The 55,853-nt window shown below is 69.2% G+C and carries 55 protein-coding genes (1 of these 55 running past the window's edge); 34 read left to right on the forward strand and 21 right to left on the reverse strand.

The genetic code is table 11. The features are described from left to right. Window positions 1–298 precede the first annotated feature (298 nt). Window positions 299–733, reverse strand: coding sequence for a MauE/DoxX family redox-associated membrane protein (locus QHF85_RS14110; protein WP_281327680.1), 435 nt, complete (start codon window positions 731–733; stop codon window positions 299–301). After that, a complete protein-coding gene (locus QHF85_RS14115; protein ID WP_281327681.1) occupies window positions 730–1,266 on the reverse strand; it encodes a rhodanese-like domain-containing protein in 537 nt (178 codons plus the stop codon). Before QHF85_RS14115 ends, QHF85_RS14110 begins: the two co-directional genes overlap by 4 nt. A gap of 143 nt (window positions 1,267–1,409) precedes the next feature. Here QHF85_RS14115 and QHF85_RS14120 point away from each other — a divergent pair, with 143 nt between their 5' ends. Continuing rightward, entirely contained in the window at window positions 1,410–2,675 is a 1,266-nt protein-coding gene (locus QHF85_RS14120) for a PAAR domain-containing protein (protein ID WP_281327682.1), read from the forward strand. Beyond that, window positions 2,675–3,394: a hypothetical protein gene (locus QHF85_RS14125; protein WP_281327683.1), complete on the forward strand. Its 720-nt coding sequence runs from the start codon at window positions 2,675–2,677 to the stop codon at window positions 3,392–3,394. The genes QHF85_RS14120 and QHF85_RS14125 overlap by 1 nt, the downstream gene beginning before the upstream one ends. Here QHF85_RS14125 and QHF85_RS14130 read toward each other — a convergent pair. The 4 genes from QHF85_RS14130 to QHF85_RS14145 all read right to left on the reverse strand — a co-directional run bounded on the left by QHF85_RS14130 (window position 3,370) and on the right by QHF85_RS14145 (window position 8,521). Continuing rightward, window positions 3,370–4,440 carry an RNA ligase family protein gene (locus QHF85_RS14130; protein WP_281327684.1) on the reverse strand — a complete coding sequence of 357 codons (1,071 nt, stop codon included), beginning with the start codon at window positions 4,438–4,440 and terminating at the stop codon, window positions 3,370–3,372. The genes QHF85_RS14125 and QHF85_RS14130 overlap by 25 nt on opposite strands. After that, entirely contained in the window at window positions 4,437–4,892 is a 456-nt protein-coding gene (locus QHF85_RS14135; protein ID WP_281327685.1) for a hypothetical protein, read from the reverse strand. Before QHF85_RS14135 ends, QHF85_RS14130 begins: the two co-directional genes overlap by 4 nt. Window positions 4,893–5,429: 537 nt before the next feature. Further along, window positions 5,430–7,361 (reverse strand): hypothetical protein, encoded by a 1,932-nt coding sequence (locus QHF85_RS14140; protein ID WP_281327686.1) that lies wholly within the window; start codon window positions 7,359–7,361, stop codon window positions 5,430–5,432. A 35-nt stretch (window positions 7,362–7,396) separates the two neighbouring features. Beyond that, on the reverse strand, window positions 7,397–8,521 hold the full coding sequence (locus tag QHF85_RS14145) for a hypothetical protein (RefSeq protein WP_281327687.1): 1,125 nt from the start codon (window positions 8,519–8,521) through the stop codon (window positions 7,397–7,399). A 657-nt stretch (window positions 8,522–9,178) separates the two neighbouring features. Between QHF85_RS14145 and QHF85_RS14150 the strand changes: the two genes are divergently transcribed. From QHF85_RS14150 to QHF85_RS14170, 5 genes are all read left to right on the forward strand, one after another. After that, window positions 9,179–10,186, forward strand: a complete 1,008-nt coding sequence (locus QHF85_RS14150; RefSeq protein WP_281327688.1) for an alpha/beta hydrolase-fold protein — start codon at window positions 9,179–9,181, stop codon at window positions 10,184–10,186. A gap of 68 nt (window positions 10,187–10,254) precedes the next feature. Continuing rightward, window positions 10,255–10,611 carry a GlsB/YeaQ/YmgE family stress response membrane protein gene (locus QHF85_RS14155; protein ID WP_281327689.1) on the forward strand — a complete coding sequence of 119 codons (357 nt, stop codon included), beginning with the start codon at window positions 10,255–10,257 and terminating at the stop codon, window positions 10,609–10,611. A gap of 64 nt (window positions 10,612–10,675) precedes the next feature. Beyond that, window positions 10,676–11,101, forward strand: coding sequence for an STAS/SEC14 domain-containing protein (locus QHF85_RS14160; protein ID WP_281327690.1), 426 nt, complete (start codon window positions 10,676–10,678; stop codon window positions 11,099–11,101). A gap of 609 nt (window positions 11,102–11,710) precedes the next feature. After that, window positions 11,711–12,121 (forward strand): hypothetical protein, encoded by a 411-nt coding sequence (locus QHF85_RS14165; RefSeq protein ID WP_281327691.1) that lies wholly within the window; start codon window positions 11,711–11,713, stop codon window positions 12,119–12,121. Between the two features lie 175 nt (window positions 12,122–12,296). Then, complete coding sequence (locus tag QHF85_RS14170; protein WP_281327692.1) at window positions 12,297–13,067, forward strand: LamG domain-containing protein; 771 nt, start codon at window positions 12,297–12,299, stop codon at window positions 13,065–13,067. A 502-nt stretch (window positions 13,068–13,569) separates the two neighbouring features. On the opposite strand, the gene QHF85_RS14175 is transcribed toward QHF85_RS14170, so the two are convergent. From QHF85_RS14175 to QHF85_RS14185, 3 genes are all read right to left on the reverse strand, one after another. Then, window positions 13,570–15,351 carry an ATP-binding protein gene (locus QHF85_RS14175; RefSeq protein ID WP_281327693.1) on the reverse strand — a complete coding sequence of 594 codons (1,782 nt, stop codon included), beginning with the start codon at window positions 15,349–15,351 and terminating at the stop codon, window positions 13,570–13,572. 120 nt (window positions 15,352–15,471) lie between these two features. Beyond that, the gene (locus QHF85_RS14180; protein ID WP_281327694.1) at window positions 15,472–16,074 is read right to left on the reverse strand and encodes a cadmium resistance transporter; all 603 of its coding nucleotides are present in this window, start codon (window positions 16,072–16,074) and stop codon (window positions 15,472–15,474) included. A gap of 27 nt (window positions 16,075–16,101) precedes the next feature. After that, entirely contained in the window at window positions 16,102–16,695 is a 594-nt protein-coding gene (locus tag QHF85_RS14185) for a TetR/AcrR family transcriptional regulator (protein WP_281327695.1), read from the reverse strand. A gap of 192 nt (window positions 16,696–16,887) precedes the next feature. On the opposite strand from QHF85_RS14185, the gene QHF85_RS14190 reads away from it, so the two are divergent. From QHF85_RS14190 to QHF85_RS14245, 12 genes are all read left to right on the forward strand, one after another. Beyond that, window positions 16,888–18,132, forward strand: a complete 1,245-nt coding sequence (locus QHF85_RS14190) for an HlyD family secretion protein (RefSeq protein WP_281327696.1) — start codon at window positions 16,888–16,890, stop codon at window positions 18,130–18,132. A 14-nt stretch (window positions 18,133–18,146) separates the two neighbouring features. Further along, window positions 18,147–19,736, forward strand: a complete 1,590-nt coding sequence (locus tag QHF85_RS14195) for a DHA2 family efflux MFS transporter permease subunit (protein WP_281327697.1) — start codon at window positions 18,147–18,149, stop codon at window positions 19,734–19,736. Next, window positions 19,733–20,524, forward strand: coding sequence for a sigma-70 family RNA polymerase sigma factor (locus QHF85_RS14200; RefSeq protein ID WP_281327698.1), 792 nt, complete (start codon window positions 19,733–19,735; stop codon window positions 20,522–20,524). Before QHF85_RS14195 ends, QHF85_RS14200 begins: the two co-directional genes overlap by 4 nt. A gap of 43 nt (window positions 20,525–20,567) precedes the next feature. Further along, a complete protein-coding gene (locus tag QHF85_RS14205) occupies window positions 20,568–21,812 on the forward strand; it encodes an FAD-dependent oxidoreductase (protein ID WP_281327699.1) in 1,245 nt (414 codons plus the stop codon). A gap of 37 nt (window positions 21,813–21,849) precedes the next feature. Beyond that, window positions 21,850–22,176 (forward strand): 2Fe-2S iron-sulfur cluster-binding protein, encoded by a 327-nt coding sequence (locus QHF85_RS14210; protein ID WP_281327700.1) that lies wholly within the window; start codon window positions 21,850–21,852, stop codon window positions 22,174–22,176. 49 nt (window positions 22,177–22,225) lie between these two features. Then, a complete protein-coding gene (locus QHF85_RS14215; protein WP_281327701.1) occupies window positions 22,226–23,449 on the forward strand; it encodes a cytochrome P450 in 1,224 nt (407 codons plus the stop codon). A gap of 136 nt (window positions 23,450–23,585) precedes the next feature. Further along, window positions 23,586–24,542: a carbonic anhydrase family protein gene (locus QHF85_RS14220; protein ID WP_281327702.1), complete on the forward strand. Its 957-nt coding sequence runs from the start codon at window positions 23,586–23,588 to the stop codon at window positions 24,540–24,542. Between the two features lie 93 nt (window positions 24,543–24,635). Next, the gene (locus QHF85_RS14225; protein WP_281327703.1) at window positions 24,636–26,540 is read left to right on the forward strand and encodes a potassium transporter Kup; all 1,905 of its coding nucleotides are present in this window, start codon (window positions 24,636–24,638) and stop codon (window positions 26,538–26,540) included. A gap of 65 nt (window positions 26,541–26,605) precedes the next feature. Then, the gene (locus QHF85_RS14230) at window positions 26,606–27,223 is read left to right on the forward strand and encodes an SIS domain-containing protein (protein ID WP_281327704.1); all 618 of its coding nucleotides are present in this window, start codon (window positions 26,606–26,608) and stop codon (window positions 27,221–27,223) included. Beyond that, window positions 27,220–27,858: an HAD-IIIA family hydrolase gene (locus QHF85_RS14235; protein WP_281327705.1), complete on the forward strand. Its 639-nt coding sequence runs from the start codon at window positions 27,220–27,222 to the stop codon at window positions 27,856–27,858. The genes QHF85_RS14230 and QHF85_RS14235 overlap by 4 nt, the downstream gene beginning before the upstream one ends. Window positions 27,859–27,907: 49 nt before the next feature. Continuing rightward, window positions 27,908–28,558: a transaldolase family protein gene (locus tag QHF85_RS14240; RefSeq protein ID WP_281327706.1), complete on the forward strand. Its 651-nt coding sequence runs from the start codon at window positions 27,908–27,910 to the stop codon at window positions 28,556–28,558. A gap of 7 nt (window positions 28,559–28,565) precedes the next feature. Then, window positions 28,566–30,044, forward strand: coding sequence for a methyltransferase domain-containing protein (locus tag QHF85_RS14245; RefSeq protein ID WP_281327707.1), 1,479 nt, complete (start codon window positions 28,566–28,568; stop codon window positions 30,042–30,044). 10 nt (window positions 30,045–30,054) lie between these two features. Here QHF85_RS14245 and QHF85_RS14250 read toward each other — a convergent pair whose 3' ends face one another. The 5 genes from QHF85_RS14250 to QHF85_RS14270 all read right to left on the reverse strand — a co-directional run bounded on the left by QHF85_RS14250 (window position 30,055) and on the right by QHF85_RS14270 (window position 36,133). Beyond that, the gene (locus QHF85_RS14250) at window positions 30,055–31,236 is read right to left on the reverse strand and encodes a serine/threonine-protein kinase (protein WP_281327708.1); all 1,182 of its coding nucleotides are present in this window, start codon (window positions 31,234–31,236) and stop codon (window positions 30,055–30,057) included. A gap of 158 nt (window positions 31,237–31,394) precedes the next feature. Continuing rightward, on the reverse strand, window positions 31,395–32,486 hold the full coding sequence (locus QHF85_RS14255; protein ID WP_281327709.1) for a hypothetical protein: 1,092 nt from the start codon (window positions 32,484–32,486) through the stop codon (window positions 31,395–31,397). Window positions 32,487–32,496: 10 nt separating this feature from the next. Further along, the gene (locus QHF85_RS14260) at window positions 32,497–33,873 is read right to left on the reverse strand and encodes a hypothetical protein (protein ID WP_281327710.1); all 1,377 of its coding nucleotides are present in this window, start codon (window positions 33,871–33,873) and stop codon (window positions 32,497–32,499) included. Then, window positions 33,873–35,174, reverse strand: a complete 1,302-nt coding sequence (locus tag QHF85_RS14265; protein ID WP_281327711.1) for an outer membrane protein transport protein — start codon at window positions 35,172–35,174, stop codon at window positions 33,873–33,875. The genes QHF85_RS14260 and QHF85_RS14265 overlap by 1 nt, the downstream gene beginning before the upstream one ends. A gap of 77 nt (window positions 35,175–35,251) precedes the next feature. Beyond that, window positions 35,252–36,133: a hypothetical protein gene (locus tag QHF85_RS14270; protein ID WP_281327712.1), complete on the reverse strand. Its 882-nt coding sequence runs from the start codon at window positions 36,131–36,133 to the stop codon at window positions 35,252–35,254. Between the two features lie 87 nt (window positions 36,134–36,220). Here QHF85_RS14270 and QHF85_RS14275 point away from each other — a divergent pair, with 87 nt between their 5' ends. From QHF85_RS14275 to tatC, 3 genes are all read left to right on the forward strand, one after another. Beyond that, window positions 36,221–37,357: a radical SAM protein gene (locus QHF85_RS14275; RefSeq protein WP_281327713.1), complete on the forward strand. Its 1,137-nt coding sequence runs from the start codon at window positions 36,221–36,223 to the stop codon at window positions 37,355–37,357. 159 nt (window positions 37,358–37,516) lie between these two features. Then, window positions 37,517–38,062: a Sec-independent protein translocase protein TatB gene (gene tatB, locus QHF85_RS14280; protein ID WP_281327714.1), complete on the forward strand. Its 546-nt coding sequence runs from the start codon at window positions 37,517–37,519 to the stop codon at window positions 38,060–38,062. Next, window positions 38,059–38,925: a twin-arginine translocase subunit TatC gene (tatC, locus tag QHF85_RS14285; protein WP_281327715.1), complete on the forward strand. Its 867-nt coding sequence runs from the start codon at window positions 38,059–38,061 to the stop codon at window positions 38,923–38,925. Before tatB ends, tatC begins: the two co-directional genes overlap by 4 nt. Before the next feature lie 12 nt (window positions 38,926–38,937). On the opposite strand, the gene QHF85_RS14290 is transcribed toward tatC, so the two are convergent. The 3 genes from QHF85_RS14290 to QHF85_RS14300 are packed head-to-tail and all read right to left on the reverse strand — an operon-like array spanning window position 38,938 to window position 41,571. Further along, on the reverse strand, window positions 38,938–39,375 hold the full coding sequence (locus QHF85_RS14290) for a 23S rRNA (pseudouridine(1915)-N(3))-methyltransferase RlmH (RefSeq protein WP_281327716.1): 438 nt from the start codon (window positions 39,373–39,375) through the stop codon (window positions 38,938–38,940). Window positions 39,376–39,386: 11 nt separating this feature from the next. Next, window positions 39,387–40,265: a ribosome silencing factor gene (gene rsfS, locus QHF85_RS14295; protein ID WP_281327717.1), complete on the reverse strand. Its 879-nt coding sequence runs from the start codon at window positions 40,263–40,265 to the stop codon at window positions 39,387–39,389. Between the two features lie 34 nt (window positions 40,266–40,299). Then, a complete protein-coding gene (locus QHF85_RS14300) occupies window positions 40,300–41,571 on the reverse strand; it encodes a glutamate-5-semialdehyde dehydrogenase (RefSeq protein ID WP_281327718.1) in 1,272 nt (423 codons plus the stop codon). A gap of 58 nt (window positions 41,572–41,629) precedes the next feature. Here QHF85_RS14300 and QHF85_RS14305 point away from each other — a divergent pair, with 58 nt between their 5' ends. Continuing rightward, window positions 41,630–41,968 (forward strand): hypothetical protein, encoded by a 339-nt coding sequence (locus QHF85_RS14305; RefSeq protein ID WP_281327719.1) that lies wholly within the window; start codon window positions 41,630–41,632, stop codon window positions 41,966–41,968. Then, window positions 41,965–42,171: a hypothetical protein gene (locus QHF85_RS14310; protein WP_281327720.1), complete on the forward strand. Its 207-nt coding sequence runs from the start codon at window positions 41,965–41,967 to the stop codon at window positions 42,169–42,171. Before QHF85_RS14305 ends, QHF85_RS14310 begins: the two co-directional genes overlap by 4 nt. Here the strand turns inward: QHF85_RS14310 and QHF85_RS14315 are convergent. Beyond that, window positions 42,168–42,968: a class II glutamine amidotransferase gene (locus tag QHF85_RS14315; protein ID WP_281327721.1), complete on the reverse strand. Its 801-nt coding sequence runs from the start codon at window positions 42,966–42,968 to the stop codon at window positions 42,168–42,170. The genes QHF85_RS14310 and QHF85_RS14315 overlap by 4 nt on opposite strands. Before the next feature lie 111 nt (window positions 42,969–43,079). On the opposite strand from QHF85_RS14315, the gene QHF85_RS14320 reads away from it, so the two are divergent. Continuing rightward, window positions 43,080–43,667: a Uma2 family endonuclease gene (locus tag QHF85_RS14320; protein WP_281327722.1), complete on the forward strand. Its 588-nt coding sequence runs from the start codon at window positions 43,080–43,082 to the stop codon at window positions 43,665–43,667. A gap of 34 nt (window positions 43,668–43,701) precedes the next feature. On the opposite strand, the gene QHF85_RS14325 is transcribed toward QHF85_RS14320, so the two are convergent. Beyond that, complete coding sequence (locus QHF85_RS14325) at window positions 43,702–44,475, reverse strand: glucose 1-dehydrogenase (protein WP_281327723.1); 774 nt, start codon at window positions 44,473–44,475, stop codon at window positions 43,702–43,704. Window positions 44,476–44,542: 67 nt separating this feature from the next. On the opposite strand from QHF85_RS14325, the gene QHF85_RS14330 reads away from it, so the two are divergent. Further along, complete coding sequence (locus QHF85_RS14330; protein WP_281327724.1) at window positions 44,543–45,187, forward strand: hypothetical protein; 645 nt, start codon at window positions 44,543–44,545, stop codon at window positions 45,185–45,187. Here QHF85_RS14330 and QHF85_RS14335 read toward each other — a convergent pair. Beyond that, entirely contained in the window at window positions 45,156–46,028 is an 873-nt protein-coding gene (locus QHF85_RS14335; RefSeq protein WP_281327725.1) for a hypothetical protein, read from the reverse strand. The two genes, QHF85_RS14330 and QHF85_RS14335, sit on opposite strands and share 32 nt — an antisense overlap. Before the next feature lie 22 nt (window positions 46,029–46,050). Here QHF85_RS14335 and QHF85_RS14340 point away from each other — a divergent pair, with 22 nt between their 5' ends. From QHF85_RS14340 to QHF85_RS14360, 5 genes are all read left to right on the forward strand, one after another. Then, the gene (locus QHF85_RS14340) at window positions 46,051–46,545 is read left to right on the forward strand and encodes a hypothetical protein (protein WP_281327726.1); all 495 of its coding nucleotides are present in this window, start codon (window positions 46,051–46,053) and stop codon (window positions 46,543–46,545) included. 57 nt (window positions 46,546–46,602) lie between these two features. Beyond that, on the forward strand, window positions 46,603–48,159 hold the full coding sequence (guaA, locus tag QHF85_RS14345) for a glutamine-hydrolyzing GMP synthase (protein WP_281327727.1): 1,557 nt from the start codon (window positions 46,603–46,605) through the stop codon (window positions 48,157–48,159). Further along, the gene (locus QHF85_RS14350; protein WP_281327728.1) at window positions 48,159–48,473 is read left to right on the forward strand and encodes a PEGA domain-containing protein; all 315 of its coding nucleotides are present in this window, start codon (window positions 48,159–48,161) and stop codon (window positions 48,471–48,473) included. The genes guaA and QHF85_RS14350 overlap by 1 nt, the downstream gene beginning before the upstream one ends. A 75-nt stretch (window positions 48,474–48,548) precedes the next feature. Next, window positions 48,549–48,719 (forward strand): hypothetical protein, encoded by a 171-nt coding sequence (locus QHF85_RS14355; RefSeq protein ID WP_272424098.1) that lies wholly within the window; start codon window positions 48,549–48,551, stop codon window positions 48,717–48,719. 227 nt (window positions 48,720–48,946) lie between these two features. Then, on the forward strand, window positions 48,947–51,310 hold the full coding sequence (locus QHF85_RS14360) for a PAS domain S-box protein (protein WP_281327729.1): 2,364 nt from the start codon (window positions 48,947–48,949) through the stop codon (window positions 51,308–51,310). 337 nt (window positions 51,311–51,647) lie between these two features. Here the strand turns inward: QHF85_RS14360 and QHF85_RS14365 are convergent, their stop codons facing one another. Further along, window positions 51,648–52,781: a hypothetical protein gene (locus QHF85_RS14365; protein ID WP_281327730.1), complete on the reverse strand. Its 1,134-nt coding sequence runs from the start codon at window positions 52,779–52,781 to the stop codon at window positions 51,648–51,650. 142 nt (window positions 52,782–52,923) lie between these two features. Here QHF85_RS14365 and QHF85_RS14370 point away from each other — a divergent pair, with 142 nt between their 5' ends. The 3 genes from QHF85_RS14370 to QHF85_RS14380 all read left to right on the forward strand — a co-directional run. Next, window positions 52,924–53,580: a hypothetical protein gene (locus QHF85_RS14370; protein WP_281327731.1), complete on the forward strand. Its 657-nt coding sequence runs from the start codon at window positions 52,924–52,926 to the stop codon at window positions 53,578–53,580. A gap of 175 nt (window positions 53,581–53,755) precedes the next feature. Continuing rightward, a complete protein-coding gene (locus tag QHF85_RS14375) occupies window positions 53,756–55,393 on the forward strand; it encodes a serine/threonine-protein kinase (protein ID WP_281327732.1) in 1,638 nt (545 codons plus the stop codon). Next, window positions 55,360–55,853, forward strand: partial view of a hypothetical protein gene (locus tag QHF85_RS14380; RefSeq protein ID WP_281327733.1) — the beginning only. It continues 538 nt past the right edge of the window; 494 of the gene's 1,032 nt are visible here — the first part of the coding sequence; the start codon lies at window positions 55,360–55,362; its stop codon lies off the right edge, out of view. The genes QHF85_RS14375 and QHF85_RS14380 overlap by 34 nt, the downstream gene beginning before the upstream one ends.

Consider the following 55,853-nt stretch of genomic DNA (forward strand, 5'->3'; position numbering starts at 1 on the left):
TGGACCTCGGGGCATCGACTGCGCGAAGCGCAGTCGATGCGGGGAAAGTTTTTGTAGGTGTCCGCCCCCTTTGCAGCGCCAGCCCTGGACCTCTGGGCATCGACTGCGCGAAGCGCAGTCGATGCGGGGAAAGTTTTTGTAGGTGTCCGCCCCCTTTGCAGCGCCAGCCCTGGACCTCTGGGCATCGACTGCGCGAAGCGCAGTCGATGCGGGGAAAGTTTTTGTAGGTGTCCGCCCCCTTTGCAGCGCCAGCCCTGGACCTCGGGTGCATCGACCGCGATGCGGTCGATGCAAGGGATCAGGCGGTCTTCGCGCGCGCGGGCGGTAGCTCTTTCGACAGGCGGAAGAGCAGCACGCCCGCCGCGACGAGGACCACGTCGCGCAGCACGGTCCACATCGTCACCGGCCCCGATCCCTCACCGAAGCAGCCGCACGTGATGTTCACCCCGCGCGCCACCACGGACGCGACGGCCACCGTGAACACCCCGAGCACCACCGTGGAAGCAAGCGCGCCCGCGCGAACCCAAGCCCGCGGCCCCACGAGCACCGCAAGCCCAAGGACGATCTCCACGACAGGCAACGTCGCCGCAAGCAGCGGAGCAAGATCCGGCAGGAGCTGGTAGTTGTGGATCTCCAGCGCAAACGAGGTCGGATCGCCGAACTTGAGCGCACCCGCCGCGACGAACATGCCGCCAAGGCCGACGCGCAAGAGCCAAAGAAGCGCAGTCTTCACGGGCTCGACTCCTGCTTGTGGGGGATCGCGCAGCCAGGACACGGCCCCGAAGCACACGCCAAGCCCTCCTGCTCCCAGGCCGAAAACCCGCCGCGCAAGACACGCACGTCCATCTTGAGCCCACGCCGCCGCAACGTCTCGGCGACCTCGTAAGCCGCCTCGGTCGACTCGCCGTACACCACGATCGTCTGCGCGTGCCCAAGCTCCTTCATCGCCACCTCGGCCCCGCTCGCCGTCGCATCACAAGGCAAGTGGATCGCATCCGCCACATGCCCCGCCGCAAAGCGCTCGGCCGTACGCGTATCGGCGAAGAGCGTGCCCGCCTGACCACACAAGCTCGCCGCCTCCCGCGGCGTCATCTCGATCACGGGCGCCTCCTCGGCCGCAGCCGAAGTGCACGCCGTGGGCGGCTCGAAGCCGACGAGCGCAACGCCCGCAGGCCGCGCAGCGTTGATGCCGAGGCCAAGCACCGCGCCCCCGAGGAGCAGCGCCGCCGACCGCAGAAAGAGGGGTCGATCGAGCCCAAACGACATCCTCCCGCGAAGCTAGCGCGGAAGCGGCAAGGAGGCGAGGTAGGCAGCGGCGAGAGTTCACGCCGCGTGGGTCCATTTCACGCTTCCCATCCCCTCGCCTCCCGGGTGATCATGGCCCCGCCCGAAAGACCCCGAGGCCCCGGATGAGCGACCCCATCGCAGCGCGCAAAGGCGATCATCACCTCTGTTTGCAGCACGTCGGCAAGGACATCCTGCCCGCCTGCGCGACGACCATCCTCGTCGGAGGCGAGCCCGCAGCCCGCGTGACCGACCAGCTCGAGTGCACAGGCTCGCCGCCCGACATCATCGGCATCGGCGAGCCCACCGTGCTCCTCGAAGGCAAGATGGCCGCGCGCTTCGGCGACGGCACACTGCACGGCGGCCTCATCGACGAAGGTTGTCCGACGGTGATCATCGGCAAGATGACCGCGGCGGACAAACGCATGCGCCTCATGGAGCGCCTGCGCCTCATCGACCAGGCCCGCCAGCGCGCAGCCTCGATGCCGAACGGCCCCGAGAAGGATCGCCTCTCGAACGCGGCCGAGCGCCTCGCCCGGAACAACAAGTCCGTCGAGGATGCGCGCCTCGTGAACGACGTCTACCGGACGAGCGGCGCGCCCGAAGGCTGGACACGCCTCGGCCCGAACGATCTCCCGCCGGAGCTACGCAACTCCGTCTTCCACGACGACAGCACCGGCTTCTACTCCGACCTCTACCGCTCCGACATCGACGGCAGCTACCGGCTGATCATGCGCGGCACGGAGTTCGAGACCTGGAAGCAGTGGAACGGCAACGACTGGCTCTGGGGCAACCTCTCGCAGGGCACAGGCCTCGAAGGGGCGCAGTACACGCAGGCCGTCGAGCTCTCGCGGCAGGTCGGCGCGGTCTACGGCAACAACGTGAGCATCGCCGGCCACTCGCTCGGCGGCGGCCTCGCCTCGGCCGGCTCCCTCGCCTCGGGCCTGCCGGCGAACACCTTCAACGCCGCGGGCATCCACGACAAGACGTACGAGCGCTACGGGCTCGATCCTTCACGGTCGAACGATCTCATCGACGCCTACCAGGTCGACGGCGAGATCCTCACATGGGCGCAGGAGCACTCGCCCATCGCCGGCCTGATGCCGGACGCGATCGGCAACAAGTACGGCCTGAACGCGGTGAACCAGAACGCGGACGGCAGCTTCACGGCCCGGCAGTGGCCGCCGGAGCCGACGTTCGATCACCCGGACAGCGGCTGGGGGTATCTGAACCCGTTCGGCATGGCCAAGCGCACGAAGGACTGGGCGGCGGCCGAGATCGACCAAGAGAAGAAGCGGTTCGGCGAGATGATCGAGCGGCACAGCACGCACGAGGCCGGCATCGAGCAGCAAAAGAGCCAGGACATCTCGACCATTCAGGGGATGATGTGATGGGCAAGGACGTCGAGCGATTCGCCGCAGGTCTCGAGGGGATTCTCGGCCCGAAGCCGCCCGTTCCGCCCGCGAACGAGGTGTTCCCGAGCGAACGGCTGCGCGAGGCCGCGGCAGCCGCCGAGCGCGGCGACGTGGCGACGCTGCGCGCGCTCGTCACCCGAGGCGCGGATCTCGACGAGATCGCGCCCTCGGACGTGAACCTGCTCATGTACGAGCTCGTCGCGAAGAACGAGCTCGCCGTGCGCGCCCTGCTCGCGGCCGGCGCGAACCCGAACGTGCTCACGAAGATCGGCTCTTCGCCGATGCTCGTGGCCGCGACGAGCCCCGACCCGCGCTTCCTCGGCATCCTGCTCGATCACGGCGGCGACCCGAACCTCGAAAACCAGAAGGGCGTCCCCCTCGCCCACCAGGCCCTCAGCTTCGGGCAATGGCAAAACCTGGGGACCCTGTTCGATCGCGGCGCCCCGGTGGACGTGAAGAACAAGATGGAGCAGACGCCGGCGCTGCGCCTCGCGTACCTCAATCGCTACGACGAGGTGCACAAGCTCCTCGATCGCGGTGCCGATCCCGACGCGAAAGATCAGGTCGGTTTGTCCGTGCGCAAGCTCGCGGAGAAGCCGATCCCGGCGGCGGATTCGCCGCTCGAAGCGTGGCGGCGCAAGGTCGCCGAGCGGCTCGGAATCCCGGTCGATCAGGGCGGAGCCGCGCCGAGGTAGAGCTCGACGAGGGCGCGCGCTTCGCTGTCGAGGTGAGCGGCGAGCGCGCGCGCGTCGGCCGGAGAGAGCGCGCGCAAGGCGTCGCCGTGGCGCGCGCCGAGCTCCGCGTCGAGGTCCTCGCGGACGAGCGCGAGCACCTCGCCGAGCCGCGCCGTGTCCCCGGCCCGCGTCGGTCCGACCTTGGAGACGGCGGCGTGCAGGCGATTCTCGTTCACCAGGGACGAGGCCTCGTGCACGAGCCAATCGAGCGCCGAGGCCGCGGGCGCGCGCGCGCCGCCCCATTTCTCCGCCTCGTGAAAGCGCTCGTCCTCGGCGAACTCGGGGATCTTTCGTTTCACGACGGGCCGCACCACGCCCGCACGCCGCGGCACCACGAGCGCCCGCGCGGGCTTCAGGACCACGCCTTCGGCCTTGTTCGAGGGCCCGAGCGAAGGCAGACCGAGCCGCGCGGGGATCGTGGTCTCGAAGCCGAGCGGGTAAGCAAGCGCGTCCTCGTAGCGTCCACGGAAGAGCGACCGGGCGAAGGGAATGCCGGCCGCCTCGCAGGCCTCGCGCGCCTCGTCCTGATCGAGGTACACGCGCTCGGATTCCCCGGCCCGAACAAACCCCACGTCGAACGCGCAAAACTCGATCCCCGGGGCATACCAGCAGCCGGTCTGCACGGGTTGTACGGAGGGGACGGGCGGGACGTCGGGGTGCGGATATCCACCGCCGAAGAGCTCCCCATACACGAAGACGAGCGTGGCCTTCGGATCGCGGTCTTTTACGCGGACGAACACATCCCGCACGCCGCCCGAGAATCGTCCCAGGACGACGCGATGACCAAAAAAGTCCTCGTCCTCCGCGAGAAACCCTTTCCGTTTGGCGCACCGCACCTCCTCGCCAGCCGTGACGAAGCAGAAGTTCGCGCCGTGGATCTTCTCGGTGACGATCCACTCGACGCGGCTCGCCGCACGGTGGGCCGCTTCGTCGTCGCCAAGGGCGGCCGCGAGGCTCTCGGCGATCTTCTCGTAGGGGGAGAACGGGGGAATCGGTGGAGAGCTCATGGAGCGGGGTTTCCCGAGCAGAGCCATTCACAGCCGCAGGTCTCGAGCTTGTACCCCTTCTCGTTGCAAGCGTCCTGGAAGGCGGCGCTCGCCGGGGGCGGCGTGCAATCGTCCTTCGCAGGGGCGCAGGCCTTGCCGTGGCCCTCGGCATCGTAGTGCTGCTTCGCGGCGCCCGTGCCAGGGTTGCCGGCGCAGAGCATCTCGCAGCCGCACTGGATCATGCGGAAGCCCCCGAGGGAGCAGCGATCGGCGAGGTCGCGATCGGGCGAGACGGACGGGCAATCGGCCTGCGGAGGCTCGCAAGCCTTGGACTGCCCGCGCGCGTCGTACCCCGTGGCAGGCGCGGCCGCGGCGAGAGGCGCTTCAGGCGGATTCGGCGGAGGCGTCTGGCCAGCGCAGGCGAAGAGGGACGCGGCGAGGACGAGGAGGAGCGAGCGCGAAGGAATGGGCATGGCGGGCGGGAGAGGAGACCACTCGCACGGCGAGGCGTCAATGGGACCGCCGCGCCGGGGCGCTGCCCCGGGCCCCGCGGGGGCTATCCGCCCCTCGACCCGGACCAGGGCCAGCCCTGGACCTCTGGGCATCGACTGCGCGGAGCGCAGTCGATGCGGGGAAAGTTTTTTAAGCTGTCCGCCCCCTCTCTGCAGGGCCAGCCCTGGACCCTTTGGGGAAGAACTGCGCGATGCGCAGTCGATGCGGGGAAAGTTTTTCAAGCTGTCCGCCCCCTCTCTGCAGGGCCAGCCCTGGACCCTTTGGGGAAGAACTGCGCGATGCGCAGTTCTTCCCACAGGCCGGTGGTAGCGCGTTGCCGGTTGAACCGTCGGCGCTGCCGCCTTGGTTGGCAGGGTCGTTCGTGGTCTTGCCTCGGCCCGTTCGATGAACTGCGCATCGCGCAGTTCATCGACCACGAGTCCAGCGCTTGCGCTGGTCCGGGTGCAGGGGTGGACAACCCCTGCTGGGGCCTGGGGCAAAGCCCCAGCGAAATGGCTTCAGCCCCCGGCGGATACGGTATCCACTCTCGGTGGCCGACCCGCGTCGAACGTCACCGTGACGTACGGGGGCAGCTTTCCCGCCCGGAAGAGGACGAACACGCCCTCATCGAGATACAGGCTGATCTCGGGCTGCTCCACGAGCGACGTTTCTCCTTCGCGCAACAAGGCCTCGACGTCCGTCGCTTGCACGCCGAGCCCCTCCGGGTTGCGCTGTAGCTCGTCGACGATGGCCGCGCGCGCCTCGGCGATTCGCTCGTCCCTCGTGGCCAGGAATGCCTTCACCCGCCCGAGCGACGCCTGGTCGGGCCAGACGTCGCGCGGAGCCTCGAAGAAGAATCGCAAGGGAGCAGTCTCGGGATGCAGCACGCCCACCCAGACGACCGTCTCGCTCCCGTCGTCCTGCACCACGAGCGTGCCGAGCCCCGGATCGACGTGGTGCTGCAGCTTGATCTCCTGGATCTCGATGGAAGGAGGAACCTCGACGAACGCGCTCTCCAGGAAGATGCCGCGGTGCTCGTGCAGCACCTTCACGTTCTGCGCGAGCGCGTCCCGGCCGAGCTGTTCGTACGCACCCACGAGCAGCTCGAGCGATTCGTCCTGCCACGGCGGAGCGTAGGACTCCGTCGAGGGCTCCCCACGAACCGAGGCGCGGCCTTGGCAAAAAAGCTCCCGGCCGAGCGCGAGCGCATAACGGGGATTGCCCTGCGCGAGCTCGCTTCGCGCCTGGTCCACGTGCTCGGCGATCTCGGACTGGATCGCGTCCTCGAGGATGTTCTCCGGCAGCCACAGGCCTTCGCTGTCGCCTTGCGGGGTCGCGATCCCGATGCCGCTCGGCTGCCTCGCCATCTGCGAGCGCTCCTCGTACGACCAGCGCATCCCCTTTTGGTCTTCCTCGCGAACGGCCTCCGCATAGTCGCGAAAATCCTCCAGCGCCTCGCGAAACAGGCGGAGCTGGCAGAAGAGCTCCCGGAACTCGCGCCGATTCTGCGTCTCGATGAAGTTCCAAGGCCGCTCCAAGACCTTGTCTGTCCAGAGGATGAAGAAGTCCCAAAAGGTCTCGCCGACCCAGACCGAAGGGGTGTCGTTCATGAACTTGACCACGCCGCTCGGTAGGTCGCGCGGATCGTCGAAGAAGTAGGCAAAGCTCGCGCACTCCGCCAGGAACATCACCGGCGCCTCGGGCGGGTGGATCGCGCTGACGTAATGGATCCGCTCGTCGAAGCCCTCCTTCAGCGGGAGCTCGAACGCCCTGTCCGAATAGAGGCGCAAGACCCCGCAGGATACGCTCGTGGGGGTGATCCCCATGAGCGCGCGGGTGGCGGCCCACTCGTTCGGGGACAGGCTGGTGAAAATCGCCCAGGTGAGCGCCGCGCTCTTCGGCAAGCGAAGCCCGTGGCTACGCAAGAAGCGCGCGGCCACTTTGTCGTGGTTCGCCATGGCGCGCTCGAATGCCGCGGCCCGGCGGGCGAGCGTCTTTTCGCGCGGCTCCGGTCGGGCGCTCCGCAGAAACTCCTCGTACGCCGCCTGGGTTTCCTCGAGGACCGACGGCTCCGGCGAGTGAAACCCCCGCACGAAGTCCTCCACGGTGTTGTTGCTCGGGTCGTCGATGAGGTCCGGACGATGGACGTCGATCCCGGACCCGACCTCTGGCAACACCCGCACGGCGGCCTCCCAGTAGGCCGCCCAGCGCGCCGCGGAGAGCTTCGCGAGGTCGAACCTCGCGCAGAACACCATGACGCTACCTATCGAGCCGTCTTCCTCGTACCCGACGGCCATCAGCTCGACGAGGAGCTCGTCGTCTTTGATCCGGATGGGGTGGGTCCAGTCCTCGCCCATCTCCGGCTTCTCCGGGAAATGAAGCAGACACTTGGGCGAGCGAGCCGGCAGATGGCGGTGAGCGATCTCTTGATATTGCTCGAGGGTCGACAAAACAAAAGCCTCCGTGGAGGGGGAAGAAGGCCCCCTCAGGGCCGCTCCCGGAGAATGGCCCCCGGACGATAGTTTCGCAGAATCCAGGGACAGCCGTTCGGCTTGCCATTCGAGCAGACGGCGCTGCATACCCCGCCCGCAATCGTCAGCGCGCAGTCGAAGTCCGCCCCGGAGAACGGGAAGTATTTCACCGTCCCGGTCCCGTTGTCACCGCGATCCAGCGCGAACGAAGCCTCGTCGTTCAGATCGGAGTAGTCGCCCTGGCACGTTACCTGGTGTGTGCCGTCGAGCGAAACGGAGAAGCTGCCGAGGACGCTGACGTCCCCCTCCGTCCCCAGCCCGAACGTGCCCGACAGCGCGCCGTCCGCATTGCCCGTGAGGTTCGTCGTGTACCCGGACCACCATTCGAGCCCGTCTTCGGGCGGCAGCGGCGCGGTGAATGTCTCGGTGAACGTGCCGTCGAGCGCCTGGAAGCCGGTCGCCTGGTGGGGCTTTACGTCGCCGACCCACAGGAAGGGCACACGGTCCTCTGCATACGTGTACCCCGCAGCCTCGTACGTGCCCACGTGGTCGTAGGCCCCCACGGGGCCGCTCATCTGCCGCGTCACCGTGCAATCGGCGCGCGTCTGGGTCACGCTCCACATCGTCGTCGCGCCCTGCGCGTCGAGGACGGTCATCGTGTACGAGACGGCCTCGTCCCCGCTCGCGTCGATGCCGCCGGTCCCGACGATCTGCGTCGAAGCCCGCCAGTGCCCAGGAGCATAGGTCTCCTCCCACGCAAACGTGCTCGCGCTCGCGTCATACCAGCCGACCGAGCGCGTCGAGAGCGCGCCTTGCGGGTCGTAATCCCAGGTGGAGCCGTCCGCCGAATGCAGCAAGTGGTACGAGAGCCCCGCGCCGGGGAGCAAATGGTCGCACGAGAGCACCTGCGGCGGCGGCGAGGCATCCGGCGTCGGCTCCGCGGCATCCGGCATCGGCTCCGCGGCATCCGGCAGCCCCGCGTCGTCCGGTAGCGGCTCCGAGGCGTCCGGCATCGGCTCCGAGGCATCCGGCGGCGCCGCGTCGAGCAGCGGACCCGCGTCCGCGTCCGTGGACACCTCGCCTGTGCACGCTGCCAGCGCGAGGACGCCCGCGACCATCACGAATCGAAGCTTTCTCATCGTATCCCGCCCCCCGATTGTCACGCTCGACTCCACCATTGCCCGCTAGCGCGTCCTCGTATCCGCGTCCACCGTCAAACCCACGGAACGTCCTCCGCCCTGCCGTATCCTCGCGAGCGCTCGAGATCCGGCTCGCACGCGCGTAGCGTGCCCGGCCGTGTACGTCGCCCAAGAGATCATCGCGTCCGCCGTCGACGATATTCGCGTCGAGTTCACCTGTGATCGCTGCGGCGCCCAAGCTGTGGCCGACGTCATCGCCGTGGGCCACGGATCGGCCACAGCACCGTTCTTCATCGGCCGGCAAGCCGCGCGTGACGCGGCCACCGACGCGGCCAGCCGGGCGCTCCACCCGGCCGCCGTCATGGCCGCCGGCCTCGTCGGATGCCCCAAATGCGGTGCGCCCGCCGCCGCGGCCGTCCGGAGCGCCTGGCAAGCTGCTCCGGGACGCGCGCGCCCGCGTCACCTGGCGCGACGCGGAACGCACGCCCTGAGCGTTCGTGGTCCCCACGGCCTGCGCCCCGACGTCGAGGCCCATTGCAGGTCCACCTCCGTCTGCCCTTCGTCCATCGAAATAGGTCCCGCCTCGGAAGCGATCGCGGGCGCGTCGAGCGCCAAAAAGATGTTTACACGCCCTCCCCGCTCGCCGATAATCGACCGATGGGCCAAGCCAAAATCCAGGTCTTTTACCCGGCCACCCGCGGGCGCGTCGTGCTCCGGACGGAATTCGACTGGAATCGGTCGGTCGAGCCGAAGTACGTCAGCGACGATCGCACGATAACGGAGTTCGTGATCGAGTCCGACCAGAAGTACTTCTACTTCAAGCCTTGCCTCGAAGGCGAGGGCGGGCTCACCTGGTCGCAGGGGGACAACTACCTCGCCACCACGAGCGACACCTCGACGCGCCGCTGTTATCCGCACTTCTTCTGCTCGGCGCAGGGCACGTTCTCCCCGGTCGTCCAGGTGCCCGAGGGCGACGCAGAGGCGAACCACCTCGTCCGCGTCTACTTCCCCCCGGGGTACGACGAGAACACGCTGAAGCGGTATCCCGTGCTCTACATGCACGACGGGACGAACCTCTTCTTCGGCGACGAGGCGTTCGGCGGCAACGAGTGGCGCGTCGACGAGAACGTCGAGCTGCTCCATTCGATGAACCTCATCGACAAGGTGATCGTGGTCGGCATCTACGCGAAAGACCGGATGTACGAATACACGAAGCCGGGCTACGAGCGGTACGGCGATTTCATGGTGAACCAGCTGAAGCCCTTCCTCGACGCGCGCCTGCGCACCCTGACCGACCCGCAGAACACAGCCGTGATGGGCTCCTCGCTCGGCGGCGTGGTCTCGTTTTTCCTCGGCTGGCATTACCCGCACGTCTTCGGCAAGGCGGCCTGCTTGTCGAGCACGTTCGGCTACCAGGACGACCTCATCGAGCGCGTGGCATCCGAGCCCAAGCGGAACGTGCGCTTCTACATCGACAGCGGCTGGCCGCGCGACAACTACGAGCGCACCACGGCGATGCGCGATCAGCTCCTCACGAAGGGCTACGAATTCGGCAAGGACCTGCTCTATTTCGCCTTCCCCGGCGCCCTCCACAACGAAGATTCGTGGGCCGCGCGCAGCCACGTCCCGTTCCAGTATTTCTTCGGCAAAGCCGCACGTAGCTGACACGCCCCGCAGCCCTGCCCGCTCGCCTTCGAAGGAAGACGGCCCGCGTCTTGCTCCGACGCGTGTCCATGTCGATCGGATTGCTGTTCATCATGTTGCTGATCGTCGCGGCCCTCATCCTGGGCATCTGGGCGACGTTCAGCGTGCTCGGCGTGCTCGTCACCCTGGCCATTGCCGCGCTCGTCGGCTGGATCGCCGATCGAGTCGTGCCCGGCCGCCTCCCCTACGGCTGGGCGGGCGCGATGGTGGCCGGCCTGCTCGGGAGCTGGATCGGCTCCCTGCTCATCGGCCCCGTGGGCCCGACGATCGCGCGGATCCCGATCATCCCTGCAATCCTCGGCGCGGTGATCGTGGCGTTCGTCGTGCAGTTCCTCGTCAAGCGCGGCGTCGGCCCGCACCCGCGGGGGCCAGAGACGCGCGCCTAGGCGTCGCGCCGGGCGCTCGTTCGGACGCGACTTTTCCCTCGTCCTTGCCTATGGTTACGCTCGCATGACCGCCGAGCGTGCCTACCCGCCAGTCGAGATGGGCCTCCACCAGGTGAAGCGTGAGGGGCCCATCGTCCACGCCGTGATGCGTGGCAACACCTCGCTCCTCGAGATGCAGACGCTCGTCTCCATCTACGAGGCGACCGTCGACGAGTTCGGTTACCTCCTGATCCTGCTCGACATGACGAGCGCGGGGGACCTCAACACGCCAGCCCGCAAGCACGTCACCGAATTCGTCCAGAAGCACACGAATGTGCTCGCCTCGGCCATCTACGGCGCCTCGTTTTACATCCGGATCACCCTCGAGCTCATCAGCCGCGGCGTCCGGGTCCTCTCCCAAGAAACCCCTGCGATCTCGTTCCACCCCACCGAGGCCGAGGCCCGCCGCTGGCTCGCCGAAGAGGTCCCCCGCCTCCGCGCGAGGGGCTGAACGACGGCAGGTGCTGGCCCATCGCCCGAGCATGGGTCTCATCGGGGGGCGCCGCGCCGGGGCGCTGCCCCGGGCCCCGCGGGGGCTGTTCGCCCCTCGACCCGAACCAGGGCCAGCCCTGGACCTCTGGGCATCGACTGCGCGAAGCGCAGTCGATGCGGGGAGAGTTTTTAAAGCTGTCCGCCCCCTCTCTGCAGGGCCAGCCCTGGACCCTTTGGGGACGAACTGCGCGATGCGCAGTTCGTCCCACAGGCCGTTGGTGGTACCGCGTCGCCAGTTAAGCCGTCAGCGCTGCTGTCTTGGTTTTCAGGGTCGCCCGTGGTCTTGACCCGGCTGTTCGATGAACTGCGCATTGCGCAGTTCATCGACCCTCAGTCCAGCGCGGGCGCTGGTCCAGGTCCAGGGGCGGATAGCCCCTGGTGGGGCCTGGGGCAAAGCCCCAGCGATGCGCCCCATGCTCGTGAGGCCGCTCGGCCCTCGGCTCGGCGCGCTCGCTCGTGCATGGGCGTGACGTTTGGTCAGGACGAACGAAAAGCGTGCAGCACGGTTTCTGTTTCCCTGGCACTGCCGTTGCTGACGTTTTCTGCGAGCGAGAAAGGAGATCGACTCATGATCCGACGCTACCTGGTTCACGCCGCGGCGTGCGCTGCCTCCGTCCTTCTTTTCGGCTGCGCGGGCGAGGAAACGGGCACGGCCGAGCGCGACACGGGTCATCTGTCCGTGAACTGGACGATCAGCAACCAGCGGGCCGCGAACTACTGCGTGGCGTACAGCGCGACTGGCGCGCTGATCGACATCCGCAACGACAAGGAGGAATTCGTCGCGCAGATCCGCGTCCCGTGCAATCAATTCGAATCGAGCATCGAGCTGCCCGTGGACAATTACCACGCGACGATCGTGCTCGTGAAGGAGAACGGGGACGAGGTCGGCAACAAGATCGATCTCGGCAAATTCAAGGTCGGCTCCGGCGACGATATCAAGCGCGAAGCGACGTTCGCGATGCCGCCTCCCGAGCGCTGACGCAAAACTACAGCAATGCCACCCGAGGGCTCCCGAGCGTCCACCGCTCCGGAGCCCTCTTCCGCGTCCGCCCGCACGAAATCGACCAGGATTCCCTCGAATCCAGGGGACACTTCTCTTATCCTGGTCGCCGCCGCGGCCCTCTGCCCGGCCATTTTTCCAGGAGAGATTCTTCATGCTTCGAAGCCTCACGCGTCTGCGTGTGTCCCTCGCGCTGTCGTTCGCTTTCCTCGCCTTCCCGTCCGCGGCGTCGGCCATCGTCGCGGCGCCCGACGCGCATCGCTGGTATTTCGACGAGGAGGACGGCGCGATCGCGTACGACGACGCCGGCCTCTTCGACGGGGCCCTCGGCAGCCACGCGACGCGATCGGCGGGCCCCTTCGGCTCGAACGTGCTCACGATCCAGCCCACGAGCTACAACGACGTGAACGGATACGTCGATTTCGGCAAATCCGCGGGCCGATTCGGGACTGCCGATTTCACGATCTCGCACTGGTACCAGACGTCATTCAGCGGCAGCGGCATCCACGGCGACATCCTCGGCAACCGGCTCGCCGGATCGACGGGAAACTACATCTCCGTGCGCCTGCTCGGCGACGGGAGGATCTCCGTCGAGCTCTGCGAGGACTACGCAGGCAAGAACTACGTCTCGGCAGTGTCGGACGCCGCCACGGCCGTGAACGACGGGCAATGGCACCACCTCGCCGTCGTCCGCGAAGGAGGCCTGGTCTCACTCTACATCGACGGCCTGCTCGCCGCCTGGGGCAACACGAGCATCTGGGAACCCACCAACCTCGAAGGCCTCTCGTCCTTCCGCATCGGCCGGCGGCTCCCAGCATTCTACAGCAACTTCCACACGATCGCCGCATCCTACGAGGACCTGCGCGTCTTCCCCCGCGCCCTCAGCGACACCGAGGTCCTCGACGTCGTCGACGGCGTCCTCTGACGGGAGCCGCCGCGCCGGGGCGCCGCCCCGGACCCCGCGGGGGCTGTTCGCCCCTCGACCCGAACCAGGGCCAGCCCTGGACCTCTGGGCATCGACTGCGCGAAGCGCAGTCGATGCGGGGAAAGTCTTTCAAGTTGTCCGCCCCCTCTCTGCAGGGCCCCAGCCCTGGACCTCTGGGCATCGACTGCGCGAAGCGCAGTCGATGCGGGGAAAGTCTTTCAAGTTGTCCGCCCCCTCTCTGCAGGGCCAGCCCTGGACCTTTCGTGGAAGAACTGCGCTGCGCGCAGTTCTTCCCACAGGCCGTTGGGACAACCTTGCCAGTTGAACTGCCGGCGCTGCCGTCTTGCTTGGCAAGATCGCCTGTGGTCTTGACCTGGCCGTTCGATGAACTGCGCATCGCGCAGTTCATCGACCCCGAGTCCAGCGCTTGCGCTGGTCCGGGTGCAGGGGTGGACAACCCCTGCTGGGGCCTGGGGCAAAGCCCCAGCGAAACGCCGTCCAGCTAGCCTCCGAGCACCTCGCGCACCTTTCGGAGGAGGGCTTCGGGGGTGATTGGCTTGGGAATGAAGTTGATGCCCGAGTCGAGCACGCCGTGGTGCACGATTGCATTCTCGGTGTAGCCCGACATGAAGATCACCTTCATGTCGGGCCGCACGTGCCGCAGCCGTTCGGCGAGTTGCCGACCGCTCATCTTGGGCATCACGACGTCTGTGAGGAGCAGGTGGATGGTCGCGCCGTGTTGCTCGCACGTGAGCAGCGCTTCGCCGCCGTTTGCTGCTTCGATGACGTGATAGCCTGCGCGGGAGAGGATCCCGCGTACCAGCATGCGGACCTGTGGGTCGTCCTCGACCACCAGAACTGTCTCCGATCCGCGCACGCGGAGCTCCTGCGCCTCGGCTGCGGGTGCGTCGAATGCGCCGTCGCGGGCGCGCGGCAGATACACCTTGATCGTCGTCCCCCTCCCCGGCTCGCTGTAGACCCAGACGCAGCCGCCGCTCTGCTTGACGATGCCGTACACCATCGACAAACCGAGCCCTGTGCCTACGCCCTTTGGTTTGGTCGTGAAGAATGGCTCGAACATGCGCGCTTGCGTGACTCGATCCATCCCCACGCCGGTGTCGCTCACCGACAGCACCACGTGTGGCCCGACGCTCGCCTCGGGGTGCTCGGCGACGTAGGGCTCGTCGAGATCCATGTTGGCGGTCTCGATCGTCAACTGCCCGCCTTCCTGCATCGCGTCGCGGGCATTGATCACGAGATTGAGGAGGATCTGCTCCATCTGCCCCGGATCGACGAAACATGGGTGGAGGTCTGGCGAGAGCACCGTGCGCATCTCGATGTCCTCGCGCAGGAGCCGGCGCAGCATCCGATCGATGCCCGCGACGACGGTGTTCAGGTTGAGCACGCGGGGCGAGAGGATCTGCTGGCGGCTGAATGCGAGCAGCTGACGCGTCAGGTCGGCGGCGCGCTTGCCTGCGAGACGAATTTGCTCGACCTCCTCGCGCATCGGCTCGCCGGCGCGTAGCTCCTCGAGGAGGAAATCGCTGTAGCTGAGGACCACCGACAGGATGTTGTTGAAGTCGTGCGCGACGCCGCCGGCGAGCCGGCCGATGGCTTCCATTTTCTGCGATTGACGCAGTTTTTCCTCGGTCCGCTCGAGCACCTCGCGCGTGCGCTTGTGCTCGGCGAGCTCGGCCTTTACGGTCGAGAGCAAACGAGCGTTCGAGATCGTCATCGCCACGAGATCGGCGAGCACGAGCAGGAGATCGAGGTCGCACTGCGCGAACGGGGCCGCCCCTGGGCCCAGGCGCAGCAGGGTGAGCGTCCCGAGGATCGCGCCTCGGACCCGGAGCGGGACGCACACGACGCTGCGAAACCCGATGCGCTCGAGCAGATGGCGGAGCTCCGGCCGCATCTTCGCGGTCCACGACGCGGGCAGCGGCGCGTGCATGACGAGGGGCCGCCCGGTCCGGAGCACGGTCGGCGCGAACCCCTCCTCTTCGCGCGAGAGGCGCCTCGAGTCCATGAGCGCCTCGATGGTCGTCAGCGTCTCGGGATCGGGCGCGAACTCCGTGGCTACGTCCCACCACGCGCCGTCCTCGGACACGAGCCCGAGCACGCAGTACGCGTCCATGAGCCGCCCTGTCTCCTCGACGACCGTGCGCAGGAGGCGATCGTAGTCGTTCGTCGTCTCGGCGAAGATGCGGGCGAGCTCGGCCAGCATCCGCAGCCGATCGGTGCGCGTGCTCTCTCGGGCGGGATGATCGCGATCGTCGGGTTGCATGGCACCTGTCCCGCCATCCTATGCGATGGGCGCGAGCGTACTGCTTCGAATAACGCTGCCGCCTTGCATTTCTCCATGGCGAGGACAGCGCCCGGCGCGGCTCGGGTGGAGCCTTTCGCTTCAGGGACGGATCAGCACGAGCGCGCGGGACAGGATCGTGAGGCCGAGCGCGACCAGGATGAACGGCAGTGCTCGGCGGCCCCAGCGCTGGATGCGACGTCCCCAGAGGGCATTGTGGACGAGGTGATAACCGACGGCGCACCAGACGGCGGTCATTGCCGCGAATACGGCGGCGTACAGGGGCACGAGCTTCGGGGCGCTCGAAAAAAGCGGAATGTAAACGCCCAGGTTGTCCCCGCCGTTCGCCACGGTGACACCGGCGACGGCGAGCACCTTGGAGCCCAGCATGCCGGGGCGCGGCGCCGCATCCGAGGCAGCCGCATCTTCGTTTTCCCGTCGCAACGCCACGAGGCCACGAAGCCCGAGCACGAGCGGAAAGATTCCGAGCAGCCCGATCCATCCTTCGGGCACGACGAGCGCGAAGAGTGCGCTGGCGGCGCTCGCCGCGACGAGGGCGGCGATGCCGAGGAACTGACCCGCGACGACATGACGGGGTTTGACCGTCGGGTCCGAGAAAAACGCCGAGAGCAGGACGAGATCGTCGACATTCGTGGATACGAACACGACGATGCCCACGCCGAGCGCCGAGAGTGCGTCACCCATGTCGGGTAGAACCACCTACCACACGCGCTACGTCTGCGATCGCTCCTCGCTCGGCATGCGCGCCGCGCGCGCGCAGGCGCCCGCGAGCACGATGTCGATCGCCGCGGCGGCGTAGTCCTCGCTCACGTCCTCGCCGCGATGGATGAGGCGCCCGTGGATCCCCCCGAAGATCAGGTCGAGGATGATCTGCATGTTCACGCCCGCGGGCAGCTCGCCGCGCGCGACGCCGCGCTCGAGCAACACCGTATTGTCCTGCCGGCGTCGATCGCGCAGGGCCCGCGAGAGGGCCTCGACCTCCGGATCCGCGCGCTCCATCTGGAGCATCCGCACGATGCCCCGGCCCGTGGGCGTCTGGCACAGATGCACGGACCTCATCACCACGGCCAGGAGATCCCCGCGCACCGTGCCCGTGTCGGGCTGCTCCTGCTCGTCGTTGGCCGCGCGCAGGGCCGCCGTGACGAGCTCCGCTTTGGTCGGCCAGCGCCGATAGATGGTCGTTTTGTTCACCCCCGAGCGCGCCGCCACGTCTTCGACGCGCAGCGCCCCGTAGCCGACGCGGCCGAGCTCCTCGTGTGTGGCGGACAGCACCGCCGAGACCACGCGCTCTGCGCGTCCACGCAAGCGGGTGCCCTCGGTGCGGCGGGTTCGATGAACGGACGGGGGGGGCGGCTCGGACGCGGAACGCATGGGCTGACCTCGAACCTAGCGGATCCTCCAGGACTTTCCCGCTCGGCAGACACAAAGGCAACTCGTTGTTGCAATCTACCCGCGCCCGGGTATTATGGCAACAACGAGTTGCCTTGAGGTCCAAACATGAGCACTGCGACCGCCCCGTCCGACGTCGTTCCCCAGGCCCCTGCCGCGCAAGGAAGCGCTGCGGCGGGCGCCTCCGAGAAGCCGAAAAGCAAGGGACGCACGCTCCTGTTCGTCCTGCTGCTCGCCGCAGCCGTGGGCGGCGGGGGGTACTCCTGGACGCACCGCTCCCTGGAGAGCACGGACAACGCGCAGGTGGACGGTGAGGTGATCGCGGTCCCGGCGCGCACGGGCGGGACGATCGCCCAGGTGCTCGTCACCGAGAACCAGCAGGTCAAGGCGGGCGACACGCTGGCCGTGCTCGACGACGAGAGCGCGAAGGCGAAGCTCGCGCAGGCCGAGGCCAACGTGGAGGCCGCGGAGGCGGCGGCCGAGGCGGCCGAAGCCGACGCGCGCGTGGCCGAGATCAACGCCAACGGCAACAAGTCCGTCGCCGAGGCGTCGCTGCAGACGGCGCAAGGCGGCGTGGTGTCGGCGGCCGATCAGCTCAAGGAAGCCGAGGCTTCCGTCAAGTCGTCGGAGACGGCCTTCAAGCAAGCCGAGGCCGATCTCAACCGCAACCGCAAGCTGCTCGAGCAGGGCGCGCTGCCGCAGGCCTCGTTCGAAAAGGAAGAGACGAGCTTCGCCGTGGCGCAGGCGAACCTGGAGGCGGCGCGCGCGCGGCTGTCGACGCTGCGGGCAAACATCGCCGTGGCGCGCAGCCGCACGACGGAGGCCTCGGCCAAACTGCAGCAATCGAGCAACGTGGACGTGCTCGTGGCGCAGGCGCGTGCGCGGGCCAAGACGGCGCGGGCGCAGGTGGCCATCGCCAAGGCGGCGCGGGATCTGGCGAAGCTCGAGCTCTCGTACACGCGCATCGTGGCGCCCGCAGACGGCGTGGCCTCGAAGAAGACGATCGCCGTCGGGCAGCAGGTCGTGGCGGGTCAGGCCGTCGTGCAGCTCGTGACGCCGCTCGTGTGGGTGACGGCGAACTTCAAGGAAACCCAGGTCGCGAAGATGCACCCGGGCCAGCCCGCGCACCTGGTGATCGACGCGCTGCCGGGCGTCACCCTGCACGGCGAGCTCGAGAGTTTGTCCGGCGCGACCGGTTCGCGCTTCACGCTCCTGCCGCCGGACAACGCGAGCGGCAACTACACGAAGGTCGTTCAGCGTGTCCCCGTGCGCGTAAAACTGCGCGACGTGCCGCAGGGCCTCGTGCTCCGGCCGGGCATGAGCGTCGAGCTGTCGATCGACACGCGCGGCTAGAAAGGGAGGTTGTCATGGCCCAGGCTGAGCTCGCCCTCCCGCCGCCCGCGCTCGCCGCGGCCGCGCCTGCGACCAACAAGTGGGCCGTGGCCATCGCGGTGGCCATCGGCGCGCTGCTCGAGCTCATCGACACGAGCATCGTCAACGTCGGGCTCAATGACATGCAGACCTCGCTCGGCGCGACGATGAGCCAGGCGAGCTGGATCGTGTCGAGCTACGGCGTCGCGAACGTCATCATCCTGCCGCTCGCCGCGTGGCTCGGGCATAGGTTTGGCAAGAAAAAGTATTTCATCTTCTCGCTGGTGGGCTTCACGGTGGCCTCGGTCCTGTGCGGACTCTCCACGAACCTGCCGATGCTGGTCGTCGCGCGCGTGCTCCAGGGGCTCACCGGCGGCGGCCTGATGGCCAAGGCGCAGTCGATCCTCTTCGAGACGTTCCCGAAGGAGGAGCAACCCACGGCGCAGGCGTTTTTCGGGGCCATCGTCATCGCGGGCCCCACCATCGGCCCCACGCTGGGTGGTTACATCGTGACCAACATCGGCTGGCGGTGGATCTTCTTCATCAACCTGCCGCTCGGCGCGCTCGCGGTGCTGCTTTGCCTCTCGGCGCTCCCGGCCGACGAGCCGCACGCCGCAGCCAAGAAGGGAATCGACTGGATCGCCATCGCCATGCTGGCCATGGGCCTCGGCTGCATGCAGACGTTCCTCGAGGAGGGAAACTCCCACGATTGGTTCGATGATCCGCTGATCGTCGTCCTGTGTATCGCGTCGCTCGTGTCGCTCGTGCTCTTCGTGCGCCGCGCGCTCGCGTCCGACGATCCGGTCGTGGACCTGCGCGTGCTCGGATACCGCTCTTTATGGGCGGGCAGCATCCTCTCGGTCGTCATGGGGATGGCCCTGTATGGCGGGCTCTTCGCGGTGCCGATCTTCGCGCAGACGAACCTGCGCTACACGTCCCAACAAACGGGCCTCATGATGCTGCCGGGCGCGCTGACCACGGCGGCGATGATGCCGTTCGCGGGGAAGCTGTCACGCAAGGTGGACCCGAGGCTCATGCTGATGATCGGCGCGGTCATCCTGGCGGGCTCGCTCGTGATGCTCTCCTCGATGAACCCGATGACGAGCGGCGCCGATCTTTTCTGGCCGCTCATCATTCGCTCCTTGGGCACCGTGTTCATGTTCTTGCCGCTCTCGATGGCCTCGCTCGGCCCCATTCCGCGCAAGGACGTCGCGTCGGCGACGGGGTTCTTCAATTTGACGCGGCAGCTCGGGGGCAGCATCGGCGTGGCGCTTCTCTCGACGATGCTCGTCCGGCGGCAGGCCTTCCACGCGGCCGTCGTCGCGGAGAAGCTCGTGTCGAACGATCCCGCGACGATCGAGCGGCTGAACATGCTGACGGGCGCGATGATGGCCAAGGGCGCCTCGGCGGTGGAGGCCAAGCAGCGCGCGCTTTCGCTGCTCTCCGGGACGGTGGCGCAACAGGGCTCGATCATGTCGTTCGCGGACACGTTCTGGCTGGCCGGCGTCATCATCGTCTTGTTCTTGCCCCTCGTGATGCTGCTCGGCAAACCGCAGCAGGGCGTCCAGGTGGAGGCGGGGCATTGAGCGCGCAATCACAACCCGACGCGCTGTCGATGTACCGCGCGGAGCTCGCGCGGCGGCGGATCCTGAGCGCGGAGGTCGAGCGGGAGCTCGCGATCCGCTGGAAAGCCGGCGATCGCGAGGCTGGGCGGCTGCTCATCGAGGCGTGCCTGTCGTACGTGATGACGATCGCCCGCGAATACGAGCGCTGGGGCGCGCCGCTCGAGGACCTCGTGCAGCAGGGCAACATCGGCCTGCTCCAGGCGGCCGACCGCTTCGATCCGTCGCGCGGGACCCGGCTCGCGACGTTCGCGAACTACTGGATTCGCGCCGAGATCCGCGATTACGTGACGCGGAATTACCGGATCGTGCGCCTCGGCACGTCGAAGGCGGAGCGGCGCGCGGTGCGCTTCTTTCGCCGCGCGTTCGTGAACGACGCGACGACGCTCGCCGCGCAGACGGGTTTGTCCGAGCAGCGCGCCCACGAGCTTCTCCCCTTGCTCGCGGGGCCCGACGCGCCGCTCGACACGTCGGCCCACAACGACGGTCCCGCGGACAGCGCGCTCTCGCCCGAGGCGGAGGTTTGTCGGGCCGACGAGCGCGCGCGGCTCACGCGCGCCGTGAAGACGGCGTTCTCCGAGCTCTCACCGCGGGAGCAGCATGTGCTCGAACGCCGCATCATGTCGGACGAACCCGCGACGCTGGCCGAGCTCGGGGCGGCATTTGGCGTGAGCAAGGAGCGCGTCCGGCAGGTCGAAGAGAAGGCCAAGCAGCGAATGCGTGGTCATCTGCGCGCGCTCGCGGAGATCTGAATCCCGGGCCCGCGGTGACATCGAGAGAGGAACGTTCCCAGACATGGAAGAGCGCGTCGTCATCGTCGGAGCCGGCCAGGCCGGTGGCGAGCTTTCGGCCGGATTGCGAAAGCAGGGCTATCAAGGGCGGATCGTGCTGCTCGGAGACGAGCCGCATCCGCCCTACCAAAGGCCTCCGCTTTCCAAAGGATTTTTGCGTGGAAAGGTGGCGCTGACCGATCTTTACCTCAAGCCACTGGCGACGTATGAGCGCTTCGGCATCGAGCTCAGGCTCGGCACGCGCGTCGAGGCGATCGACCGCTCCACGCGAGAGCTCGCCCTGCAGGATGGAAGCCGCCTCGGCTACGACAAGCTCGTCCTGGCCACGGGAGGCCGGGCGCGTCGCTTGCGCCTCCGCGGCGAGGAGACGACCCACCTCGAAAACCTGTTCTCGGTGCGATCGATCTCCGATATCGAGGCAATGCGCGCGAAGTTCGTCGCGGGGAGCCGATTGGTGCTCATTGGCGGCGGTTACGTGGGGCTGGAAGTCGCGGCCGTGGCCGTCGAGCTCGGGCTGCGGGTGACGGTTCTCGAGGCGGCGCCTCGCCTGCTCGCCCGCGTGACGGGTCCAGAGGTGTCCTCGTTCATCGAGCAGCTTCACCGCGAGCGGGGCGTGGATCTCCGGCTCGGCTGCGAGGTGCAAGGATTCGAGCTCGACGAGGCGCAGCGAAACGTGCGCGGCGTGCGCATCGCGTGCCATGGCGCGGCCGAGCGGCTCGACGCGGATCTCGTGCTCGTGGGAATCGGGCTCGTCCCGAACACGGAGCTCGCCGCCGCAGCGGGCCTCGCCGTCGATGACGGCATCGTCGTCGACGAATGCGCCTGCACGGCCGATCCGAACATCCTCGCGATCGGCGACTGCGCGAATCAGCCCAGCACGTTCACGGGCGGGCGCATCCGACTCGAATCCGTGCCCAATGCCATCGAGCATGCGCGCGTCGCGGCCGCCACCCTGATGGGCAAGCGGGAGCCCTATGCCGCCATTCCCTGGTTCTGGTCGGACCAGTACGGCTTGAAGCTGCAGATGGTGGGTCTCTCCGCGGGCTACGAGCGTTGCGTCACGCGAGGCTCCGCCGGGGGCAAGGAATTCTCGGCCTTCTATCTCGCGGGCAGGCGGGTCATCGCCGCGGACGTCATCGGCCGCCCCGCAGATTTCATGGCCGCGAAGCGACTGGTCGCGAGCCGTGCGGAGGTGGACGTCGCCCGCCTCGGCGACGCGGCCGTCCCGCTCCAGAGCCTCGCGGCTTGAAGATCATCGAACCGCGCAACGAATCGAGGAGGACACGATGCCGAAGATCAAATTCATCGAGGCGGATGGGAAGGAGCACGAGGTCGACGCAGCGGAGGGTCAATCCGTCATGCAGGCGGCGATGGACAACCTCGTGCCAGGGATCGTCGCCGAGTGCGGAGGTTTCGCGAGCTGCGCGACCTGCCACGGCTACGTCGACGAGGCCTGGCTCGCGAAGGTCCCCCCGCCGGATGCGGCGGAAGAGGGAATGATCGCGTGCGCCTATCACGTCAAGCCGAACAGCCGTTTGACCTGCCAGCTCACGGTGACGCCCGCGCTCGATGGACTCGTGGTCCGTCTCCCCGTCTCGCAGACGAGCGAGTGAGGACCGGACAAACCGCCACATTTTTTTCAATCCCGAGAGAGGTCCGAACATGCACCCGTTCAGCGGACAGAAATTGGACACGATTCCCGCGCACGTCCCGCCGGAGCTCGTCTACGACTACGACAGCAGCAGAGATCCGCGGATGCTCGAGGATCCGCACGCCCGGATGCGCTCGCTCGTCCTCGAAGCCCCGCCCATCTTCTTCTCCCCGCACAATGGGGGCCACTGGTTCGTGACCCGGAAGAAGGCCATCGTGGACATCACGATGAACCCCGAGATCTACAGCAACAGCCTTTTTGGTGGCTCGGGGGAGCACGAGGCCCCGCAGCCGGGCTTCATGATGCTGCCCATCGGGGTCGATCCGCCGCAGCACACGGCATACCGGGCGCCGCTCAACCAGCCGCTGGCGGCCAAGTCCGTCGCCGGGCTCGAATCGGCGATCCGGGACATGACGAACGAGCTCATCGACAAGGTGCTCGGCGCGGGGCGCTGCGATTTCCTCTCGGACATCGCCGAGCCGCTGCCCGTGACGCTGTTCATGAAGCTCGCCGGCATGCCGACGAACCGCCTCGCCGAGTTCCGCGAGCTCGCCACGCAGGCCACGTCCGCCACGGTGGATCACGCGACCCGCGAGCAGACCTTCAAGCGGATCGCGGGGATCCTCGCGGAATCCATCAAGTCCCGGCAGGAGAAGCGCGAGGACGACCTGATCAGCTGGCTGCTCGACGCGAACATCCACGGCCGAAATCCCACGTTCCAGGAGATGCTGGGCTACAGCATCACCCTGTTCCTCGGGGGGCTCGACACCGTGGTGAATGCCCTGAGCTTCGGTGTCCGGCATCTGGCGCGCGATCAGGAATTGCAGGCAAAGCTCCGGGCCGATCCGAGCCTCCTGCCCGCAGCCATCGAGGAGCTCTTGCGGCTCTATGGCGTCGCGTCCCCGCCCCGGATGGTGACGCGCGACGTGGTCTTCCATGGCGTCCAGCTCAAACAGGGCGACGCGCTCCTGCTCCTCCTGCCCGCGGCCAACTACGACGACGCGGCGTTCCTGGACCCCGAGCAATTCATCCTGGGCCGGACCGAGCAGCACATGACGTTCAACACGGGCCCCCACCGGTGCGTCGGCTTGAACCTGGGCCGCCTGGAGATGAAGGTGTTCTACCAGGAGTGGTTACGGCGCGTGCCGCCCTTCCGCCTGGACCCCAAGGCGCCGGCGCGCTTCACGGGCGGCTTCAACCTGGCGGTCACGACCCTCCCCTTGGTCTGGGAATAGCCCTCCCGCAATCGCCCATCCGCGAGGGCGCGGAATTCCCTAAAATGGGGAATCGAAACCCGTTCCCCGCATTCCGAGCGCAGCGACCGAGCGCCCATAACGGGAACCTCGTTCCGCCTCGCGCCGTCTCCCCGGCGTGCTCTTCATCGGAATCGTCCGCGTGCAGAATCAGCGCGCCCCCTTCCAGGAGAACGCCGACAAAATGCCGAAAAAGACAATTACCCGGGATCACGCCGGTCGCGCGAAACTCATCCTCGCGGCGCTCGCCCTCCTCGGCCTCGGTGCCTGCATGGAGAGCGCGCCGCCCGAAGGCGCCGCGGAGACGTCGATCGACCCCGCGATGTGCCCCGCGGCCCCGAAGCCGCACGGCCATCCCTGGGAATACGATGGCCCCGAGGGGCAGGATCACTGGGCCACGACCGACGGGTACCCGAATTGCCAGACCGGCAGGAGCCAGTCCCCCATCGACATCGAACGTCCCGTCCCCGGCGACGCCGCGCGATCCGGGCTCGAGGGCCGCGCGTACGCCGATGGGCCGGGGCGTTTCTACGATAACGGCCATACCCTGATGTTCCTGTTCCCGCACGACCATCCGGGGGGGACGCTCGTGCTCGACGGCGTCACGTACACGCTCGAGCAGTTCCACTTTCACGCGCCGAGCGAGCATCGCATCGCAGGAAAGGCGCACCCGATGGAAGCGCATTTCGTCCATTCCGCGCCCCCCGCGTCCCAGGGCGGCCCTCCGCGGCGCGCGGTCGTCGCCGTCATGATCGACGTCGGCCCGGAGGAAAACACATTCCTCGCCCCGCTCTTCGGGCACCTGCCCGAAAAAGACGGCGAAGGGAGCTGCTTGCAAACCGAGGGCCTCGCCGACGTGCTCCTCGGCGACCGCGGCGGCTTCTACCGGTACGACGGATCGCTCACGACGCCCGATTGCGGCGAGCACGTGCAATGGATCCTCCTGGAGAAGCCGATCCTCGCCTCCGCCGAGCAGATCGGCCAGTTCATCTCGGTCTTTCCGGACAACGCGCGCCACGTGCAGCCTCTCGACGGGCGCACGATCACGTTTTATCCGGGAACGCCGGCTCCCTGAGCACGAGCTCGCGCGCCGATTCCGTACGCCCACGGCGCTCCGGCCACCGCTCGCTCGCCTCTCCGCGCCGATGGCCTTAGGCCTCTCCATACGATGGCAGACGAACCCTCGAGGGCTGCAGAGGTCGCCGCGCCCGCGGCCCATGGGCCCCGCGCGGCTCTTCTCGTCGGAGCGCTCGGCGTCGTCTTCGGTGACATCGGCACGAGCCCGCTCTACGCGATCAAAGAGTGCTTCAGCCCGGCGGCCCCCCATCGGGTCGATCCCACGCCGGAGAACATCCTGGGAATCCTCTCGCTCGTCTTCTGGACGCTCCTCATGGTCGTGACGGTCAAATACCTCACGTTCATCATGAAAGCGGACAACCATGGATCCGGTGGGATCCTGGCGCTGCTCGCCCTGGTCCCGCCCCGCAAGGGCAATCCGACGGGTCCGCTCGTCCTCTTCGTGCTGTTCGGCGCGGCTCTGCTCTACGGCGACGGCGTCATTACCCCGGCGATCTCGGTCCTCTCGGCCATGGAGGGCCTCGAGGTCGCGACCCACAAGCTGCGGCCGGCCGTCGTGCCGCTGACCGTCGCCATCCTGGTCGGGTTGTTCCTGGCGCAGAAACACGGGACCGCGGGGATAGGCAAGGTCTTCGGTCCCGTCATGCTCCTCTGGTTCACGACCATCGCCGTACTCGGCGCGCGCCACGTCGTTCAAAACCCGGCCGTGCTCGCCGCCGTGGATCCCCGCCACGCGGTATGGTTTTTCGTCCACCACGGCCTCCACGGATTCATGGTGCTCGGCGCCGTCGTCCTCTGCATCACGGGCGCCGAGGCGCTTTATGCGGACATGGGCCATTTCGGCCGCAACCCGATCCGCGCCGCCTGGTACGTCGTCGTCTGGCCCGCCCTCTTGCTCAACTATTTCGGCCAGGGGGCCATGCTCCTTTCGAATCCCACGGCCGTGACGAACCCTTTTTATGCGCTCGTCCCCTCCTGGGCCCTCTACCCGATCGTCGCCATCGCCACGGCGGCCACCATCGTCGCCTCGCAGTCGCTCATTTCGGGGGCGTTCTCGCTCACGCAGCAGGCCGTGCAGCTCGGCTATTTCCCGCGCGTCAACATCATCCATACCTCCAAGCACACCGAGGGGCAGATCTACGTCCCGGAGATCAACCGCGCGCTGCTCATTCTCTGCGTGCTCCTGGTCCTCCTGTTCCGGACGTCGAGCGCGCTCGCCGCGGCCTACGGCATCGCGGTCACGGGGACGATGGCCATCACCACGATGGTGTACTTCTACGTGGTGCGGCAAAGCTGGGGCTGGCCGCTCTGGAAGGCGCTGCCGCCCGTGCTGACCTTCTTGGCCATCGATCTGTCGTTTTTCTCGGCAAACGCGGCCAAGTTCTTCCACGGCGGGTGGTTCCCCGTGGTGATGGCCGCGGGCATCTTCACGGTGATGACGACCTGGAAGACGGGGCGGCGCATCCTCGGCGAGGCCTTCAAGGCAGACCTTTTGCCTCTCGATCAGTTCCTCGACGACGTGGCCCGATTGAAGCCATTCCGCGTTCGCGGGACGGCGGTGTTCATGGCCTCGAACCCGCACGGGACGCCGCCGGTGCTGCTGCACCATTTCAAGCACAACCAGGTCCTGCACGAGCAGGTCGTGCTGCTCTCGATCACGAGCGAGCGGGTCCCGGAGATCCCGCCCGAGGAGCGCATCAGCATCATCGACAAGGGCAACGGCTTCTATCGCGTCCGGGCGCGCTACGGATTCATGCAGACGCCGCACGTGCCGAGCGTGCTGCTCGCCTGCAAGGCGCACGGGCTCGTGATCGATCTGAAGCGGACGAGTTATTACCTCGGCCGCGAGACGCTCCTGCCCACGGGGCGGTCGAAGATGATGCGGTGGAGAAAGGGCCTCTTCGCCTTCATTTCCCGGAACGCGCGCCCCGCCACGGCGTACTTCGGGCTGCCGCCGGGGCGCGTGGTGGAGTTCGGGATGCAGATCAACCTGTGAAGCCGGCCGCCCGCCGCGCCGCCCCCCTCCCCAGGGTCCGAGCTCTGCGCTAGAACGACTGCCCCATGCCGTCCACCCACGATTTCGTCGACACCTACCTCCGCGAGACGGCCGAGATCGCCCTCGGCACGAGCCGCGAGGACCTCACGGCCGTCATCGACGTCCTCTTCGACGCCTGGAAAAACGACCGGACCATCTACACCTGCGGCAACGGCGGCAGCGCGGCGAACGCGAGCCACCTCGCGTGCGACATCGCGAAGTTCACCTGGGTGGAAGGCAAAAAGCGCTTCAAGTGCCGCTCGCTCTGCGACAACGCGGCCCTGCTGAGCGCGCTGACGAACGACGTGGGCTTCAACCGGATCTTCCTCGAGCAGCTCGACGGATCGATGGGCCCGGGCGACGTGCTCGTGTGCCTCAGCGTCCACGGCGGCTCGGGCGCCGACAAGGCCGGGCCCTGGTCGCAAAACCTCGTCTCGGCGGCCGATTTCGTGAAGAAGCACGGCGGCAAGGTGGTCGCGCTCGTGGGCTACGACGGAGGCGCGCTGCGGCAGATGGCCGACGCGTCGATCCTCGTGCCGAGGACCTCCGGCGGGCACACGTCGACGCCGCACGTGGAGGGCTTCCACGAGGTCTACCATCACCTCATCTGCGAGCGGCTGCGGCAGCTGGTGGCCGAGGCATGAACGCGCCCGCGCGCCCCGGCGTGATCCTCGACCGCGACGGGACGCTCATCGACTTCGTGCGCGACGCCGAGCTCGGCGCCGTGGTCAGCGCCTTCCACCCCGATCACATCCGCCTCCTGCCCGGCGTCGCGCGCGGGCTCGCGCTCCTGCAAGACGCGGGGTTCGTCCTCGCGATCGCCACGAACCAGCCGGGCGCGGCGAAGGGCCAGATCCCGGAGAGCGCCATCACCCGGACGAACCAGGCGCTCGTCGAAGCGCTCGCGCGAGAAGGCGTCCACATCGAGGCGGTGCGCGCCTGCTTGCATCACCCGGACGGCGGGCCGGGCGGCGATCCCGTACTCGCGACGGACTGCGCGTGCCGCAAGCCGAAGCCGGGGATGCTGCTGTCGCTCGTGGAGGAGCTCGGGCTGGATCCGGCGCGCTCGTGGATGGTCGGCGACGCGGCGGTGGACGTGCTGGCGGCGCGCGGCGCGGGCCTCCGCGCGGGGCTTCTGTTCGAGTGGGGGCGCTGCGAGATGTGCCCGGTGCGTGGCGGGTTCGACGAGATCCCGCTCCTCCGGCCGGATGCGTCGGCGAGCCGGTTCGACGAGCTCGCCCGGCGCCTCCGAGATTCGCTCGCCACGGCGCCGGGCTGATCTATGCTCCGCCGCCCCGGCCATCCCGGGCGCGCAGCGCGGAGTGTACATGCTCTTTCTCGACAGCTCGGATCCCAAGGAGATCAAGGACATCTTCGCCTGGGGGGTGATCGCCGGGGTCACGACGAACCCGCTCATCCTGGCGCGCGAGGCGGGCGCGGCGGATCTCGAAGGGCGCATCCGCGAGGTCGTCGCCGCGTCGAAGGGCCCGGTGTCCGTGGAGCTCGTGAGCGAGACCGAGGGCGCGATGATGGAAGAGGCCCACCGCTACCACACGTGGGCGCCGTCCCGGATCGTGATCAAGGTGCCGTTCGGCGAGGCGGGCCTGCGCGTGACGCACGCGCTCGCGACGCAGGGGATCGAGACGAACGTGACGTGCATCATGAGCTTCAACCAGGCCTACCTGGCGGCGCTCGCGGGCGGGACGTACGTGTCCATCTTCAGCGGTCGGGTGCGGGACATGGGCTACGACGTGCGGCCCGTCATCGCGGAGACGCGGGCGCAGCTCGACCGGGAAAAGCTCGGGGCGAAGATCATCGTCGGGTCGATCCGGCACATCCTCGACGTGAACGAGTCGCTCGCGCACGGCGCGCACGTGGTGACGGTGCCGCCCGGGATCCTGCGGAAAATGCTGCACAACCCGAAGACCGACGAGACGATCCGCGAGTTCAACGCGGCCTGGGCGAGCCGTGCTAAGTAGCCCCGCCGTGACGGCAGGCAAGGACGCGGCCGAGGGCGCGACGAACACCAAGTACGTCGTCGAGGAGCAGAACATGGCGCTCGTGGGCGCCATCGGGCGGCCGCGACGGGTGCTCGACGTGGGCTGCGGGGTCGGCCTGAACGGCGAGGCCGCGAGGAAGCGCGGCGCGCACGTGACCGGGATCGAGATCGTCCCGGCCTCGATCGATCGGGCCAAGGAGCGGCTCGACGAGGTGCTCGCGATCGACGTGACGAGCGACGAGGCCGTGAAGAAGGGCCTCGCGGGCCGGAGCTTCGACCTCCTGCTCTTCGCCGACATGCTGGAGCACGTGCCGGATCCGATCGCGGTGATCCGGCGGCTTCTGCCGTACCTGGAGGACGGGGGGCACGTGATCGTGTCGCTGCCGAACGTGGCGGCGTGGACGGTGCGCCTCGGGCTGCTCGCCGGGAAATTCGAGTACACGCAGAGCGGGATCCTCGACGACTCGCACCTGCGTTTCTTCACGCGCGAGACGGGCCGGCAGATGCTGGAGCGCGCGGGGCTCGAGGTGCTGCGGACGGCGCAGAACCCGATGCTCGTGCGCGCCGCGAAGGACGTGGTGCTGTCGGCGCAGAGGGCTGTCGCGCCGGGTGGAACCCCCGATCCGGAGAGCCTGCGCAAGTCGCTGCCGTACAAGCTCTACCAGGGGCTCGTGCGCCCGGTGGAGGACGTGGTGGCGGCGCGCGCGCCGGAGCTTTTGTCCTTCCAGAACGTGTACGTCGCCCGCAAGCCGCCGAAGGCACGCAAGCTCAGCCTCACCGTCGGCATGTTGACGATGAACGAGGAGGACAGCATCGAGGCGATGATGGGCGAGATCCGGCGGGTCGCGCCCGACGCCAAGATCCTCTGCGTCGACAGCTCGACGGACCGGACGCCCGAGATCGCCGCGAGGCTCGGGGCGCGCGTGCTGCGGCAGATCCCGCCGCGCGGGCACGGGCCGGCGATGGAGCTGCTCATGTACAGCGCCGCGGCCGAGAGCGATCTCCTGATCTACCTCGACTGCGATTTCACCTACCCGGCCGATTACATCCCGGTGCTGCGCCGGATCGTCGAGGAAGAAGGCGTGGACGTGGTGAACTGCGCCCGCACGCGCACGCGCCCGGCGGCCATGCCGCTGCCGAACTACATGGCGAACCGCTCGTTCGCGGCCCTCGCGCACGTCATGCACGGCATCCCGACGTGCGACGTGCACAGCGGCATGCGGGCGTATCGGTCGAGCATGGTGCGCGCGTTCGATTTCGACGGCGAGGGCGACGCGCTCCCCATCGATACGCTGCTCTTCCCGGCGAAATGCGGCTATCGCGTGGTGGAGATGCCCATCGATTACCAGGAGCGCGTGGGGCAATCGAAGCTCAGGAAGATTGCCGGCACGGTCTGGACGATGATCCGGCTCGTGAACGCGCTGCCCGTGGGGCAGCGCGGTTCGTCGCGGTACGAGCTCCGGTAGGCCCGGCCGTTCAACGGCGAGGCGCCGTCGGCGTCGCGCGCGGGGGGCCCGGGGGCGGGCTGTCGCCCGAGAGGAGCGACAGCCCGGCCACGATGGTCCCGATGCCGAGCAGGGCGAGCATGAGGATCACGAGCGCGAAGCTCTTGCGAGGTTCTTCCTGCGCGACCGTGACGGGAAGGACCTCCGGCGGGTTCATGGCCGCGTCCCGGACCTCGGGCGGGATGCGATCCGAGATCTCCTTCATCGAGTTGAGCTTCGGCCGGCGCATCGAGCCCGTGGTCGTGCCCGCGCCGAGCGGCCGCGATCCGGGCGACGAGCTGCGCGTGACGAACGGGAACGAGGTGCGGCTCGTGCGCTCCTCGCCCTCGACGCCGAGGGCAAGCGCGCGCTCGAACTCGTCGGCGAGCTCCTTGGTGGCCGAGAAGCGCGCCGTGGGGTCGCGCTGGAGGGCCTTGGTGAAGAAGGAGTCGATCGTGGAGGGCAGGCCGGGCACGAGCGTGGTGACCGGCTCGAATCGGCCCTCTTCGATGGCGTTGCCGAAGCCCTCGAGGTTTTGCCCGCTGAAGGGGACGCGGCCGCTGAGCGCGTAATACGCGATGACGGCGAGGGTCCAGAGGTCGGCGCGGAAATCGACGTCCTTCTGGCCGAAGATCTGCTCCGGGCTCATGAACTCGGGCGAGATCATGTGCGTCGCGTCGCTCGTGGTCCGGCCCATCGAGGAGATGCCGGCGCGGACCGAGAGGCCGAGGTCCAGGACCTTGGCCTCGAACTCGCCGCCCTCGGTTTCGGTGAGGAAGACGTTGCCGGGCTTCAGGTTCCGGTGGACGAGGCCGAGCAAATGCGCCTTGCCGAGGCCCTTCGCGAGCTGCGAGACGAGGCGCACGGTGTCCTTCGGCGACATCGGGCCGGTCCTCGTGATGCGGCTGCCGAGGTCTTCCCCTTCGAGCAGCTCCATCACGAGGTAGGGCATGCCGGTCCGCGTCAGGCCGTGCTCGAGGATCTGCGCGACGTGCGGGCTCTTGATCTGCCGCGCGGCGACGTCCGCCTCGCGCTGGAACCTGTGGAGGGGCGAGGAGTTGCGCGACAAGGCGCGACCCATGAGCTTGACGGCGACGTCCTTGCCGAGGCCGACGTGCTCAGCGACCCAAACCTGGGATTTGCCCTCCTGCCCGAGGTGCCTCGAGAGCCGCATCTTGGGAGTGATCTGGTCTCCTTCCAACATCTCGCTTCCGTGGCGCGGTCTCCGCGACGCCGGACGTGCCGACGCGCGGAGAGGGCTCTCTCACTCGACTCGACGTTACATCATGCAGTGAGCTCAAAGTAAAGAAGCGCGCCCCCCGAGGCTCGGTTTCAAGGTGCGGGCAAGGACACGTCGGCCGGCGCGACACCGGCGGCCACCGCCGGATAATTGGCGCTCTTCGTGCGGCCGGCGCGCTGCGTCGTGAAAAGCAAGGTGTGGCCAGGGCGCACGAGGACGCAGGGCTCGCGCGGTCCGGCCGAGCTGCCGCTGCCGAACACGGGGCTCGCGGCTGGCTGGAGAGGCGAGGCGCCGGCCGGATCGAATCGGGCCGCGAGGCCCACGACGGCCCGGCCGAGGCTGTCCCGGGCAGCATGGTAGACGCGCAGAATGGGGCGGCCCTCGGCCGACCGGACGAGCACGGGCGCGGGCGCGCCGACCCAGGCGTCGTCATAGGGAGGCTCGGTCCCCGGCACGACCGCCCTGGGCGCGAGCGCGGGGCCGTCGCCGACGCGGGTCCAGGTGACGCCGTCGTCCGAGCGCGCCTCGCCGATCCGCGCGGCGTCGCCCGGCCCCGGGACCTCGTAAAAGAGGCGGAGCGAGCCGTCGTCGAGCACGACGACGCCCGGGCTCCGCGGGACGGCGCCTTCCTCCCAGCCGGCCGCGTCGGGCCCGAGGACGGGGCCGGCGACGCGCGTGAACACCTCGCCGTCCGGGCTCCGCGCGAGCCCGATGCCGCCGGCCGCGGCGTAATACAAGAAGACCTCGCCGCCGACGCGGACGACCGAGGGCGCGCCGACGGTGCCGCCTTCCCAGGGTTCGTCGGGCGTGAGCACGACGAGGGGCGCGCGGTCGAAGGAGCGGCCATCCTCGGCGCCGTGACGCACGATGGCGCCGGGCGGGGCCGCGGGATCGGGGTCCTGCCCGGGCACCTCGGGAGTGATGGCGAAGTAGCCGAAGACGGCGGGCGTCGCGGGATCGCCGTCGGCGTCGAGGACGGCGGGATCCCGCGGAAACGTCTCGTCGTCGTCGAGGGCGTTCGGGGCAGAGCGGAGGTTGCCGAGCTCGCCGGCGCGGAGGGCGCGGAACGGGCCCGCGGCGGCGTTCGGCAGGTTCTCCCCGCCGGTCTCGCTGTCGGCGAGCGTGGCGCAGCCGGACAGGAGCGCGAGGGCGAGGAAGAACGAACCAGCGTGTCCCGTGCGCATCGTCTTGCCCTCAGAACGAGGCGGTGAGCGTGGCGCCGCCCGCGATCATGGTGCCATCGGCCCGGTAGTCCCCCACGAAGTCGGCGGGGCTCGCCTTCTGCGTGATCCGCTCGGGCAGCACGGAGAGGGCCACGTGCGTGTCGAGGCGGAGCGCGCCGCGGAGGACGGAGAACGGCGCGTTGAGGACGAGGCCCGCGCCGAGGGAGATCGTGTGCCTGTCGGCGTCGACGAAGTTCGTCGGGCCCTCCTGCGGCGGCACGGGCGAGCGCTCGTAGGCGTAGCCCGCGCGCAGGGGGATCTCGACGGCCTTGGCCGGCGGGCGCCCCGAGACGCGCCGCTCGGCGCCGAACGCGAGGACGTACTCGACGCCGAGGCGCGGGACGAAGCGGTCCTCGAACGCGGGCGGGACGATCACGACGGGCTTGGGATCCTCGGGCAACTCGACGCCGACGCCGGGCGGCGGCTCGGCTTCGAGGTGGGCGGAGGTCCTCGGGGTCGGGCTCTCGTAGGCCGACCAGTTCACCCAGCCGAGATCGAAGTTCGCGCGGAGGCGAGGAACGGCCTGGAAGGACAAGCCGAGGACGACCTGCTGCGGCTGGAAGGCGTCGAGCGTGCGCGTCTCGAGGGTGTAGCGGAGCGGGACGTCGACGCCGGCGAAGTCGACGATGCCCTCGAGGTTCGCCTGGAGCGAGAGGTCGAGCTTGGTTTGTCCGCGGTAGGCGACGCCGAGGTAGCCGAGGCGGCCGAGTTTTACGCGGGCGCCGGCGATGGGATAACGGATCGAGGTGAGATCGGCGTCGACCTCGTGGGAGAGCTGCGAGTCGTACGGGTGCAGGACGTCGGCCTCGCCGCGGATGCCGAAGCGGCCGCGGGTCGCGGCGAGGAAGGCGAGGCCGCCGCCGATCTCGAGCCACGGGAGCGGACGGACGGCGAGGTGGACCGAGAGAAACAGGATGGTGGGCCGGTCGTTGTAGAGCTCCCAGCGCGGCGTCTCCTGGCGGAGGGCGCGGATGCGGGAGAGGCCGTCGTCGGGGATGTACGTGGCGATGCCGAACGCGAACGGGAGCGAGAGGATCTTGCCCGGCGCGACGATGCCCGCCATGAGGCCGTGGACGTCGGCGACGTCGTTGTCCTTGCCGTTGATGCGGAGGCGGTTGTCCGCGTAGACGTAGCCGAGCGAGAGCTCGAGGCCAGGCGCGGAGACGAGGCCGGCGGGGTTGTAGAAGCAGCCCGAGAAGTCCGCGGCGTCGGCGGTGACGGCGCCGGAGAGCGCGCCGGCGCGCGAGCCCATGCCGTACGTCCCGGGAGCGCTGGCCCGCGCTTCCGGCGCGGCGAGGAGCCACGCCAGAGCGAGCGCGGGCAGGAGCGAGCGCGCGCGTTTCGACATCAGAACCCGACCCCCACGGTGGCCGCGCCGGCGACGATGACGCCGCTCGTGCGCACGGACGGCGCGCCGGGATTGCTCGCGGGCACGTCCGCGGCCTTGTCGTGCGCGAGAGGATGGAGGACCTGCACCTGCCCGGCGAGATCGAAGCGCAGGTTCGGCAAGGGCGCGGCGAGCTCGAGCCCGTAGCCGAGGCCGAAGACGCTGCGCGTGTTCTCGTAGATGTTCGCGGTGGCCGTCTGCGCCGGCGAGGGCGAGATCTCGAGGAAGTAGCCGGCGCGGAGCATCATCGAGACGGACTTCCTCGGCGAGAGGACACGCTCGACGCCGAGGCGCGGGACGATCGTGTCCGTGTAGCCGAGCGGCGTGGGCGTGAGGGCGCCGCAAGGCTCCTCGGGCGGCGCGCCCGTGGACGGGTCGATCTCCGGGCAACGGACCGTGGCCTCGGCAGGACCGGGGTACGCCGACCAGCGCTTGTACGTCGCGCCCGCGGTGACGCGCCACGGGCCGCGGACGCGCGCGACTTCGAGGGCGATCTGCGCGGGATCGTACTGCGCGAGGCCGGAGATGTTGAGCGGAGGCACGACGATCTGGCCGAGATCCTTCACCTCGATGACGACGTTGAAGCGGCCGACGAGCTCGCCGCGGTAGGTGAGGCCGACGCGGTAGGCGCCGCGCTCGTAGCTCGCGCCGAGGATGGGGCCGTAGCTCGCGACGAGCGTGTCCTCGACGACGGTGCCGATGCGGCCCGAGGCGTCGGTGGCGACGAGGACGGAGCCGGTGAGCGCTGCGAGCGCCGCGAAGCCGCCGCCGATGCGCACGCCGTAGCCGACGTCGACGCCGAGGCCGACCTGGACCGCAACGGAGGCCGTGCGATCCGCGACGGGGAACTGCTTGGTCTCGGGGTAGAGGATGCGGCCGCGGACGATGAGGTCGAAGGGCGTGAAGAAGCCGAGGCCGATGGTGATGCGGTCCTTCAAGGCCCCGGCGAACGGCACGGGCAAGACAGCGCCGATGAAGCCGCCCGCGAGTTTGTCGTAGCTCAGGCGCGCGGGCGCGCGGAGGTCGAAGACCGATCCGAGCAGGCCGATCGTGAGCTCGCGGCGGTGCTCGAGGCTGAGAAGCGCGGGGTTCGACCAGACGGACTCGAAGCCGCGGCCGAGCGCGGCGCCCGTCCCGCCCATCGCCATGGAGCGCGGGCCGAAGCCGTACACGTCCTCCGGGGAGCTCCACGCCGCGCCGGCAGGAAGCGCCGTGAGGGCGGCCGAGGCGACGGCGAGCAAGAAGGCGCGGCGGCGGGCCATGCGAGCGCGACGGTAGACGCATGCACGGCCGGAAGGAAGAGGGAGCGGAGGACGAGGCGCGCGGGATGGATCGAGGCTCAGCGACGAACGGGTCCGCTGTCCTCTTGGACCTCGACGAACACGTCGTCGAGCGAGCTCGCGGCGTAGGCGCGCTTCGCCCATCGGGACAAGGTCGCGCCGGTCGCGGTCGCGACGCGCGCCTGCATGGCCTCCGGGATCTCGCCGAAGCGCTCGCGCAGGACGTCGAGGAGCACTTCGCGGCGGCCCTCTTCGCGGCCCTTCTCTTCCGCGCTTTGCTTGATCGCCAGGATCTCGGGGTTTCCCTTGCGCTCGAGCGCCCGCGCGGCCTCGCTCTCCGCGACCGCGTTGTCGAAGAGCGCGCGCACCCGGAGCGGCCGTATGAAACAGGGGTCCTCGATCATCTCGCCCGGGTCGAGCCGCACGAACGTGGCCTTCTCGCGCGACCACTCGCAGACCTCGCCGCGCTTGACGTAGATCGCGAACACGCGGCGGACGCCGCGCTCCACGAGGTCCTCGGCCTTCTCGCGCACCACGCCCGGCGCTTGTTCGTTCACGATCTCGAACGAGACCTCTTCGAGGTGCCGCCGGCCCGTCGAAGGATCCGTCCCGTCGCGCCGGATCGACACATCCGTGGCGAAATTCGAGCGCTCCGAGACGCGCGTGAGCAGGTCGATCGAGGCGCGATACCCCTCGCGGACATGCAAGCGGATGACGGCGCCGAGGTTCGCGTGCGCGTCGCCGTGCGGCTCGAGCGCGGGCTGGGCGATGATCTTCCGGCCGCGTATCATCTCGTCGCGCGTCGTCTCCGGGACGACGACGTGCTGATCGACCGGGGGGAACCTGCGGGGCGGATCGGCCGGAGGGAACGAGAGCGCGGCTCCCCCCCGGGCGGACGGCGCGAGCATCATCGAGGGACCATCGCGCTTCGGATCCACCATCGTCGAGGGAGGGTAGCAGGATCCGCGGAGGATGGGGAGAACGAGACGAGTGCGTCCGGGGTCCCGCTCGACTAGAACCATGCCGCCGTGCCCCTCGCCCTCCAGGCCATTCTCCCCGACGAGCTCGCCCGCGCTTGCAACATCGACGTGACGGACGCGCGGCGGATCGTCTCGCTCGTGCATCGAACGGGCGGTTTGCCCGCGCGCTCGCCCGCGACGATCCGGCGCGCCGCGCTCGACGCCGCCCGCGAAGCCGGGCACGTCCCGACCATCCACATCGAGAGCCGCGCCGCGAGCGCGATCGATCCGTTCGTCAAGTACGCCTTCCGCCTGCCCGACGGGGCCGTCATCGAGACCGTGCGCATCCCCCTCGAGCACCCGGGTCGCTTCTCCGTCTGCGTGTCCTCGCAGGTCGGCTGCGCGCTCGCGTGCGCGTTCTGCGCGACGGGCCGCATGGGCCTCGGCCGCAACCTCGAGCCGTGGGAGATCGTCGAGCAGGTGCGGCGCGTGCGCGAAGAGCTCATGCAGGATCCCCCGACAAACCTCACCGCCACCGGGATCCGCCCCCGCGTGCACGGCGTGCTCTTCCAGGGCATGGGCGAGCCGATGGCGAACATCGAGCGCGTGATCCACGCGATCCGCGTGATGAGCGAGCCGAGCGCGCTCGCCATCGACATGCGCAACATCACGGTGTGCACGTCGGGCTTGCCGACCGGGATCCGCACGCTCCTCCGGGAGGTCCCTGCGGTGCGGCTCGGGGTCTCGCTCGGCTCGGCGCGGCCGGGGCGACGGCGCGCGCTCATGCCCATCGAGGGCGCGCACCCGCTCGAAGAGGTGCTCGCGGCCGCGGGCGAGCACGCGCGAGCGACCGGACGCTCGCCGATGTTCGCGTACACGCTGCTCGCCGGGCAGAACGACACGGACGACGATGCGGCGGCGCTCGCGGATCTCTGCCTTTCCTTCGCCGCGGCGCACGGGCAGAGGCCCCGGCTCAGCTTGATCCCTTACAACGCGATCACGGACGGCGCCGAGCCGGATCCGTTCCAGCCTTCGACCCGGCTCGAGGCCTTCCGCGCGGTCCTGCTCGGGCGCGGGGTGGGCACGATCGTGCGGTATTCGGGCGGCGGCGACGTGGGGGCGGCGTGTGGTCAGCTCGCGCGGCCGCTCGTGCGGGGGGTTCGGGGGCGCAGCTCGGCTCGACCGAGCGAAGCCCCCGAGCGTTGATGGAGGTTCGGGGGCGCGGCTCGGCTCGACCGAGCGAAGCCCCCGAGCGTTGATGGAGGTTCGGGGGCGCGGCTCGGCTCGACCGAGCGAAGCCCCCGAGCGTTGACGAGACGGCGTCTCCCGGTGGATTCCGAACCCACGGCGCGCTAGCTTGCTCGCGTGTTCGGATTGAGCTTCGGCGAGATGGTCGTGGTCGTGCTCGTGGCCATCGTCGTGGTGGGTCCACGGCACCTGCCGAGCATGATGCGGACGGCCGGACAGTGGGTCACGCGCATTCGCCGCATGAGCACGGACATCCGGGCGCAGAGCGGCATCGATCAGCTCCTCCGCGAGGAGGGCATCGACCGGAGCATCCAGGAGATCCGCGCGCTCTCGAACGTGAACGTGCTCGACGGCCTCGAGCGGCTCGCCGTCCCGACCGCCGCCAAGGCCGCCACGACCGCCCCCGTGGTCGCGGCCGCGACCGTGGCGACGGCCGCGGCGAGCGCGCCAGCGCCAGGCGAAGAGCCCGTCGTCATCCTGCGCGAGCGCGAGTATCCGCTGGTCGGCTGCGACGCTTACGACGCGTTGCCCGACGACGCGGCCCCGTACGGAAAGGGAGAGCTCGGCGCGCCCGAGCCCCTCGCCCACCACCCACTGGGTGTCGTGGCGACCGACGATCCGACGAGCCGGGTCGTCACGAAGGAGCCGAGCGCGGCGTCATGAGTGATCCCAAGGCGAATGCGGTGAAGGACGCGGCGTCCGCTCCGATCGAGGACGAGGAGGGCACTCCCATGACGTTCTGGGAGCACCTCGACGAGCTGCGCAAGCGCCTGGTCTACAGCTTCGTCGCCTTCCTCATCTGCTGCTTGCTCACGTGGGAGTACCACGACCCGCTGCTCCACATCATCACGCTGCCGTTCAAGGGCGCGTGGGCGACGCAGGGCCTGCCGGGCGTGCCGGAGCTGCACTTCCAGTCGCCGCAGGCCGCGTTCATCGCGTACTTCCAGCTCTCGCTGCTCGGGTCGATCGTCCTCAGCGCGCCCGTGATCTTCTATCAGCTCTGGGCCTTCATCGCGCCGGGGCTCTATGCGCGCGAGAAGCGCTTCGTGATCCCCTTCGTGCTCTCGGCGTCGGGGCTCTTCGCGGGCGGCTGTTACTTCGGCTGGCGCGTCGCGTTTCCCATCACGTTCAACTACTTCCTCGGGCTCGCCGGCACGATCGGCGGCGGCCAGGGCGTGACGATCACGCCCACCATCATGATGGACGAGTACATCGATTTCGTGACGCGGATGCTCTTCGCGTTCGGGATCGTCTTCGAGATCCCGCTGCTCATCCTGTTCCTGTCGCTCGCGGGCATCGTCAATTACTTGCAGCTCATCCGATTCGGCCGCTGGTTCGTCCTGCTCTCGTTCATCATCGCGGCCGTCGTCACGCCGCCCGACATCACGAGCCAGATCGTGATGGCCGTGCCGATGCTCGTCCTCTACCTGCTCTCGATCGGGCTCGCGTTCATCTTCGGCAAGAAGCCGACGGAGGCCCAGCGCGAGGCGTACCGGAAGAGCAAAGAGAAGACGAAGACGGCCTGAGAACGGGCCCGCTCAGTGGGCGTACGGCTCGCCGCGCAGGATCGTCATGGCGCGGTAGACCTGCTCCACGAGCACGAGCCGCGCGAGCCGGTGCGGGAACGTGAGCGTCGACAAGCTGAGTCGATCGTGCGCGGCGCGCGACGTCTCCGGGGGGATGCCGTCGGCGCCGCCGATCAGGAACGAGACCACGCCCTTGCCGCGGGATCCGGCGCGCTCGATCGTCTTGGCAAACGAAGGGCTGTCGAGCGCGCGCCCCAGGACCTCGAGCGCGATCGTCGTCGAGCCCTCGGTCTTCTTCGCGAAGAGCTCCGCGAGGCGCGCGGGCGGCGCGTCCTCGAGCTCGATCTCGTCACAAGGCACGTACCGACGCACGCGACCGAGGTAGTCGTCGAGGGCCGCGCGGAGCGGTTTGTCCTTCACGCGGCCCACGGCGACGACGACGATGCGCATGCGATCCGGCCCTACTCTTCCTCGGTCCGATCCTCGTCGGGTTCGTCGTCACCGAACCCCTCGCCCGCGTCCGCTTGCGCGCGGTTCCCCTGCGGTCCGGGCCGCGCGCCCGGCTCGCCTTCGGGCACGGCGACGCGGCTCGCGTCCATCCAGAGGCCCTCGATGTCGTAGAGCTGCCGCGCGTCTTCCTGGAACACGTGCACGACGACGTCGCCGTAGTCGAGCAGCACCCACGTCGCCGCGGACATGCCCTCGACCGAGATCGGCGCGATCTTCTTCTTGCCGAGCTCCTCCTCGATTCCCTGCGCGATCGAGCCGACGTGCCGATCGCTCCGGCCCGTCATGAGCACCAGGAAATCCGCGTAGTCGACGCGCCCGCGCACGTCGAGGATCTCCACGCCGAGCGCCTTCTTGTCGAGGCCGGCCACCGCCATCGCGACCGCGAGCTCCCGGGCCGGCGAGGCCGTCTCGGGCACGGGCGCCTTGCGTCCTGCCGGTCGCTTCGGAGCCGCGAGCGGCGCCTTCTTCACGCCGGGCGCGGCCTTTCCGCGCAGCTCGCCTTCGGACTTGCGCCGCGGCAAACCGGGCCGCTTCGCCGTCTTCGCGGCGCCGGGCGCGCGCGCCCCTTGCCCGCTCGCGTGCGAGGCGCGGAGCTTCGGCCGGGCCGACTTCTTCGCCGCCTTCACGGCCGCCTTCACCACCGCGGGCGCCACGTGGGTGTCCCGCTCGCCCGACCCCTCGCCCGGGTCCACGTCGCGAGGCGAGCGCGCGGGGCTCGTCTTGCGGGGGCTCGTCGTCTTCGTCGTCTTCGTCGTCTTCGTCGCTGCCGTCTTGCTGCGGGCCGGCTTGGGCGACTCGCCCCCGCCGTCCGATCGCTTCTTCGTTGCCAACGTGTACCTCACTCCGGCCTCTGGCCCGGGCCGATTACCGAACTTGCCCCTCGCCGAACACGATCCACTTCGTCGCGGTGAGGCTCACGAGCCCCATCGGTCCATACGCATGGAGCTTCGTCGTCGAGATGCCGATCTCCGCGCCGAGCCCGAGCTCGCCGCCGTCGTTGAAGCGCGTGGACGCGTTGACGATCACGCAGCTCGCGTCGACGGACCGCGAGAAGCGCTGCGCCCGCTCGTAGCTGCGCGTGCAGATCGCCTCGGTGTGATTCGAGCCGTACTGCGCGATGTGATCGAGCGCCTCGTCGAGCGATCCGACGATCCGGACGGCGAGGATCGGGGCGAGGAACTCCTGCCCGAAATCGTCCGGGGACGCGGGCTTCGCCGACGGGATCACCGCGCGTGTCGCCTGATCGCCGCGGATCTCGAGCCCCTGCGCCGCGAGCTTCCCGACCCGGGGCAAGAGCGCGAGCGCCACGCTCTCGTGCACGAGCAAGCACTCGAGCGCGTTGCACACGCCCGGCCGGCTGAGCTTGCCGTTCTCCACGAGCCGGAGCGCCATGTTGAGATCGGCGCCCTCATCGACGTAGAGGTGACAAACCCCCTTGTAGTGCTGGATCACCGGCACGCGCGCGTGCTCGGTCACGAAGCGGATGAGCCCCTCGCCGCCGCGCGGGATGGCGAGATCGATCATCCCCGCGAGCCCCACGAGCACGCGGATCCCCTCGCGATCGCCGGGCGGCACGATCTGCACGGCGTCGGCCGGCAGCCCGGCGGACACGACCGCGGCACGGACCAGCTCGCCGAGCGCCGCGTTCGAATGCGCAGCCTCTTTGCCGCCGCGCAGGAGCACGGCGTTGCCGCTCTTCAAGCAGAGCGCGGCCGAGTCCACGGTCACGTTCGGGCGTGCCTCGTAGATCATCGCGATCACGCCGAGCGGGATGCGCACCTGGCCCACGCTGAGGCCGTTCGGGCGCTGCTTCATGCCGAGCACCTCGCCCACCGGATCCTCGAACGAGGCGATCTGCAGGACGGCCGCCGCGATGCCGAGGATGCGCGGTTCGTCGAGGATCAAGCGGTCGACGAGCGCGGGGGCGAGCCCGGCCGCGCGCGCAGCATGCACGTCCGCCGCGTTCGCGGCGCGCAGCTTCGAGCCCTCGGCGGCCTGCACGCGCAGCGCCTCCGCGATCGCGACGAGCGCGCGATCCTTGGCCTCACGCGACGCGGTCGACAGCGTACGCGCGGCCTTGCGGGCGCGCTTTGCGAGCTCGACGAGCTCTTCAGTCTGGATTGCGGTGCTCTCCACGGCGTCGAAACCTAACGCGGCTGCCCTCACAAGGCCAAGGGCGTGCTAGCGTGGCCTCGTGTCGGCTCGCCCGCGCGCCATCCCTGCCTGGTTCCTTCTCCTGACCGTCGCCGTGCCCACAGGGCTCGGCTGCGGCTCTCACGACGACGAGGGGGCGGTGAGCGCCGCGCCCGCAGCGACGATGATCCCGATGGGCGCGCCCGGCGCCGAGGGCGCGAAGTACGACCCGACCCCGGAGGCGCCTCCGGCAAAACCGACCGATCTGCGCCAAAAGATCGACGGCTCCCCCGATCCGCTCGCCCCCCCGAGCCCGTTTGCCCAGCCGCCGCAGAACGAGCACGAGGGACCAGCGACGCCTCCTCCGCCGAACATGAAGAAGAAGGGGACCAAGATATGACGAACCGGTTCGTCCCCGTGCTCGCGTCGCTCGTCATGCTCGCCGCGGGCGCCTGCTGCGGTAGCCCGCCGAAGCCGAAGCCGCTGCCGGGCGGCCCGCCGCCCGAGTACGAGGCGCCGCGCAGCTTCGAGCTCCCCGGGAGCGCCACGCCCCCGGCCGCAGCGCCCGCCCCGACGGATCCGCCTCCGCCGCCCTCGCCCTAGGACGCGCGTTGCAGCTCGCGCCCGCGTCCGCGACGGCTGGACGGCGGGGACACGAGGGCCGCTCGTTGGGCCTCGACGGGCGAGACGCTCGGCGCGGCGCCGCCCTCGACGCAGAGGAGGGAGCGCTCGGGGACCTCCTGCCAGGCGCCCTCGTGCGGCACCTCCGACGCAATGCGGACGACGCCCGCCTCGGCCGAGACGTACAAGCTCCGGCCGAAGCGATGGGCATAAAGCACGTCCCCATCACTCAAAAGAAAATTGACGGCGCCGAAGCGAGGCCTGTCCGTCGCGGCCCCGATGGCCTGAGCGATCGCATGCTGGGCCGCGCCCGAGGGCGCGCGTCGGCTGCCGTTCGCGGCGCCGACCTCGTCGAGCGCGGTCATCAGGAACGCGAAGAACTGCTCGCTATCCGTGTCTCCGGCGATTTCCCGCCTGCGCGATTGCGAGGTTCGCCGTTCGAGCCACGCGACGTCCGAGATGGTGCCATTGTGCGCGAAAACCCAGGCATCCCGGCGAAATGGGTGGGTATTGGCGAGGTCGGTCTTTCCGACCGTGGCTTTGCGGACGTGGGCGAGGATCACGCGCCCGCGGGCGTTCGAGGCGAGCGCGCGGAACGTCGGGTCCGCGTGGGCGCACGTTGGGCTTTTGTGGACGGCCCAGGATTTCCCGTCATGGGCGGCGATCCCCCACCCGTGCGGATGCTCGGGCGACAGAGCCGCCAGGCTTTTGGGGGCCGTGGCGAGCGGCTCGGGGTGCGGTTCGACCTGCCTCGAAACGACGCCGAAGAGGCGACACATCGGAGCAGATGATAACCGAAGGTGCGAGGATGGGCCAGGTTGCACGGGAGAAACGGTCACGGACGGGCGCGCGCGACGGGGGCCGAATCTGCTAGGCTCGGCGACGGCACCATGGACGCTGCAAGGAAGTTCGCGACGTACGAGGACCTTTTGGCTTTGCCCGAGGACGAGAAGGCCGAGATCATCGGGGGCAGCTTGGTGACGCTGCCGTCGCCGCGCCCGAGGCACGCAAACGTGCAGGGGGCCTTGCGAAGGTTCGTCGGTGGACCATTCCACGACGACGACGGCTTCGATGGTCCCGGCGGCTGGTGGATCTTCCTCGATGTGGACGTCGCCCTGGGGCTGCACGACATCGTGCGCCCGGATCTCTTCGGCGTCCGTCGCGAGCGTCTGGCCGATCCGGACGTGCTGCCGATCCCGGTCGTCCCGGACTGGATCTGCGAGGTTTTATCGCCTTCGACCGAGCCTCACGATCGGGTGACCAAGAAAAACCTCTACGCTCGGTACGGCGTGCGCTGGTACTGGATCGTGGACCCCGCGGAGCGCATTCTGGAGGTCTTCGAGCTACGCGACGGTTTGTGGGTGAACATCGCGTCGTACGACGAGCACGCGACGGCCCGGATTCCGCCCTTCGAGGCGATCGAATTGCCGATGTCGCGCATCTTCCTGCCACGCGCGCCGAGCAGCGAGCGGGCATGACACCAAAGGCGGCCCCGCGTGGAGCCGCCCCATTTCAGGTGATCGTCATCCCGCCGTCCGCCACGAAGCTCGCTCCGTGGCAATACGTCGAATCGTCCGACGCGAGGAAGAGCGCGAGCTTCGCCATTTCCTCGTTGGTGGCGACGCGACGGAGGGGGATCGACTGCGCGTACCCCGCTCGCAGCGCCTCGGCGTGCCCCGGGGCCATTTGCTCGGTGAACGAGCTCATCATGCGGTTGTCGACGCCGCCCGGGACCATCGCATTGACCCGGATGTTCATGGGCCCGAGCTCGGTCGCCGCCGTGCGCACGAGCGCGAGCAGCGCGGCCTTGGTCGCCGCATAAGCAGAGGCCCCCGGGAACGAGGTGAAAGCCGCCGTCGACGACGTCACCACGATGCTCCCGCCGCCGCGCTCGAGCATGCGCGGAATGACCTTCTGGATGCCCAGAAACGTCCCGCGGACGTTCACCGCATGGAGGTCGTCGAGCACCGCCACGTCGAGGTCCACGATGGGCACGACCGTCCCTTCGTAGCCCGCATTCGCGAAGAGCACGTCGACCCCGCCGAACGCCTGGACCGCCGTGTCGACGTACCTCACGGCGTCTTCGGCTTTTCGGACGTCCGCCAGCACGGTGCGCGTCCGCGCGGAATCGCACCCCTCCGCGGCTTGCCGGAGCCGCTCTTCGTCGCGACCGACCAGCACGAGCTTGGCCCCCTCGCGTGAAAAAAGCGCGGCCGTCGCCGTGCCGATGCCCCCCGAAGCGCCAGTGATGATAACGACCTTGTCCGTGAGCTTCCCCATGAGCATGGCACGCTAACGGTTTCCTCCCGCTTTTGCCAGCGCGATGAGCGGCAAAAATTGTTAACGTCGGCGCATGCCGCTTCGTATCCTCGTCACCGGCTTCGAGCCCTTCGGCGGCGCGCCCCACAACCCCAGCGGCGACGCCGCGCGCGCCCTCGATCACACGACGTTCACGGTCCACACCGGCTCCGCGCCTCGCGTGGCCAGCGTCCGCAGCCTGCTCCTGCCCGTGCTCTGGGACGACGCCGCCGAATCGCTCGTGGCCCACATCGAGGCGACGAGGCCTCACGTGGTCATCAGCCTCGGAATGGCGCAAAGGCGGTTCCGCGTCGAACGGATCGCCGGGAATGCTCGTATGAATCGTCCCGACAACCGCCATCGGTATCCTCGCCCGGAACGAGCGCAGGCGACGCTCACCTTCCCCACGCGCCTCCCCGTCGAGCCGATCGAGCACGCCATTCGCGAGATCGGCGGCGAGGTCGAGCCCAGCACCCACGCGGGAGGATACATCTGCGACGACGTCTTTTTCGCGTTGATGCAGACCCACCAGGAGCACGGCACGCGCCTCGGCCTGCTCCGCGCCGGCTTCATCCACGTGCCAAACGATCGAATCGTACCGTCCGTGCTCCCGCAGGAGACCTTGAACGAGGCCATCCTCGCGGCCGCCCGTGTGACGGTTCAGAACCTCACGGCGGAGGAGCTGCGGCCTTTGCTTTGACCTCGAACCGCGGATCCCCCTCGAACACCCATTCCAGCGCACTGCGTGTCGTCTCGGCGACCGGGCCATCGTACCTGTGCCCCACGTCCGCGCTTTTCGCGATCTTCGTCGCGACCCCCGCCTTCTGTAGCCGCGACGCCGCCCACCGCGCGTCCGCGGCGCACCCCGATTGCGAGCACACGAACAGCACGCGCGCGCCTTCGATCTTCGCGAATGCGCTCACGACCTCGGGCTTCCAGGCCGCGTGCCCGCCCTCGATCAGCACGAGCCGCGGCGAGCGCTCGGGCCGTCGCCCGGCGATGGCCACGCCCTGAATCGCGCCCAGCGAAAACCCCGCATGGACGACCGGCCCCGAATCGACGAAATCAGGATACGCCGCGGCGAGCGCCGCAAGGCCGGCGTCGATTTCACGCTCCAGCGCGGCATTGTTCTCATAGGTAAAACGCACGTCGTCGGGGGAAGGAGAATCCGGCCTCGCTACGCCGCGCGGGCAGAGGACGAAGACACGATTCGCGCGAGGACCGAGGATCGAGCGCCAGGCGTCGCATTGCCATTCGGGTCGGTCGTAATTGCCGTGCGCCGCGATGATCACGGGCCTCCTCGACGTGGCGCCGAGGGGCAACGAGACGACGGCGGTGGGATGGCCGGGGATGGACAGCTCGACGAGGGCGGAGGCGGACGTGAGCGCGGGAGCGGGTGCGGGTGCGGGTGCGGGTGCGGGAGCAGACGCGGGAGCGGAAGCAGACGCTGCCGCGGACGCGACGGCGGGCGCGGGTGGGCTCTCGCAGGCCGAAATGGCCGACACGCAGAAAAGCAACGCCACGAGCCCCGCGCGATCCATGCAAGCCCCAGCGTACACCGGGATGATACCCTCGCTCCTCGTGATCCGGCTCGGCTCGCTCGTCCTCCCTGCCCTGCTCCTCGCCCTCCCCGCGTGCTCCCGCGATCGCGACGCCCCGGCCGGACCCTCGCCGCCCCCCGTCGTGTCCTCCCGACCCGCGCCCCCGCCCCGCCCGGCCGGTCCAGCCGAGCTCGCCCTCGTCGCCCCCCTCGCGCCCGGCGACACGCTCGATGGTTTTACCGTCCGGGAAATCCTCGCGGTGCAGGACGGCGTGCTCACCCTCGTTTGCGCAAAGGACCGGGCCCTCGTGCGCCTGTCCGTCGCGCTCGCCGCGGACGGAGGCCCCGCGCCGCCCGCCGTCGCCGGGAAATACGCGGTCTTCTACTCGGCGCGCGGCAGCGATCCGGCGGTCGGCGAGCGCCTCGCGAAGGCCCTCGCCGCCATCCTGGAGAAACACCCCGACGTACCCGTTCCGCCGGGGATGACCTCGTTCGTCCCGACGCCCATTCCCATCTAGCCGCTTCTCCCCCTCTCCGCCTCGCCCCCTCCCACGAAAAGTGCTAGCGCGGCGACCATGCTCACTGGCCGACGGGACCTCGTCCTGATCCTGGACTTCGGTTCGCAGTACACCCAGCTCATCGCACGCCGGATCCGCGAGGCCTCCGTGTACTGCGAGGTCTACCGCTACGACCTGCCGATCGAGCGCATCCGCGAGCTCGCACCCCGCGGCATCATCCTCTCGGGCGGGCCGTCGAGCGTGTATGGCGAGGGTGCCCCGCACATCTCGGCCGAGCTCTTCTCCATCGGCATCCCGATCCTCGGCATCTGCTACGGCATGCAGCTGCTCTCGCACCTGCTCGGCGGCAAGGTCGAGCGCGGCACCGAGGGCGAGTACGGGCCCGCGCTGGTCCGCACGACCCGCGCCGCCGGCGTCTTCGCGCGCTTCAAGGACGGCGACGTCCTCGACGTCTGGATGAGCCACGGCGACAAGGTCGTCGAGCTCCCGCCCGGCTTCTCCACGCTCGGCACCACCGACACCACCCCGTTCGCCGCGATCGCCGACGACGAGCGACGCATCTACGGCCTGCAGTTCCACCCCGAGGTCGCGCACACCCGCCGCGGCAAGGACCTGCTCGAGGCGTTCCTCTTCGACGTCTGCGGCCTCGAGCCCACATGGACCCCGGCCTCGTTCGTCGAGGAGTCCGTCGAGGTGATCCGCCAGAAGGTCGGCCCCGACGCGAGCGCCGTCTGTGGCCTCTCGGGCGGCGTCGACTCCTCGGTCGCCGCGATCCTCTGCCACCGCGCGCTCGGCGACAGGCTCGTCTGCATCTTCGTCGACAACGGCCTTCTCCGGAAAGGCGAGGCCGAGCAAGTCGTGTCGATGTTCGGCGAGCACTACCACCTCCGGCTCGTGCACGTGGACGCCCGCAAGCGCTTCCTCGACGCGCTGTCCGGCGTCACGGATCCCGAGCAAAAGCGCAAGACGATCGGCCGCGTCTTCATCGAGGTCTTCGAGGAGGAGGCGAAGAAGATCGAGGATTGCCGCTTCCTCGTGCAAGGCACGCTCTACCCGGACGTGATCGAGAGCGTCTCGGCGAAGGGCCCGAGCGCGGTGATCAAGAGCCACCACAACGTCGGCGGCTTGCCGGAGCGCATGCAGCTCGGCCTCGTCGAGCCACTGCGCGAGCTCTTCAAGGACGAGGTGCGCGCGGTCGGCGCGACGATGGGCATCCCGCACCACCTGCTCTGGCGCCACCCGTTCCCCGGCCCTGGCCTCGCCGTGCGTTGCCTCGGCCCGCTCACCGAGGAGCGCTTGCAGGTGTTGCGCGAGGCCGACGCGATCTTCGAGGAGGAGATCCGCGAGGCGGGGCTCTACGACAAGATCTGGCAGAGCTTCTGCGTGCTCTTGCCCGTGCGCACCGTCGGCGTGATGGGCGACGAGCGCACGTACGACGAGGTGATCGCGCTCCGGGCCGTCGAATCGAAGGACGGCATGACGGCGGACTGGTCGCGGATCCCGCACGAGGTGCTCGGACGAACGAGCGCGCGGATCATCAACGAGGTCCGCGGCGTCAACCGCGTCGTGTACGATGTCTCGTCGAAGCCTCCGGCCACGATCGAGTGGGAGTGATGGAAACGAGCACGAAACGCGGCAGCATCGCGGCCCTCTTGTGCGGCCTCCTCGTCGGGGCGTGCGCGCCGAGCGCGCCGGCCACGGTCTCGCTGCGGGTGAAGGGAAACGCCCCGGACGCGTCGGTGACGATCGACGACATGTACATCGGGGCGCTCGCGTTCGTGGCGAAGCGCGGCGTCGCCCTGCCGCCGGGCAAGCACCGGATCACCGTGGAGAAGTCGGGGTTTTTCCCCTGGGACAAGCTCGTCGAGGCCCGCGAAGGCGATCCGCCGATCCGGCTCGACATCGACCTCGTGAAAATCCCGGACTGATCGCGCCCGTTCGGGCAAGAAGGACTTGACTCTGCGGGATGTTTCGCTACCGTCCCGCGCTCCCCGAGGACAGACATGGCGAACACCCCGAAGTGGAACATCCGGTTGCGGCACGAGTGGCTCTCCACGCCGCTCAAGAAGAAGCGGATCAAGCGCGGTCAGAAGGCGCGCATTGGCCTGCTGGACGCCGAAGCGCGGAAGAAGACCAAGGCCGAGAAGGCCCCGAAGACCGAACAGGCGTCCTGACCGGACGTTCGGAACGCTCGCCGGCACGCTCGGGAAATCCGAGCGTACGCTGATCCGAGACGAAAAGGCGTCGCCCCTCGCCCACAACGCAGGGGTGGACGCCTTTTTCCGTCCGTAGGGCCTCGCATTTTGGCATGCTGGCGCGAGCTGCCGTCGGCTCGTTCACGACCACGGCTCGTGGACGAAGGCTCGGTGGCGCAGAACGGCGCGCGTCGGGGTTTCTACGGATGAGCGATACCAGCGAGGCCCTGCGACAATCCGAGGAGCGTTACCGCACGCTCTTCGAACAGGCGCCCGTTGGCGTGTTCCTGTACGACCGCGACCTCCGGCTCACCGCGTGGAACGCGCGCTTCGCGCAGCTGCTCCAGACGACGCCCGAGAGGCTCGCAGACCTCGACATGCACGCGCTGCGCGATCGCACCGTGCTGCCGGCGATCGAGCGCGCCCTCTTGGGCGAGTCGTCGTCGTACGAGGGCCGCTACCAAGCGACGACGAGCGACACCGTCGTGTGGATCTCGATGCGCCTCTGCCCGCTGCGCGGCGCGAACGGCGTGGTCCTCGGCGGCATGGGCGTCGTCGAGGATCTCACGGAGCGGAACCGCGCGCTCTCCGCGCTCCGCGAGAGCGAGCAGCGCCACGCCCTCTACGTCAAGCGCAGCCCCCTCGGCGTGATCGTGTGGAACACGCGCTTCGAGGTGCTCGAGTGGAACCCGTCGGCGACGCGGATCTTCGGCTACACCGAGGAGGAGGCCATCGGCAAGCGCGAGCCAGGCTTCATCGTGCCCGAAAGCGCCTGGCCGTTCGTCCGCGCGCTCTGGGAGGGTTTGCTTCGACAAACGGCCGTCGAGCGGAGCCGCAACGACAACCGGTGCAAGGACGGACGGATCATCTGCGGCGAGTGGTCCGCCGCGCCGCTCGTCGACGCGCAGGGCGAGGTGATCGGCGTCGCGGCCCTCGTCGAGGACGTGACCGAGAAGCAAGCCGCCGAGGAGGCGCTGAAGCGCTCGGAGGCGCGGTTCCGCGCGCTGATCGAGCGCGCGCCCGACGCCATCGGCGTAGTGCGTCAGGGTCGGTGGATCTACGCAAACCCCGCGCTCGTCGCGTACCTCGGCTACGAGCGCGCCGGCGAGTTCATCGGGCGCCTCGCACGTGACTCCGTTCACCCCGACGATCGCATCACGCAGGAAGACCACCACGCCGAGATCGAGCGCGGCACGGCGCTCTCGCCGCACGAGTACCGGCTGATCCGTCGCGACGGATCCATCGTCCACGCCGAGGTCGTGAGCCTGCTCGTCGACTATGACGGCGCGCCGGCGATCCTCGGCATCGCGCGCGATCTGACCGAGCGCAAGCAGATGCAAGCGCGCCTCGTGCAAGCCGAGCGCATGGCCGCCGTCGGCACGCTCGCGGCAGGGGTGGCGCACGAGATCAACAGCCCCCTCGCCTACGTGCTGACGCAGCTCACGGTGGCGACCGGCGAAGCGCTGCCCACGCTGAAGCAACGCACCTTCGCCCTCGAGCACGCCGCGGATCTCGCGCCAGGCGAGCTCACGCAGCGCCTCGTCGAGCTCGAAGCAGCGATCGACGGCGCGCGCGAGGCAGCCGAGCGCATGCGCAGCATCGTGCGAGATCTGCGGACGTTCTCCCGCGCGGACGACGGCGAGATCGGGCCGACCGACGTGCGCCGCGTGCTCGACACCTCGCTCAACATGGTCTTCGGCGAGATCCGCCACCGCGCACGCCTCGTGAAGCAGTACGACGACGTGCCGCTCGTCGACGCGAACGAGGCGCGGCTCGGCCAGGTCTTCGTGAACCTGCTCGTCAACGCAGCGCAGGCGCTCCCCGAAGGGAACGCAGCCGCAAACCTGATCCGCCTGCGAACCTACGTCGGCGAAGCGGGGCGCGTGGTCGTCGAGGTGATGGACTCAGGCCCTGGCATCCCAGACGATGTCAAGGCGAAGATCTTCGATCCGTTCTTCACGACAAAGCCCGCAGGCGTGGGCACGGGCCTCGGGCTCTGGATCTGCCAGGGGATCGTCACGCGCCTCGGCGGCACGATCGATCTCGCCTCGAGGCCCGGCGAGACGATCTTTCGTGTGGTGCTCCCGCCCGGCGCCGCCGCCAGCAAACCCCTCGAAGGCGCACGGGCTCTCCGCGCCGACGAGCCAAACCTCGCCCAGAAACCAGCCATGAAGCCGAAGCCCCCCGAGGCGAAGCCCCGCCGCGGCCGCGTGCTCGTGATCGACGACGAGGCGCCGCTCGCAAACGCGCTCAAGATGTTCCTCGCCGACGAGCACGACGTCGTGGTCTCGACGAGCGGCCGCGACGCACTCGCGCTGCTCGAAAAGGACCCTTCGTTCGACGCAATCCTCTGCGATCTGATGATGCCCGACGTGACAGGCGTGGACGTCCACGAAGCGCTGCGCGAGCGCGCCCCCGACGTCGCCGCGCGCCTCGTCTTCGTGACCGGCGGCGCATTCACGCCGCGCATGCGCGCGTTCCTCGAAGAGGTCCGAAACCCCCAGCTCGAAAAGCCGTTCGACCTCCCGAAGCTCCGCGCCCTGCTGCGCCAGCTGGTTTCGGCGCGCTAGGGTCTTGTCGCAGGCCGCCACGCCGGGGCGCTGCCCCGGACCCCGCGGGGGCTATCCGCCCCTCGACCCGGACCAGGGCCAGCCCTGGACCTTTTGGGGAAGAACTGCGCGATGCGCAGTTCTTCCCACAGGCCGGTGGGACCGCATCGCCAGTTGAGCCGTCCGCGCGGCAGTCTTGGCTGGCAGGATCGCGCGTGGTCTTGAATCGGCCCGTTCGATGAACTGCGCATCGCGCAGTTCATCGACCACGAGTCCAGCGCTTGCGCTGGTCCGGGTCCAGGGGCGGACAGCCCCGGTGGGGCCTGGGGCAAAGCCCCAGCGAAACGGCTTCCAGCGATCAGCGCGGCCCGCGCGCCGCGAACCAGTCGCGGTAGTGCTGGTACAGCGTCGCGTATCGCACGTACGTCTCGCGATCCGCGGCGAACCGCCGCTGCCAGGCCTCGGTCTCGGCCGTGTGCGCCGCGTCCGTGAGGCCGTACTTCGTGCGGATCTCGGCGAGTGCGACGGGGTTCACGGCGATCTCCGCGGCGAACGCCGCGTACCGTTCGAGGCTGAGCTGCGGGCCCGAAGCGACTGCCGGGAAGCCCGCGAGCGTCATCGGTTGCGGCACCGTCGGCGGCATGGGGACGGGCGTCGGGCGCTGCGAAGCGTACGACGCGCTCGACACCGGCGCCCCTGTGCTCGCGGGCGATCCCGGCGCGGGCGGGTATCCGTACCCCGCGGGCTGCTGCGAAGGCGGCGGCGTCGGCGCGGCGAGTGGCTTGGGCGGCGCTGCGGGCGGCGGCAGGACCGCGGCTTTCATGCCTGGCGACGACGGCTTGGGAGGCGGCGGGAGCGGCGCGGGCGGCGCGGCCTGGAACGGGAGCGCGGGCCTCGCGGGTGACGCGGGCGCGTGCGGCGTCTGCCGCGTCGGCAGCGGATCCGGGATCGTCGCGACGCGCGCCCGCATCGGCGTTGCGTGCTCGTCTGGCGGCGACATCGCGCCCGGCGCGCTCTCGCGCGGCGGCGGCGGCGGCTTCACGGCCGGCGCGCCGCTCACGGTCGGCGCGAGCGGCGTCGCGCCCTCGCCTGCTGCGGCTGCTGCGGCGGCGGCCCTGCGCGCGCGGAGCCTCGCGAGAAGCTGCTCTGGATCGGCGGTGGGCAACATGGGCACGGTGTCCATCAGCCCGAGCGGCACCGAGTGCGCGCGCGGGGGCGTCGGCTCGTCCTCACCGCCTCCGGCGGGGGCGCGTGCCTTGCGGGCCTCGATGGCCCGCGAGCGCGCCTCGAAGGCGGCTTTGTACCGTGCCTCCAGCGCGTTCCGCGTCGCCTCGGGCTCGCGTGACATGCGCTCCATCCAGGCGTTGCGGCTCTCTCCCCACGCCTCGGCGGAGAGCGCCTCGACGCGCAAAACCTCCTCGAGGGGCGTCCCTGCCTCGACCTCCGCGCAAAGGGCGGCGAATCGTTCGAGCTCGATATCCGGTTCCATCACGTCGGGGCGCCCGTGAGCGCTCGGCAGACCATACGCCGGCTGTGACCTGAGGTCGAGAGCGCCGCGCGACGTTTCAGCACGTTGCCGACGACTGGGCTTGCCCCCCGTCCGTCAAACCGTGGTACTAAGCGAGGTAGAAACGATGAACTCGAGTCTCCGCACCTTTCTCGGTCTTGCTCTCGTCGTCGCCCCCCTCTCGGCGGGCTGTGCCTCTCGCACGGCGCCCTTCGATCAGATGGACCAGGCGCAAATCACCGTGCTGCGCCTGAGCGCGCCGCCGCCGCCCGTCGCCGCGGCGCCCGCGACGCCGGGCGCGCTCCCGGGCATCCCGGGCCTGCCGATCCCGCCCGAGATGCAGGCTGCGGGGCAGCAGCTCCTCCAGGGCCTGAACCAGGCCGCGCCGGGCCTCATCCCGCCGGGCCTCCTCCCGGGCGGCCAGGCGGCAACGCCGGCGCCCGCCCAGCAGCAGGTGCCGCTCTGGAACGGCCTCGCGATCGTGGCCCAGACCCCCGTCACGAACGAGGACATGAAGAACGACATCCTCGATCTCTTCGGCGACGAGGACAGCTTCCAGGCCGGCGCGAACAATTGCACGACGGCGCCTGGCATGGGCGTCTCGTTCGTTCGTCCGGGCCAGCCGAACGTCGACCTCGTGGTGTGGTTCACCTGCTCCAAGGCCGCCGGCGTCACGCCCTTCACGCTCCCCTACGGCAAGGACATGCTCACGGGCGAGTCGCACCAGAAGCTGAGCACGATCTACCAGGCTCTCTTCGGCATGGCGGTTCCCCCCGGCTCCTGATCTCTGCGCCCCCGAGGGCCTCGATCCTCCGAGGCCCTTCGCACACGCCCCCCGGCAAGCCCTGATCTTCGGGAACGCCTCGAACGGCCATTTCACGCGTTCGTGGCGGAGAAAGCGGCCTGGATGCTAGGATGACGCATCGGCGCCGTCTGTCCGGCGCTCGCCGGGCCTTCCGATGACCCAACACGAAAAGCTCTCCCCAGGGATGGTGCTCGGGCGCTACGAGCTGCTCCTGCCGATCGCACAGGGAGGCATGGCCACGGTCTGGGCGGCCCGGCAAAAAGGCTCGCGCGGGTTCCAGAAGACGGTCGCGATCAAGACGATGCTGCCGTCGCTGTCGGACGACCCGCAGTTCGAGCAGATGTTCCTCGACGAGGCCTCGCTCGCTGCGCGCATCCATCACCCGAACGTCGCGGAGATCCTCGACGTCGGCGAGCAGGACGACACGATCTACATCGTCATGGAGTGGGTCGACGGCGAGGCGCTCAGCGTCATCACGAAGACCGCCAAGCGCAGCAACGTCCCCGTGCCGCAGCGCATCGCGCTCCGCATCGTGCGCCAGGCCTGCGCGGGCCTGCACTCGGCGCACGAGCTGCGCGACGATCAGGACCAGCTTCTCGACCTGGTGCACCGCGACGTCTCGCCGCAGAACATCCTCGTCTCGTACGACGGCATCGTGAAGCTCGTCGATTTCGGCGTGGCGAAGGCCCTCGGCCGCGCGGGCGGCGAGACCACGGCGGGGCAGCTCAAGGGCAAAGTCCCGTACATGTCGCCCGAGCAGGCCCTCGGGCAGAAGGTCGATCGGCGCACCGACGTCTTCGCGATGGGCATCGTGCTCTACCGGCTCACGACGGGCCTGCACCCGTTCCTCGGCGAGAACGATCTCGCCACGATGAAGAACATCATCTCGCGCCCGCTCCTGCCGCCGCGCATGAAAAACCCGAGTTTTCCCGTCGAGCTCGAGCGCGTGCTGCTCACCTGCCTGAAGAAGGATCCGAACGAACGCTACCAGACGATGCTGGAGCTCGACGGCGCCCTCGAGCGTGTGCTCGCGCTGTCGGGCGCCTCGGTGGTCGACGACGACATCGGCGCGTTCACGCGCTCCGTGATGGGTGATCGTGGCCAGAAGCGACGCGCCGCGCTGCGCGACGCCGTGCGCGCCGCCGACGAGCGCGCCGCGGGCATCGCGATGTCGCCGGGCGCATCGCAGCCGCACGTGCACGAGGCGGTCTCGGACATCGCGATCACCCGCATGAACTCGGCGCTCACGAGCTTCCCGACGAGCATGCCGCGGAGCTCCTCGACCTCGATCATCCCGCCGTCGCCCGAATCGTACGCGGGCGGAGCGATGTCCGGCTCGCTCTTGCCGTCGACGGCACCCCGTCCGAACAATCGCGCAGGGCTCTTCATGGCCGTCGGCGCGGTGACCGCGCTCTCGCTCGCCGGCACGTTCATGTTCCTGCGCACCACGCTGGAGCCCCGCGCCGCGGCCGGAAACGCCGCAGGAAACGTGGCGCCCACGCCCCAGAGCCCGCCCGTCCCCACGCAGGCGGTGACGCCCGCGGTCGTGCAGACCGCCGCGGCGCAAGCGCCCTCGGCCAACACGGGCGGAGGCACGGTCCTCGACATCAACGATCTCCCGTCCGCCGACCCGACCCCTGAACCGACGACGAAGCGAGACGACAAACCCGCGGGCACGACGAAAGGCACGGGCGCGACGAAGCCCGCGGCCACGGCGACCGCGACCGCAAAGCCCACCGGGGCGCCGACGAGCACGACGTGGGTACCCAAAGTCACGGATCCCGGCTTTTGAGCAAGGGCAAGCTCCCCTCCTCGCTCCGCGATCTCGCGGTGGTCGGCGTCTGCGCCGCCATCGTGGTGATCGGATCCGCCGCGCGCAGCGAGGACGAAGGCGCGACGTCGAAGACCCCGGAGACGTCGGAGGCCGAGCCCACGCTCACGATGTCCCCGCTGCCAAACGGCGCGCCCGGCAAGCCCACGGCCGTGGTCTCCGAGGCCGCGCCTCGCAGCGGCTGCGACTTCCCGGACAGCGGATTCGGCGACTACCTCGGCTGGCGACCGCTCCCGCTCGGCCGCATCCTCGTGCCTTCGAGCCTCACCGTTCCGCCCGACGGCGGCTTCGATCTACTCGTCCACTTCCACGGCACCGAGCCCGTCCGCAAGCAGCTCGCGCCCCTCGGCCTCGGCCTCGTGATCGCCGGCCTCGACACAGGCACGCTGTCGAGCGGCTACAAGAGCGCCTTCGAATCCGA

The organism is Polyangium sp. 6x1, from assembly GCF_029946515.1.
Taxonomy (GTDB): domain Bacteria; phylum Myxococcota_A; class Polyangia; order Polyangiales; family Polyangiaceae; genus Polyangium.

Coding starts and splice junctions, on each gene's coding strand:
- QHF85_RS14115 (WP_281327681.1), bottom strand. CDS start 1,266: ATGTCGTTTGGGCTCGATCGACCCCTCTTTCTGCGGTCGGCGGCGCTG.
- QHF85_RS14120 (WP_281327682.1), top strand. CDS start 1,410: ATGAGCGACCCCATCGCAGCGCGCAAAGGCGATCATCACCTCTGTTTG.
- QHF85_RS14125 (WP_281327683.1), top strand. CDS start 2,675: ATGGGCAAGGACGTCGAGCGATTCGCCGCAGGTCTCGAGGGGATTCTC.
- QHF85_RS14130 (WP_281327684.1), bottom strand. CDS start 4,440: ATGAGCTCTCCACCGATTCCCCCGTTCTCCCCCTACGAGAAGATCGCC.
- QHF85_RS14135 (WP_281327685.1), bottom strand. CDS start 4,892: ATGCCCATTCCTTCGCGCTCGCTCCTCCTCGTCCTCGCCGCGTCCCTC.
- QHF85_RS14145 (WP_281327687.1), bottom strand. CDS start 8,521: ATGAGAAAGCTTCGATTCGTGATGGTCGCGGGCGTCCTCGCGCTGGCA.
- QHF85_RS14150 (WP_281327688.1), top strand. CDS start 9,179: ATGGGCCAAGCCAAAATCCAGGTCTTTTACCCGGCCACCCGCGGGCGC.
- QHF85_RS14155 (WP_281327689.1), top strand. CDS start 10,255: ATGTCGATCGGATTGCTGTTCATCATGTTGCTGATCGTCGCGGCCCTC.
- QHF85_RS14160 (WP_281327690.1), top strand. CDS start 10,676: ATGACCGCCGAGCGTGCCTACCCGCCAGTCGAGATGGGCCTCCACCAG.
- QHF85_RS14165 (WP_281327691.1), top strand. CDS start 11,711: ATGATCCGACGCTACCTGGTTCACGCCGCGGCGTGCGCTGCCTCCGTC.
- QHF85_RS14170 (WP_281327692.1), top strand. CDS start 12,297: ATGCTTCGAAGCCTCACGCGTCTGCGTGTGTCCCTCGCGCTGTCGTTC.
- QHF85_RS14175 (WP_281327693.1), bottom strand. CDS start 15,351: ATGCAACCCGACGATCGCGATCATCCCGCCCGAGAGAGCACGCGCACC.
- QHF85_RS14180 (WP_281327694.1), bottom strand. CDS start 16,074: ATGGGTGACGCACTCTCGGCGCTCGGCGTGGGCATCGTCGTGTTCGTA.
- QHF85_RS14190 (WP_281327696.1), top strand. CDS start 16,888: ATGAGCACTGCGACCGCCCCGTCCGACGTCGTTCCCCAGGCCCCTGCC.
- QHF85_RS14195 (WP_281327697.1), top strand. CDS start 18,147: ATGGCCCAGGCTGAGCTCGCCCTCCCGCCGCCCGCGCTCGCCGCGGCC.
- QHF85_RS14205 (WP_281327699.1), top strand. CDS start 20,568: ATGGAAGAGCGCGTCGTCATCGTCGGAGCCGGCCAGGCCGGTGGCGAG.
- QHF85_RS14210 (WP_281327700.1), top strand. CDS start 21,850: ATGCCGAAGATCAAATTCATCGAGGCGGATGGGAAGGAGCACGAGGTC.
- QHF85_RS14215 (WP_281327701.1), top strand. CDS start 22,226: ATGCACCCGTTCAGCGGACAGAAATTGGACACGATTCCCGCGCACGTC.
- QHF85_RS14225 (WP_281327703.1), top strand. CDS start 24,636: ATGGCAGACGAACCCTCGAGGGCTGCAGAGGTCGCCGCGCCCGCGGCC.
- QHF85_RS14230 (WP_281327704.1), top strand. CDS start 26,606: ATGCCGTCCACCCACGATTTCGTCGACACCTACCTCCGCGAGACGGCC.
- QHF85_RS14235 (WP_281327705.1), top strand. CDS start 27,220: ATGAACGCGCCCGCGCGCCCCGGCGTGATCCTCGACCGCGACGGGACG.
- QHF85_RS14240 (WP_281327706.1), top strand. CDS start 27,908: ATGCTCTTTCTCGACAGCTCGGATCCCAAGGAGATCAAGGACATCTTC.
- QHF85_RS14250 (WP_281327708.1), bottom strand. CDS start 31,236: ATGCGGCTCTCGAGGCACCTCGGGCAGGAGGGCAAATCCCAGGTTTGG.
- QHF85_RS14255 (WP_281327709.1), bottom strand. CDS start 32,486: ATGCGCACGGGACACGCTGGTTCGTTCTTCCTCGCCCTCGCGCTCCTG.
- QHF85_RS14260 (WP_281327710.1), bottom strand. CDS start 33,873: ATGTCGAAACGCGCGCGCTCGCTCCTGCCCGCGCTCGCTCTGGCGTGG.
- QHF85_RS14265 (WP_281327711.1), bottom strand. CDS start 35,174: ATGGCCCGCCGCCGCGCCTTCTTGCTCGCCGTCGCCTCGGCCGCCCTC.
- QHF85_RS14270 (WP_281327712.1), bottom strand. CDS start 36,133: ATGGTGGATCCGAAGCGCGATGGTCCCTCGATGATGCTCGCGCCGTCC.
- tatC (WP_281327715.1), top strand. CDS start 38,059: ATGAGTGATCCCAAGGCGAATGCGGTGAAGGACGCGGCGTCCGCTCCG.
- QHF85_RS14290 (WP_281327716.1), bottom strand. CDS start 39,375: ATGCGCATCGTCGTCGTCGCCGTGGGCCGCGTGAAGGACAAACCGCTC.
- QHF85_RS14310 (WP_281327720.1), top strand. CDS start 41,965: ATGACGAACCGGTTCGTCCCCGTGCTCGCGTCGCTCGTCATGCTCGCC.
- QHF85_RS14315 (WP_281327721.1), bottom strand. CDS start 42,968: ATGTGTCGCCTCTTCGGCGTCGTTTCGAGGCAGGTCGAACCGCACCCC.
- QHF85_RS14320 (WP_281327722.1), top strand. CDS start 43,080: ATGGACGCTGCAAGGAAGTTCGCGACGTACGAGGACCTTTTGGCTTTG.
- QHF85_RS14325 (WP_281327723.1), bottom strand. CDS start 44,475: ATGCTCATGGGGAAGCTCACGGACAAGGTCGTTATCATCACTGGCGCT.
- QHF85_RS14330 (WP_281327724.1), top strand. CDS start 44,543: ATGCCGCTTCGTATCCTCGTCACCGGCTTCGAGCCCTTCGGCGGCGCG.
- QHF85_RS14335 (WP_281327725.1), bottom strand. CDS start 46,028: ATGGATCGCGCGGGGCTCGTGGCGTTGCTTTTCTGCGTGTCGGCCATT.
- QHF85_RS14340 (WP_281327726.1), top strand. CDS start 46,051: ATGATACCCTCGCTCCTCGTGATCCGGCTCGGCTCGCTCGTCCTCCCT.
- guaA (WP_281327727.1), top strand. CDS start 46,603: ATGCTCACTGGCCGACGGGACCTCGTCCTGATCCTGGACTTCGGTTCG.
- QHF85_RS14350 (WP_281327728.1), top strand. CDS start 48,159: ATGGAAACGAGCACGAAACGCGGCAGCATCGCGGCCCTCTTGTGCGGC.
- QHF85_RS14355 (WP_272424098.1), top strand. CDS start 48,549: ATGGCGAACACCCCGAAGTGGAACATCCGGTTGCGGCACGAGTGGCTC.
- QHF85_RS14360 (WP_281327729.1), top strand. CDS start 48,947: ATGAGCGATACCAGCGAGGCCCTGCGACAATCCGAGGAGCGTTACCGC.
- QHF85_RS14370 (WP_281327731.1), top strand. CDS start 52,924: ATGAACTCGAGTCTCCGCACCTTTCTCGGTCTTGCTCTCGTCGTCGCC.
- QHF85_RS14375 (WP_281327732.1), top strand. CDS start 53,756: ATGACCCAACACGAAAAGCTCTCCCCAGGGATGGTGCTCGGGCGCTAC.